64 protein-coding genes and 1 pseudogene (1 of these 65 running past the window's edge) are annotated in these 53,627 nt (G+C 60.4%); 35 read left to right on the forward strand and 30 right to left on the reverse strand.

Annotation, left to right across the window (positions count from 1 at the left end; all coding sequences use genetic code 11):
- Positions 1–180, forward strand: a pseudogene (locus AC1RMF_RS16965) (hypothetical protein); the annotation flags it as partial.
- A gap of 33 nt (positions 181–213) precedes the next feature.
- On the forward strand, positions 214–888 hold the full coding sequence (locus AC1RMF_RS16970) for a methyl-accepting chemotaxis protein (RefSeq protein WP_342619185.1): 675 nt from the start codon (positions 214–216) through the stop codon (positions 886–888).
- 157 nt (positions 889–1,045) lie between these two features.
- On the opposite strand, the gene AC1RMF_RS16975 is transcribed toward AC1RMF_RS16970, so the two are convergent.
- The 9 genes from AC1RMF_RS16975 to nifE all read right to left on the reverse strand — a co-directional run bounded on the left by AC1RMF_RS16975 (position 1,046) and on the right by nifE (position 8,950).
- Positions 1,046–3,109, reverse strand: a complete 2,064-nt coding sequence (locus AC1RMF_RS16975; RefSeq protein WP_342619186.1) for a putative bifunctional diguanylate cyclase/phosphodiesterase — start codon at positions 3,107–3,109, stop codon at positions 1,046–1,048.
- Positions 3,110–3,240: 131 nt separating this feature from the next.
- Positions 3,241–3,723, reverse strand: a complete 483-nt coding sequence (locus AC1RMF_RS16980) for an acyl-CoA thioesterase (RefSeq protein ID WP_342619187.1) — start codon at positions 3,721–3,723, stop codon at positions 3,241–3,243.
- Positions 3,724–3,746: 23 nt separating this feature from the next.
- The gene (locus AC1RMF_RS16985; protein WP_493142997.1) at positions 3,747–4,481 is read right to left on the reverse strand and encodes a TerC family protein; all 735 of its coding nucleotides are present in this window, start codon (positions 4,479–4,481) and stop codon (positions 3,747–3,749) included.
- A 79-nt stretch (positions 4,482–4,560) separates the two neighbouring features.
- Entirely contained in the window at positions 4,561–4,866 is a 306-nt protein-coding gene (gene fdxB, locus AC1RMF_RS16990) for a ferredoxin III, nif-specific (protein ID WP_493142998.1), read from the reverse strand.
- Positions 4,863–5,057, reverse strand: coding sequence for a CCE_0567 family metalloprotein (locus AC1RMF_RS16995; protein WP_493143000.1), 195 nt, complete (start codon positions 5,055–5,057; stop codon positions 4,863–4,865). The genes fdxB and AC1RMF_RS16995 overlap by 4 nt, the downstream gene beginning before the upstream one ends.
- A gap of 2 nt (positions 5,058–5,059) precedes the next feature.
- The gene (locus AC1RMF_RS17000) at positions 5,060–5,554 is read right to left on the reverse strand and encodes a NifX-associated nitrogen fixation protein (protein ID WP_493143001.1); all 495 of its coding nucleotides are present in this window, start codon (positions 5,552–5,554) and stop codon (positions 5,060–5,062) included.
- Positions 5,551–5,961, reverse strand: a complete 411-nt coding sequence (gene nifX, locus AC1RMF_RS17005) for a nitrogen fixation protein NifX (protein WP_342619192.1) — start codon at positions 5,959–5,961, stop codon at positions 5,551–5,553. The genes AC1RMF_RS17000 and nifX overlap by 4 nt, the downstream gene beginning before the upstream one ends.
- Positions 5,962–5,980: 19 nt before the next feature.
- Positions 5,981–7,435 (reverse strand): nitrogenase iron-molybdenum cofactor biosynthesis protein NifN, encoded by a 1,455-nt coding sequence (gene nifN / locus AC1RMF_RS17010; RefSeq protein ID WP_493143004.1) that lies wholly within the window; start codon positions 7,433–7,435, stop codon positions 5,981–5,983.
- Positions 7,436–7,459: 24 nt separating this feature from the next.
- Positions 7,460–8,950 carry a nitrogenase iron-molybdenum cofactor biosynthesis protein NifE gene (gene nifE, locus AC1RMF_RS17015; protein WP_493143006.1) on the reverse strand — a complete coding sequence of 497 codons (1,491 nt, stop codon included), beginning with the start codon at positions 8,948–8,950 and terminating at the stop codon, positions 7,460–7,462.
- A 305-nt stretch (positions 8,951–9,255) separates the two neighbouring features.
- On the opposite strand from nifE, the gene AC1RMF_RS17020 reads away from it, so the two are divergent.
- From AC1RMF_RS17020 to AC1RMF_RS17030, 3 genes are all read left to right on the forward strand, one after another.
- A complete protein-coding gene (locus AC1RMF_RS17020) occupies positions 9,256–9,486 on the forward strand; it encodes a hypothetical protein (protein WP_342619195.1) in 231 nt (76 codons plus the stop codon).
- A 32-nt stretch (positions 9,487–9,518) separates the two neighbouring features.
- Positions 9,519–9,743 (forward strand): hypothetical protein, encoded by a 225-nt coding sequence (locus AC1RMF_RS17025; protein WP_342619196.1) that lies wholly within the window; start codon positions 9,519–9,521, stop codon positions 9,741–9,743.
- 121 nt (positions 9,744–9,864) lie between these two features.
- Complete coding sequence (locus AC1RMF_RS17030) at positions 9,865–10,083, forward strand: hypothetical protein (protein ID WP_342619197.1); 219 nt, start codon at positions 9,865–9,867, stop codon at positions 10,081–10,083.
- A 21-nt stretch (positions 10,084–10,104) separates the two neighbouring features.
- Here the strand turns inward: AC1RMF_RS17030 and AC1RMF_RS17035 are convergent, their stop codons facing one another.
- The 8 genes from AC1RMF_RS17035 to nifH all read right to left on the reverse strand — a co-directional run bounded on the left by AC1RMF_RS17035 (position 10,105) and on the right by nifH (position 16,178).
- A complete protein-coding gene (locus AC1RMF_RS17035) occupies positions 10,105–10,584 on the reverse strand; it encodes a ferritin-like domain-containing protein (RefSeq protein WP_493143008.1) in 480 nt (159 codons plus the stop codon).
- Between the two features lie 12 nt (positions 10,585–10,596).
- Positions 10,597–10,953 carry a hypothetical protein gene (locus AC1RMF_RS17040; protein WP_493143010.1) on the reverse strand — a complete coding sequence of 119 codons (357 nt, stop codon included), beginning with the start codon at positions 10,951–10,953 and terminating at the stop codon, positions 10,597–10,599.
- A 13-nt stretch (positions 10,954–10,966) separates the two neighbouring features.
- Positions 10,967–11,218 carry a hypothetical protein gene (locus AC1RMF_RS17045; protein WP_342619200.1) on the reverse strand — a complete coding sequence of 84 codons (252 nt, stop codon included), beginning with the start codon at positions 11,216–11,218 and terminating at the stop codon, positions 10,967–10,969.
- Positions 11,219–11,221: 3 nt separating this feature from the next.
- Positions 11,222–11,539: a hypothetical protein gene (locus tag AC1RMF_RS17050; RefSeq protein ID WP_493143012.1), complete on the reverse strand. Its 318-nt coding sequence runs from the start codon at positions 11,537–11,539 to the stop codon at positions 11,222–11,224.
- Positions 11,540–11,567: 28 nt separating this feature from the next.
- Entirely contained in the window at positions 11,568–11,915 is a 348-nt protein-coding gene (locus AC1RMF_RS17055) for a 2Fe-2S iron-sulfur cluster-binding protein (RefSeq protein WP_342619202.1), read from the reverse strand.
- A 160-nt stretch (positions 11,916–12,075) separates the two neighbouring features.
- Complete coding sequence (nifK, locus tag AC1RMF_RS17060; RefSeq protein WP_493143014.1) at positions 12,076–13,632, reverse strand: nitrogenase molybdenum-iron protein subunit beta; 1,557 nt, start codon at positions 13,630–13,632, stop codon at positions 12,076–12,078.
- Between the two features lie 39 nt (positions 13,633–13,671).
- The gene (gene nifD, locus AC1RMF_RS17065; RefSeq protein WP_342619204.1) at positions 13,672–15,129 is read right to left on the reverse strand and encodes a nitrogenase molybdenum-iron protein alpha chain; all 1,458 of its coding nucleotides are present in this window, start codon (positions 15,127–15,129) and stop codon (positions 13,672–13,674) included.
- A 167-nt stretch (positions 15,130–15,296) separates the two neighbouring features.
- Positions 15,297–16,178, reverse strand: a complete 882-nt coding sequence (nifH, locus tag AC1RMF_RS17070) for a nitrogenase iron protein (protein ID WP_493143016.1) — start codon at positions 16,176–16,178, stop codon at positions 15,297–15,299.
- A 374-nt stretch (positions 16,179–16,552) separates the two neighbouring features.
- Here nifH and AC1RMF_RS17075 point away from each other — a divergent pair, with 374 nt between their 5' ends.
- Genes AC1RMF_RS17075 through AC1RMF_RS17100 form a run of 6 tightly spaced genes read left to right on the forward strand, consistent with a single transcriptional unit; the run spans position 16,553 to position 20,077 of the window.
- Positions 16,553–17,005: a group II truncated hemoglobin gene (locus AC1RMF_RS17075; protein ID WP_493143018.1), complete on the forward strand. Its 453-nt coding sequence runs from the start codon at positions 16,553–16,555 to the stop codon at positions 17,003–17,005.
- Entirely contained in the window at positions 17,002–17,610 is a 609-nt protein-coding gene (locus tag AC1RMF_RS17080) for a hypothetical protein (RefSeq protein ID WP_493143020.1), read from the forward strand. Before AC1RMF_RS17075 ends, AC1RMF_RS17080 begins: the two co-directional genes overlap by 4 nt.
- A gap of 18 nt (positions 17,611–17,628) precedes the next feature.
- A complete protein-coding gene (locus AC1RMF_RS17085; RefSeq protein WP_493143021.1) occupies positions 17,629–18,474 on the forward strand; it encodes an NAD(+)--dinitrogen-reductase ADP-D-ribosyltransferase in 846 nt (281 codons plus the stop codon).
- Positions 18,467–19,387 carry an ADP-ribosyl-[dinitrogen reductase] hydrolase gene (draG, locus tag AC1RMF_RS17090; protein ID WP_493143022.1) on the forward strand — a complete coding sequence of 307 codons (921 nt, stop codon included), beginning with the start codon at positions 18,467–18,469 and terminating at the stop codon, positions 19,385–19,387. The genes AC1RMF_RS17085 and draG overlap by 8 nt, the downstream gene beginning before the upstream one ends.
- Positions 19,384–19,839, forward strand: coding sequence for an ArsC/Spx/MgsR family protein (locus tag AC1RMF_RS17095; protein ID WP_493143024.1), 456 nt, complete (start codon positions 19,384–19,386; stop codon positions 19,837–19,839). The genes draG and AC1RMF_RS17095 overlap by 4 nt, the downstream gene beginning before the upstream one ends.
- Positions 19,826–20,077, forward strand: a complete 252-nt coding sequence (locus tag AC1RMF_RS17100) for an FmdB family zinc ribbon protein (protein WP_493143025.1) — start codon at positions 19,826–19,828, stop codon at positions 20,075–20,077. Before AC1RMF_RS17095 ends, AC1RMF_RS17100 begins: the two co-directional genes overlap by 14 nt.
- A gap of 4 nt (positions 20,078–20,081) precedes the next feature.
- Here the strand turns inward: AC1RMF_RS17100 and AC1RMF_RS17105 are convergent, their stop codons facing one another.
- A complete protein-coding gene (locus tag AC1RMF_RS17105; RefSeq protein WP_493143027.1) occupies positions 20,082–20,675 on the reverse strand; it encodes a TetR/AcrR family transcriptional regulator in 594 nt (197 codons plus the stop codon).
- Positions 20,676–20,795: 120 nt separating this feature from the next.
- Between AC1RMF_RS17105 and fabF the strand changes: the two genes are divergently transcribed.
- Entirely contained in the window at positions 20,796–22,076 is a 1,281-nt protein-coding gene (gene fabF, locus AC1RMF_RS17110; RefSeq protein WP_493143029.1) for a beta-ketoacyl-ACP synthase II, read from the forward strand.
- Here fabF and AC1RMF_RS17115 read toward each other — a convergent pair.
- The 5 genes from AC1RMF_RS17115 to AC1RMF_RS17135 form a co-directional block, all read right to left on the reverse strand.
- A complete protein-coding gene (locus AC1RMF_RS17115; protein WP_493143030.1) occupies positions 22,073–22,735 on the reverse strand; it encodes a dihydrofolate reductase family protein in 663 nt (220 codons plus the stop codon). The two genes, fabF and AC1RMF_RS17115, sit on opposite strands and share 4 nt — an antisense overlap.
- A gap of 38 nt (positions 22,736–22,773) precedes the next feature.
- On the reverse strand, positions 22,774–23,016 hold the full coding sequence (locus AC1RMF_RS17120) for a hypothetical protein (protein WP_493143032.1): 243 nt from the start codon (positions 23,014–23,016) through the stop codon (positions 22,774–22,776).
- 16 nt (positions 23,017–23,032) lie between these two features.
- On the reverse strand, positions 23,033–24,622 hold the full coding sequence (locus AC1RMF_RS17125) for a methyl-accepting chemotaxis protein (protein ID WP_493143033.1): 1,590 nt from the start codon (positions 24,620–24,622) through the stop codon (positions 23,033–23,035).
- Positions 24,623–24,803: 181 nt separating this feature from the next.
- Positions 24,804–25,061: a Rossmann-fold NAD(P)-binding domain-containing protein gene (locus tag AC1RMF_RS17130; RefSeq protein WP_342619217.1), complete on the reverse strand. Its 258-nt coding sequence runs from the start codon at positions 25,059–25,061 to the stop codon at positions 24,804–24,806.
- A 214-nt stretch (positions 25,062–25,275) separates the two neighbouring features.
- Positions 25,276–26,229, reverse strand: a complete 954-nt coding sequence (locus tag AC1RMF_RS17135; RefSeq protein ID WP_493143034.1) for a LysR family transcriptional regulator — start codon at positions 26,227–26,229, stop codon at positions 25,276–25,278.
- A 124-nt stretch (positions 26,230–26,353) separates the two neighbouring features.
- Between AC1RMF_RS17135 and AC1RMF_RS17140 the strand changes: the two genes are divergently transcribed.
- From AC1RMF_RS17140 to AC1RMF_RS17150, 3 genes are all read left to right on the forward strand, one after another.
- Positions 26,354–27,337 (forward strand): SMP-30/gluconolactonase/LRE family protein, encoded by a 984-nt coding sequence (locus AC1RMF_RS17140; protein WP_493143035.1) that lies wholly within the window; start codon positions 26,354–26,356, stop codon positions 27,335–27,337.
- 162 nt (positions 27,338–27,499) lie between these two features.
- Positions 27,500–27,910, forward strand: a complete 411-nt coding sequence (locus AC1RMF_RS17145; protein WP_493143036.1) for a hypothetical protein — start codon at positions 27,500–27,502, stop codon at positions 27,908–27,910.
- A 206-nt stretch (positions 27,911–28,116) separates the two neighbouring features.
- Entirely contained in the window at positions 28,117–28,671 is a 555-nt protein-coding gene (locus tag AC1RMF_RS17150) for a molybdopterin-dependent oxidoreductase (protein WP_493143038.1), read from the forward strand.
- A gap of 243 nt (positions 28,672–28,914) precedes the next feature.
- On the opposite strand, the gene AC1RMF_RS17155 is transcribed toward AC1RMF_RS17150, so the two are convergent.
- Complete coding sequence (locus AC1RMF_RS17155; RefSeq protein ID WP_493143039.1) at positions 28,915–29,343, reverse strand: TOBE domain-containing protein; 429 nt, start codon at positions 29,341–29,343, stop codon at positions 28,915–28,917.
- Positions 29,344–29,453: 110 nt separating this feature from the next.
- Here AC1RMF_RS17155 and AC1RMF_RS17160 point away from each other — a divergent pair, with 110 nt between their 5' ends.
- From AC1RMF_RS17160 to AC1RMF_RS17195, 8 genes are all read left to right on the forward strand, one after another.
- On the forward strand, positions 29,454–30,281 hold the full coding sequence (locus AC1RMF_RS17160; RefSeq protein ID WP_493143041.1) for a TOBE domain-containing protein: 828 nt from the start codon (positions 29,454–29,456) through the stop codon (positions 30,279–30,281).
- Positions 30,282–30,302: 21 nt separating this feature from the next.
- Positions 30,303–31,058, forward strand: a complete 756-nt coding sequence (modA, locus tag AC1RMF_RS17165) for a molybdate ABC transporter substrate-binding protein (RefSeq protein WP_493143043.1) — start codon at positions 30,303–30,305, stop codon at positions 31,056–31,058.
- A 65-nt stretch (positions 31,059–31,123) separates the two neighbouring features.
- The gene (locus AC1RMF_RS17170; RefSeq protein WP_493143044.1) at positions 31,124–31,510 is read left to right on the forward strand and encodes a NifB/NifX family molybdenum-iron cluster-binding protein; all 387 of its coding nucleotides are present in this window, start codon (positions 31,124–31,126) and stop codon (positions 31,508–31,510) included.
- A 10-nt stretch (positions 31,511–31,520) separates the two neighbouring features.
- On the forward strand, positions 31,521–32,348 hold the full coding sequence (gene modD / locus AC1RMF_RS17175; RefSeq protein ID WP_493143046.1) for a ModD protein: 828 nt from the start codon (positions 31,521–31,523) through the stop codon (positions 32,346–32,348).
- Complete coding sequence (locus AC1RMF_RS17180) at positions 32,345–32,911, forward strand: nitrogen fixation protein NifQ (protein ID WP_493143048.1); 567 nt, start codon at positions 32,345–32,347, stop codon at positions 32,909–32,911. Before modD ends, AC1RMF_RS17180 begins: the two co-directional genes overlap by 4 nt.
- 12 nt (positions 32,912–32,923) lie before the next feature.
- A complete protein-coding gene (gene modB / locus AC1RMF_RS17185) occupies positions 32,924–33,589 on the forward strand; it encodes a molybdate ABC transporter permease subunit (RefSeq protein ID WP_493143049.1) in 666 nt (221 codons plus the stop codon).
- A complete protein-coding gene (gene modC, locus AC1RMF_RS17190) occupies positions 33,586–34,656 on the forward strand; it encodes a molybdenum ABC transporter ATP-binding protein (RefSeq protein WP_342619229.1) in 1,071 nt (356 codons plus the stop codon). The genes modB and modC overlap by 4 nt, the downstream gene beginning before the upstream one ends.
- Before the next feature lie 10 nt (positions 34,657–34,666).
- On the forward strand, positions 34,667–35,164 hold the full coding sequence (locus tag AC1RMF_RS17195) for a GNAT family N-acetyltransferase (RefSeq protein WP_493143051.1): 498 nt from the start codon (positions 34,667–34,669) through the stop codon (positions 35,162–35,164).
- Between the two features lie 44 nt (positions 35,165–35,208).
- Here the strand turns inward: AC1RMF_RS17195 and AC1RMF_RS17200 are convergent, their stop codons facing one another.
- The gene (locus tag AC1RMF_RS17200; RefSeq protein WP_493143053.1) at positions 35,209–35,655 is read right to left on the reverse strand and encodes a hypothetical protein; all 447 of its coding nucleotides are present in this window, start codon (positions 35,653–35,655) and stop codon (positions 35,209–35,211) included.
- 296 nt (positions 35,656–35,951) lie between these two features.
- On the opposite strand from AC1RMF_RS17200, the gene AC1RMF_RS17205 reads away from it, so the two are divergent.
- From AC1RMF_RS17205 to AC1RMF_RS17215, 3 genes are all read left to right on the forward strand, one after another.
- On the forward strand, positions 35,952–36,629 hold the full coding sequence (locus tag AC1RMF_RS17205) for a PEP-CTERM sorting domain-containing protein (protein ID WP_493143055.1): 678 nt from the start codon (positions 35,952–35,954) through the stop codon (positions 36,627–36,629).
- Positions 36,630–36,776: 147 nt separating this feature from the next.
- Positions 36,777–37,376: a hypothetical protein gene (locus tag AC1RMF_RS17210; RefSeq protein ID WP_493143057.1), complete on the forward strand. Its 600-nt coding sequence runs from the start codon at positions 36,777–36,779 to the stop codon at positions 37,374–37,376.
- An 87-nt stretch (positions 37,377–37,463) separates the two neighbouring features.
- Positions 37,464–37,691 carry a hypothetical protein gene (locus tag AC1RMF_RS17215; protein WP_342619234.1) on the forward strand — a complete coding sequence of 76 codons (228 nt, stop codon included), beginning with the start codon at positions 37,464–37,466 and terminating at the stop codon, positions 37,689–37,691.
- A 12-nt stretch (positions 37,692–37,703) separates the two neighbouring features.
- Here the strand turns inward: AC1RMF_RS17215 and AC1RMF_RS17220 are convergent, their stop codons facing one another.
- Positions 37,704–38,225: an ATP-binding cassette domain-containing protein gene (locus AC1RMF_RS17220; RefSeq protein ID WP_493143060.1), complete on the reverse strand. Its 522-nt coding sequence runs from the start codon at positions 38,223–38,225 to the stop codon at positions 37,704–37,706.
- Entirely contained in the window at positions 38,212–41,349 is a 3,138-nt protein-coding gene (locus AC1RMF_RS17225) for a PAS domain S-box protein (RefSeq protein WP_493143062.1), read from the reverse strand. The genes AC1RMF_RS17220 and AC1RMF_RS17225 overlap by 14 nt, the downstream gene beginning before the upstream one ends.
- A gap of 192 nt (positions 41,350–41,541) precedes the next feature.
- On the opposite strand from AC1RMF_RS17225, the gene AC1RMF_RS17230 reads away from it, so the two are divergent.
- Positions 41,542–43,392: a diguanylate cyclase domain-containing protein gene (locus tag AC1RMF_RS17230; protein WP_493143064.1), complete on the forward strand. Its 1,851-nt coding sequence runs from the start codon at positions 41,542–41,544 to the stop codon at positions 43,390–43,392.
- Here the strand turns inward: AC1RMF_RS17230 and menA are convergent.
- Positions 43,372–44,301 carry a 1,4-dihydroxy-2-naphthoate octaprenyltransferase gene (gene menA / locus AC1RMF_RS17235; RefSeq protein ID WP_493143065.1) on the reverse strand — a complete coding sequence of 310 codons (930 nt, stop codon included), beginning with the start codon at positions 44,299–44,301 and terminating at the stop codon, positions 43,372–43,374. The two genes, AC1RMF_RS17230 and menA, sit on opposite strands and share 21 nt — an antisense overlap.
- A gap of 149 nt (positions 44,302–44,450) precedes the next feature.
- Here menA and AC1RMF_RS17240 point away from each other — a divergent pair, with 149 nt between their 5' ends.
- Positions 44,451–45,059 (forward strand): chemotaxis protein CheB, encoded by a 609-nt coding sequence (locus tag AC1RMF_RS17240; RefSeq protein ID WP_493143066.1) that lies wholly within the window; start codon positions 44,451–44,453, stop codon positions 45,057–45,059.
- A gap of 63 nt (positions 45,060–45,122) precedes the next feature.
- Positions 45,123–45,611: a response regulator gene (locus tag AC1RMF_RS17245; RefSeq protein WP_493143067.1), complete on the forward strand. Its 489-nt coding sequence runs from the start codon at positions 45,123–45,125 to the stop codon at positions 45,609–45,611.
- On the opposite strand, the gene AC1RMF_RS17250 is transcribed toward AC1RMF_RS17245, so the two are convergent.
- Positions 45,574–46,314 carry a Crp/Fnr family transcriptional regulator gene (locus tag AC1RMF_RS17250; RefSeq protein WP_493143070.1) on the reverse strand — a complete coding sequence of 247 codons (741 nt, stop codon included), beginning with the start codon at positions 46,312–46,314 and terminating at the stop codon, positions 45,574–45,576. The two genes, AC1RMF_RS17245 and AC1RMF_RS17250, sit on opposite strands and share 38 nt — an antisense overlap.
- A 294-nt stretch (positions 46,315–46,608) precedes the next feature.
- On the opposite strand from AC1RMF_RS17250, the gene AC1RMF_RS17255 reads away from it, so the two are divergent.
- The 5 genes from AC1RMF_RS17255 (at position 46,609) to AC1RMF_RS17275 (ending at position 52,458) form a co-directional block, all read left to right on the forward strand.
- Complete coding sequence (locus AC1RMF_RS17255) at positions 46,609–48,342, forward strand: putative bifunctional diguanylate cyclase/phosphodiesterase (protein WP_493143071.1); 1,734 nt, start codon at positions 46,609–46,611, stop codon at positions 48,340–48,342.
- An 88-nt stretch (positions 48,343–48,430) separates the two neighbouring features.
- Positions 48,431–49,303, forward strand: coding sequence for an undecaprenyl-diphosphate phosphatase (locus AC1RMF_RS17260; RefSeq protein WP_493143073.1), 873 nt, complete (start codon positions 48,431–48,433; stop codon positions 49,301–49,303).
- Positions 49,300–50,304 (forward strand): FtsH protease activity modulator HflK, encoded by a 1,005-nt coding sequence (hflK, locus tag AC1RMF_RS17265; RefSeq protein ID WP_493143075.1) that lies wholly within the window; start codon positions 49,300–49,302, stop codon positions 50,302–50,304. The genes AC1RMF_RS17260 and hflK overlap by 4 nt, the downstream gene beginning before the upstream one ends.
- Positions 50,301–51,179: a protease modulator HflC gene (hflC, locus tag AC1RMF_RS17270; protein ID WP_342619244.1), complete on the forward strand. Its 879-nt coding sequence runs from the start codon at positions 50,301–50,303 to the stop codon at positions 51,177–51,179. The genes hflK and hflC overlap by 4 nt, the downstream gene beginning before the upstream one ends.
- 1 nt (position 51,180) lies before the next feature.
- The gene (locus AC1RMF_RS17275) at positions 51,181–52,458 is read left to right on the forward strand and encodes a YjbE family putative metal transport protein (protein ID WP_493143077.1); all 1,278 of its coding nucleotides are present in this window, start codon (positions 51,181–51,183) and stop codon (positions 52,456–52,458) included.
- A gap of 138 nt (positions 52,459–52,596) precedes the next feature.
- Here AC1RMF_RS17275 and AC1RMF_RS17280 read toward each other — a convergent pair whose 3' ends face one another.
- Positions 52,597–53,220 (reverse strand): glycine zipper 2TM domain-containing protein, encoded by a 624-nt coding sequence (locus AC1RMF_RS17280; RefSeq protein ID WP_493143079.1) that lies wholly within the window; start codon positions 53,218–53,220, stop codon positions 52,597–52,599.
- Between the two features lie 225 nt (positions 53,221–53,445).
- Here AC1RMF_RS17280 and AC1RMF_RS17285 point away from each other — a divergent pair, with 225 nt between their 5' ends.
- Positions 53,446–53,627 carry the 5' portion of an MdtA/MuxA family multidrug efflux RND transporter periplasmic adaptor subunit gene (locus AC1RMF_RS17285; RefSeq protein ID WP_493143080.1) on the forward strand. The gene runs 1,399 nt beyond the window's last position, so only the first 182 of its 1,581 coding nucleotides appear in the window; its start codon is at positions 53,446–53,448; its stop codon lies beyond the right edge, outside the window.

Here is a 53,627-nt window from a genome sequence, read left to right on the forward strand (position 1 = left end):
CTGATCGTGCAAAACGCCTCGTTGCCGCAGCAACGTCATGCCCAGACCACACTGGACCAGTTGCACGCCACCATTGAGCGCGAAGGGCTTGGCAGCCCGGCGGTGATTGTGGTGGGTGATGTGGTATCTGGAGTTTCTGCAATGGACCAGACAGGCATCTACCTGGAGCGCAGAGGGTAGGCCCGGAATCGAAGAATTCTCTGATGCACCTGCATGCGCACCACAAACGTCATCCAACCTAACTCAAGCACCCACTCCGGCAAATTGTCCGGGGAGACATTTGCAACACTCATCAACCTTTCTGGCCGCAGGCGTTTTACGTCCCAGCGCGTTGTGCTCTATGCCGTGTTGGCGTCCGGCGAAGACCCGGATGCACTGGCCACTGCCAGGGAAGCGCTGAAACTCTTTAGGGATGCACACACTGCCCTGGTCAAGGGAAATGATGCTTTGCCCGGCGTGTTCAGCGATGAACTGCATATGGCCTACTTTGGTCCCGAGTCTGGTGACAAAAAGATCCAGGCATTTATAGATCTGGCCGAGCGCACCTTCATAGCCATTGAATCAAATTGGCGGCAGAGGTCGGACTTTCTGAAAGAGCTTATTGCCAGCACCACTCCCTTGCTTGCAGTACTCAACAGCATCACGGCCATTTACGAGAAAGAAGCGCGCTCCCACGCCAACTCCGTAAAGAATCAGCTTCAGGATGTGATGAGTGAAATCCAAGACATATCAAAGCAGGCACACATGGTCGCGTTCAATGCGCAAATCATTGCCGCCAGGGCAGGCAACGCGGGGCGCGAGTTTACGGTAGTCGCCAATGTGATGACCAGCATCACTGCAGAAATTGACAAACTGGTTCAAGCGGCACTCTCCAAAGCAGCGGCTTGAGTCTGCTCAATGGTCTGCATGCTGGCATCCAACAGCCGCATTGAACCGGCTATTTCCTGATGAGGTTGCCCCGAACGCATGGCCTCCGGACCAAGAGAATCGTGGCCCGAGTGTCCAATTCATGCTTCTGTGGAGCCAGCGCAATCGGGCGTGAGGGTCACTTCCCGCTGGCCGCCAATCGATGGCTCGGCTCGGCCCAGTCTTCAAACGTACGGATATCCAAGGGCCTGCTGAACAGGTAGCCCTGGTAATTCAGGCAACCGTTTTGCGCCAGCGCCTGGCGTTGCTCTTCGGTTTCCACCCCTTCGGCAATCACGTCCAGCCCCATGCTGCGGGACAGCGCCACCACCATGCGGGCGATGTCCACGTCGTGGGCATCGGTCAGGATGCCGCTGACAAAGCTCTGGTCGATCTTGAGCTGGTCCAGCGGCAGGCGCTTGAGGAACGACAGCGACGAATAGCCGGTACCGAAGTCGTCCATGGAGAAGCAAATGCCCTGCGCCTTGAGCGCGTTCATCTTCTCGATAATGCTTTCCACATTGGATACCAGCACCGACTCGGTAAGCTCCAGCTTGAGCCGGTCGGGCCGTGCGCCGGTACGCTGCAGCGTGGACAACACCTGATCGACAAAATCGTCCTGATGGAACTGCAAGGCGCTGACGTTGACGGCCATGGTCAGGTTGCAGAACACCGGGTGTGACGCCCATTGCCGCAGCTGCAGGCAGGCCGCTTGCAGCACCCAGTTGCCTATGCCCAGGATCAGTCCGGTCTCTTCGGCCAGCGGAATGAATTCCGCTGGCGGAATCCAGCCGCGTTCCGGATGCTGCCAGCGCAGCAGTGCTTCCACACCGATCAGGCCGCCGTGGTGCGACACCTGTGCTTGATACGCCAGCTCAAAGGTGCCGCCCTGGATAGCCTGACGCAAACCCGACTCCATGGCCACACGCCGGCGAACCTGCTCCTGCATCTGCCGGTCGAAGAAGCGGATGGCGTTGCGCCCGGCATTCTTGGCTTCGTACATGGCCAGTTCGGCCTGCTCCAGCAGCGAATCGATGTCTTCATGGCGCTGGCCGCTCAACAGCGTAACGCCGATGCTGGCTGTACCCGAATGTCCGTCGGCATCGATCTGGTAGGGCTCCTGCATGGCAGCAAGCACCTTGGCCGCAATCAATTCAGCCTGTTCGGTGGCGCGTTGCGGCACCGGATCCAGATGGGTCAACAGCAGTGCAAAGGAGTCCCCGCCCACCCGGGCCACGGTATCGGTTTCCCGCACGCAATGCCGCAGCCTGCGTGCGACCTGCTTCAGAATCATGTCGCCCTGCTCGTGTCCCAGCGCGTCATTGAGGTTCTTGAAGTCGTCCAGGTCGATTTGCAGCAATGCGCCCAGATGCTTGTCGTGGCGGGCCTCGGTGGTGAGCTTCTGGATCTGCATGACCAGATGGCGCCGGTTGGCCAGGCCAGTCAGGCTGTCGGTATAGGCCAGGCTCGCGATCTGGGCCTCGGCGGTTTTCTGGAACGAGCTGTCGCTGAAGGCGCCTACGTAGTGGGTTGTGATGCCCGCTTCATTCTTTACCGCATGAATGGTCAGCCATTCGGGGTATTCCTCGCCATTCTTGCGGCGATTCCATATCTCGCCCTGCCAAGTTCCCACCTGCAGGATGTCGGCCCACATCCGGCCATAGAAGACGGCATCCTGCCGCCCGGAGGCCAGCAGACCGGGGGTCCGGCCCACCGCCTCTTCGGGGCTGTAGCCGGTGATGCGGCTGAAGGCCCGGTTGACTTTCAATATGACGCCCTTGGCATCGCAGATCAGCATGCCCTGCTGCGTTTCAAAGGCGGCGGCGGCAATGCGGAAATCCTCCTCGGCCTGCATCCGCGCGGTGATGTCGCGCGCCAGCAAGATGAAGCGCAGATCCACATCCTCCGGCAAGACCACACTGGACACAGAAAGCTCAAACCAGACCCGTCCGTGGGGCCCCTCCAGCCAGTAGGTGGCACCGGTAGAGCGGCCATGCTGCGCCGCCTCCTGCACGGCTTCCATGCAGGTAGCTGCGGCATGGGCTGGCAGCACGTCATCGATGCGCTGGCCCAGAAAGGCCTGCACGGGCACGTCCAGCAAATCCTGGTGCGGTGAGTGGTAGTTGTAGATGCAGCCCGCCAGATCCACTTCAAACAGCAGGTCCGGTATGGCGTCTACCAAGGCTTGCAAACGGCTTTTCATAGTCGGCTGCGTGCCACAAATTCAAACATGGAAGCCTTTATGTACTTTTTCCAACGATTCTGCCGATTTTAGAAAGGTCCAATGGCCTTAACCTTGGTCAATATCAAGGTTTGTGGCATTGACGCAATGTACTACCCCGGTTTGCGCAGGCTCTCGAAGCGCTCGCCAAACTCCTGGCGCAGCTGCTTGCGCACCTGGGCCGCCGCGTGGCGCCTGTGTTCGTCGGGAGTAGAGGGCACCAGCGGATCGACGGGCACGGGCTTACGCTCATCGTCCACAGCCACCATGGTAAAGAAGCAGGAATTGGCGTGGCGCACCACTTGTGTCTGGATGTTTTCTGCAATCACCTTGATACCTACCTCCATGGAGGACGTGCCGGTGTAGTTCACGGCGGCCAGAAAGGTCACCAGTTCCCCCACGTGGATGGGCTGGCGGAACATCACTTGGTCCACCGACAGCGTCACCACGTAGCGGCGCGCATAGCGGCTGGCGCAGGCATAGGCCACTTGGTCCAGAAACTTAAGGATGGTGCCGCCGTGCACGTTGCCGGAGAAGTTGGCCATGTCCGGCGTCATGAGCACGGTCATGGTCAGTTGGTGGATGGGTAGATTCATGGGCGTGTTCCTGGAGTAGGGGATCAGTCAATGGTGTCTTCGATCCGAAGCGCAGCGTGCTTGTCAGCCTCGAGCACATCGCGTGCCGTGCGCTGGCGCCTTGCGTTGCTGTACCAGCCGTAGCCGACCACCACCAACGTCAGCAGCAGGGGGAGATAAATGCTTTCCTGAAAAAACGCCGGCAGGTAGGGCAGCACCGCGGCATCGCCGTCCACCATCTCGCCCGCAGTCCATGCAATCAGCGCGGCCCCCACATAGACCACGATGGGGTAGCGGTCCATGATGTTCATGATCAGTGTGCTGACCAGCACGATCAAAGGGATGGACAGTGTCAGCCCCGCAATCAGCAATGTCCAATTGCCCTTGGCCACACCGGCAATGGCCAGGGTGTTGTCCAGGCTCATGACCACATCGGCAATCAGGATGGTCTTGACCGCGCCCCACAGGCTGGCGTGGGCCTGGTGCGCCGCCTCATCTTCATCGTCTTCCACCAGCAGCTGCAGCGCAATCCAGACCAGCAGCAAACCGCCCAGGCTTTGCAAAAAAGGAATTTTGAGCAGTTGAACCGCGACCACCGTGAGCGCCACGCGCAACACGATGGCACCGCCGCTGCCCCACAGAATGGCCTGCTTCTGGTGCCGTGGCGGCAAGTTGCGTGCGGCCAGTGCAATGACCACCGCGTTGTCGCCGGACAGCACAATATTGACCAGCACAATTTGCGCCAGGGTGGCAAAAAAGGAAGCGCTCAAGAAATCCATCGGGGCAGGTGCCAATCAAAACAAGGGCTGACTGTATCAGCCCATGCACCGATTGCACCTGAGCGCCCGGGCCAACAGGCTACATCACCGCAGCCGCATGGGTGTAGCACTTCTTGGGGCAGATCTTGGAACAGGCGGTGCAGCCGATGCACAGCTCCTGATGCGCGATGGTCATGACCTTCTTTTCGTATTCGTCATCATCATCCGCTTCGTCGTCGACCCGCACGTATTCGCCTTCGTCGGTCAGGCCCACCAGCTCCAGCACGCCGCGCGGGCAGACCTTGAAGCAGCGGCCACAGCCTATGCATTTGGTGTCGTCGAGCTTCTGGACGAAGTTGGGTGTCCAGACTTCCCCGCTGGGCAGCGTCACGTTGAAGGTAGTCATACTTGCTCCGCGGCTCTGCGCGCCTCCATCAGTTGGGCATGCGCGTCGTGGCAGCGCTGTGCCACGGAGAGGATATTTTCCCAGTTGGTGGGCAGCTCTTCCGACAGGTCGTGCAGGTCCATCTTGGCCTGCGTGGCACGGGCATTGAGCTTTTTCAACTGGGCCTTGCGTTCTTCGGCATCGGTACTCATGCTCAGGCTCCGTACTGTGCGACTTCGGGGTAGCTGCGGATCATGCCCACGGCCTCGTCAAAGAACTTGCCGCCGGCCGCCGCCAGCTTGGCCAGTGACGGGAAGCCGAAGCGGTGCACATCACGCAACTGCTTGTTGACGACCACCAGGCGTCCGGCGATCAGCACCATGCGGCCAAAGCCCTCGTGGCTCATCTTCATCATGGGCGAGACCATCTGGCCGGTCTCGCGTTCAATGGCCACCGCGATGGCGTTGTAGAAGATTTCCAGATGCCACAGGGTTTCCGGGTCCGGGTCACCCAGTATGGGCAAGGCGCGGCGCTCTTCGGCCGTATGGATATAGGGCTTGAGCAGCTCCAGGTCGCTCTTGCTTTCCCAGGTGCCGTGGATGTCCTGGGCCCGCATCTGCTTGATAAGCTGCTGCACAAAGGGGGTGGTCAGATAGCTTTCGTCGCTGGCGGTGCCGGCAACGTCTTCCACCGTGGCTTCTGTCTTCATGGGGTGACCTCGTCTTCTTCAAAGTTGTAGCTGCGCGGACTGTCTTTTTCCAGGGCTTTGCGCAACCAGGGGGGCGGGGTGCCCTGCAGCACGACCTGGAGCTTGTCCAGGATCTCGGCAATCGATTCCGGCTGTGGCACCTTGATCGGGTGGATCTTCATGGCCACCACGCGGGCAGCGCCGGAGCCACCAATGGCAGCCACGTAGACGATGGCGCAGTCCTTGATGGCTTCGAGCTTGGGCGCGAGCTTGTCCTCGTCGCCGTCTTCTTCGAGCTTGTCACCGAACTCGAAGCTCTCGACGAAGCGGTGGCCTGCGCCACTGATTTCGTAGACCACGATGCTTTTGGCCCAGCCGAAGTGCGCGTCCACGCGCTCCTTGTCCTGGGTAGCGAAGGCAATTTTCATACGGCTTCTCCTGGGTTGGTCAAACACTGGCCTCGGCCAGATCGGTGGGGGTGGAAGGCGCGCAGCCGCCGCACGACCCAGTGCTGCAGGAACCTGCGGTCACGGTGACGTCGGGCATGCGTGCGCTGGTGGTGCTTGCGGCGCGCAGGGCTTCGGGCGTGAGCGGCCAGTCGCCTGCGTGGTGGTGATCCATGTTCTCCAGCATCAGGTTGGCAATGGAGAAGATCAGGTCCATGGTGCCGCGATAGCCGACCATGCGCCGGTGCGCATTGCCAATGCGGTCAAACACCGGAAAGCCGATGCGCAGCAGCGGCTTGTGCAAACGCTCAGCGGCCTGGCGCCCGTGTGAGTGGGTCACGAGCAGATCGCAGTCCGCAGCGGCCTGCTCCAGGTCTTCCAGATCGCCCAGCAGCACCTGTTCGGCCGGCAGCAGCGCATGCGCGGCCGACTTGGTGGTGCTGATGCAGCAGCGCAGTTCTGCGCCCATCTCGTGCAACAGGCTGCCCACGGCCAGCAGCAGATCGGGCTCGGCTGCAATCGCCACCTTGATGCCGCCGGTATAGAAGTGACCATCGAGCATGGCATCCAGCAACTGGCTGCGTTGGCGCCGGTATTTGGCAGGCACCGGTTTGCCCGACAGCGCAGACAGGCGCTGCAGCAGGCGGTCATTCACTTCCAGCCCGGTAAGGCGCTCGAACACGTCCATGGGCGTGCCGGCAATCTCCTGCAGGGCCAACGCCGCTTCTCGCGTCTGCTCGCCAACGCCAATGGTCAGCGCAGAGGCACCGGCAGCGCGGATCTGCTCCAGCGTGGTGCCACCAATGGTGGTGCCACGCCAGTCGGGCGGGATGTGGCCGTCCAGCGAGCCGGAGATATCCGGCAATACGATGGGTGTCAGACCAAAGGCCTCGATGATCTCGCGCAGCTCGTCGATATCCGCCGGCGTCAGGTGGCTACCCGGCAGCAGCGTCACTTGGTCGGCTTGCACAGGCAAGGGCTTGACCAACGTCTTCACGATGGCGGTGACGGCGTGCTGGTAGCCGTCCTCAAAGCCGCCCACATAGTCGGGCGTGGAGACGTAGATGATTTCGGTTTCAGCCAGCTCCGGTTTGCGCTTGCGCACTGTGACGATGTAGCCGTCCACATCGTCGCCCTTGGTTTCGGTGAGGCCCGTGGAGCAAATGGCGATGACCTTGGGCGCCGCGCGTTTGTGGATGTTGACCAGTGCGGCTTCGATGTTGTCGTAGCCACCCAGGATGGACGTGACCTCGTTCATGGCCGTGGTCTGCAGCGGAATGGCTTCCTTGAAGTGGCGCACCAGCAGCACCAGGCCAAAGGAGGTACAGCCCTGCGAGCCGTGCATGACCGGCATGCAGGCGTCCAGCCCCATGAAGGCAAAGCTGGCGCCCAGCGGCTGGCTCATCTTGAGCGGGTTGACGGCGCAGGCTTTCTTGGATTCAACAACGTTTGCCATGGTGTGTGCCTTGTGTGGGTTGGGTCAGACGGGCACTTCTTCGGGCTCCAGGCCCAGCGATCTGGCTGCAGCTGTCGCCAGGAAATCCAGCGGTTTGGCTGCCGGTTGCACGGCACCCAGCGTCTCGCCGTCGTCACCCCAGGGAGCGGCAATGCGTACCTGCTGCCACACCGGGTTGAACAGGGCGCGGTCGATCTGCTTGACCAGCTCCACCATGCCTTCGTAGCCGCCATAGGGGTAATAGCGCTCCTGGTTGATGTCCAGCCAGGGCATGCGCGCCTTGAGTGCCACGAACTGCGAGCGGCCACCGCTGAGCATGATGTCGGCACGCGCATCGCGCAGCATGGCGTACATCTCACGCGGGGTCATGTCGTCGATCATGTGGGCGTCGTCGCCCATGATCTCCTTGATCTTTTCCTTGTCTTCCTTGGTGCTCTTCTTGATGCTGGTGCCGACAATCTCCATGCCGCCCTCCTGCAGCGCCGCCACCACCGACCAGGACTTCACACCACCGGTGATCAGCAGCACGCGCTTGCCCGCCAAGCGTTGCTTGTAGTGCGCAATGCGCTTCCAGGCGCGTGCCTCTTCCACCTCGATCAGGCGCTCGGTGCGCTCCAGCAAATCGTCCGGCGCACCCTGCTGCACCAGCAGTTTGGCAATCTGGCGCAGCGTGTCGCTCATATCGCCAATGCCGTAGAACGAGCCTTCAAAATACGGAATGCCCCAGCGCTGCTCCATCTTGGTGGCGATGTTGATCATGGACTTGGAGCACACCATCATGTTGACCTTGGCGCGGTGGGCGCCGGCCACCTCGTTGTAGCGTCCATCACCCGAGATGCACGACAGCACCCGTATGCCCAGCGCGTCCAGCAGCGGCTTGACCTGCCACAGCTCGCCGACCAGGTTGTATTCGCCAATGATGTTGATGTCGTAAGGCGTGGTGAACTCCGGCTCCACCGTACCGATCACATAGTCCAGCAGCGCCTCAGCGCCCAGCTTGTTGCCCAGGTTCTTGGGGCCGGCGAAGCCCGGCGCGTTGACCGGTATGACCGGTTTGCCGAACTTCTCGCTGGCGCGCTGGCACACCGCCTCGATGTCATCCCCCACCAAGGCGGTGACGCAGGTCTGGTAGACAAAGATGGCGGGTGGGTCGTACTTCTCCAGAATCTCGCGGATGGACTTGAACAGGCGCTTCTCGCCACCGTAGATCACGTCCAGCTCGTTGATGTCGGTGGTAAAGCCGGAGCGGTAGATCTGCGAGTGCGAGGACGCGCTGTGCCGGTTGTCCCAGGAGTTGCCCTCGCAGGCAATCGGGCCGTGGACCAGGTGCGCCACATCGGCAATGGGCTGCAATGCGATCTTGGCGCCATCGAAGGCGCAGCCCCCAGCCGCTGCGCCGGGGTTGAGCTGCTTGGTGCAACCCTTCTTGCGTTCTTTCTCGCTCTTGCCCTGGTTCTTGTCGCAGCCCGGTTCTTCGAACACTTCGGCAATCTTGGCTTTGAGCGATACGGACATGGACAACTCCTTGCAGGGTGGTTGATCCATCCATCGCAATTTGGGTGCCAGCCAAAATCGGCTTTTATTGGTGGTTTTGTGGGCGCAGAGACCTGCTCTTTGGCGGGTTTGAAGGCAATGCGACACAAGCCGCTGAACAGCGGGGCCGACTGCGCAATATTGCACTGCATCAACGAAATCCGCGCTTTTAGTACTTTGGTCGAATGCAGACCTTCGCAAATGCGTATATCCTTGCATTAAGTGGGAAAATTTCCCATTCTCTCCACATCGGAACATTGGCCGTCAGTAACCCAGGGAGTCGAAACATGACAGGACGCTGGCCATTTTTTGCAAACGGGAAGGCCACCCCGCGAGCAGGCGTTGCCGCTGCGCCCGTCACGCCCCCCCAAGTCGCGAACCCTGAGCCGTTATGGGCCGAACGCCGCAAATTCATACGAGCCATTCCGGCACCGGTCGCGGAAGAACTCAACAGCGAGTCCGCCTGGGCCGAGTTTGAATCAGCGATGCAGGCTCCGGGTCCGCAAGCCAATACCTGACCAGGGACCGGACTGATTCAACGGTGAGCCCTATGAACCATTCGATCGACAAACCTCTGAAGCCGGAAACACACCTTCGGGTGCTGAACCTGAGTATTCAGAATGAAGAGGCACCATCACCAAACCCGGAGTGTGAGGTCATCGAATTTGAAGGTGAAGAAGGCTGGCAGCATTGGCGGGACTCGGTATTTGTGCAGGATTTCGAGGAATCCGTGCTCACCGCCCCAGCCCCCTTATTCAAGGCCCAAGGAGACTGACAAGACCACATACTGCCAGGGCCTGCCGGACAGGCGTTTCAACACTTTGGGCATGCACGCTATCATCGCTCCAGACTAAAAGAGTGGCGACACTCCAAAAACGCTGGATCGGAGGTGGTGTATGGACTTTTTTCGCAAAGCTCCCAAGAAGATCATTGATCCTCTGGAGCCGATTCCCGTTGGCGAAGTACAGGAGTCGGACTGGGCCGAATGGGAAGACTCGGTAGCCTTCCAGGACAGCCTGATAGGCGGTTTCCCAGACACCACCAAGCAGCCGCTGACTCCCGAAACCGAAGACATGCTGGACATCTTCGCCAACGTGAAGAAGAAGGACTCCTAGGCGGGCTCTCCCGCCCTCACTTCAATCCTGCGTGGGTAGTCTGGCACCCGCCAGATGCAACTGAATCCAGCGCTTGAGTTCAGCCACGTGCTCGGCCTCCTCATCCACAAATTCCTTGGCTAATACGCGGATCTCCGGGTCCTGTGTGGCCTCCAGCACGCCGCTGTAGAAGTTGAGGCCAGCCGTTTCGGCGTCCAGCGCCACCTGCAGCGCCTGCTCGATGCCGATGAACGGGTCCGCCGCCCAGATGGCTGCGGCTTCCGGGCTCTCGATGTCAGGCCAGCGGAAGTCACTGCTCTGCAGCACCGGCAGATCGCGATAGCCCGAACGCGCACGCGCATCGCCCAGATGCAGCAGGGAGTAGTCCGCCAGACGCCGGAACAGCTTGCCGACATCCCGGTTGCCGGCGGTCATCATGGCATCAGCCAGCTGGCCGAAACGCAGTGCGGCTTCGCTCTCCAGCTGGATGGTGTGGGCCAGAAATTCTTCAACGCTGTTCATGGTGTTCCTTGTTCAAAACCCGATCTCAAACCACACCGGTTCCTGCTTGCGCAACTTGGCAATCAGCTCCAGCGTGGCCGGCACCAGCGACTGGATGCCATACCAGACCTCCGCACGGCGCGGCTGGCCGTCCTCTTCCAGCAACTTTTGCAGGCAGGCCCAGCCGTGCCAGTCCACCTGCACCAGGCGATCCCGCAAGGGTTGGGGCAGATGCGCCAGCGTCTGGGCCATCACCAGCAGATAACTCTCCACCCGCTCCAGCGTGTTGGGACTGGCAAACAGCTCCACTTCGCTCTGCATATGGGTCAGCAACACCGCCATGCTGTGGGCGCTGCCCTTGAGGATGTCGTATTGCATGCGCGTCAGCATGTCAGCCCCCGGCTCAATCGTCCGTCAGCACATCGAGAGCCACCAGTTGCTCATGCAGCGCATGGCGCGCGCGCCACATGGACTTGTCGGCAATGAGCGGGTCGCGCCCCTCAAAAGCGGCGATGGCCTCGGCCTCGTCCCAGTACACATAGCGCTCACGCTCCGGGCTGCCCAGGGTTTGCATCTTGTTGGCAAAGTCCTGCTTGTCATAGGCGAACCAGGCCTGTGGATAGCCCTTGGCAGGAAGCTCTATGACGTAGATCACGGCCTACTCCACACCATCCGCATGGGCCTTGGCCCAGACCGCGTGGCGCAGTCTCTGGGTGATGCCCGACGGGCTGGCATCAAACTGGCGCTGTGCTTCGGACAAGGCCCCCTGCACCGCGGCCGCTTCAGCCAAGGTAAAGGGCAAACGCCCGCCTGCATGCGTGGCCCCCGGTACGGCCCGTGCAATGGCCTGGCGGTTGGGGTGCTCCTCCATGGGGATCAGGCTGTCGGCTTCGCGCACACCGTTCAGGCAGATCCAGCCGTCTATGACTTCCACCTTGCGTCCGTCCGATGTCGTCCTGATAAAGGTAGTGCCCATGGAAAAGCCTCCGTTGCGCAATGCGCTCTCAGAAATTCACGACGATGTCTTCATCACGCACCACCATCTGGCAAGCTAGGCGCCAGGGTGGCGGCAAGTCCTTGGTTTCGGCGTCACTGATTTGCTGCGCCGTGATCTTGCCGGCCAGCTTCAGAACCGTCTTCTCTTTTTCCGTCAGCGCCACACCGATAGGCGTGTTGCCCGACAGCACGGAAACCCGCACCTGGCAGGAACCGCATTCGCCGTTCTCGCACTCCGAGTCCAACGGAATATTGTGGGCCTTGGCCGTAGCCAGCAGGGTCTTGGTGTCACCTGCCACGGCATAGACCGTGACATCTTTCTTCAGGCGCGGCGAGCTGAAAGTTACGTTGGCCATAAGGCTCTCTCTGTATTTATCTCAAAAAATGAGGTGCACCTGAGGTGCTGCAGCCGCCGTAGCGAGCGGGTCGAGGTTGCGTTGAAGCCCACAGCCGTACACCCGTACGGCGAGGACTGCAAACGCAAGATCGGCCCGCGCAGTAGGCGGATGCAGTGCCTCAGCGAATGATGTCGTAGGAGTAATCGGTCTTTGCGATTTCCATGGTGTTGCCATCGAGTGCTTCAAAGAACTCGTCAAGCAACATCACCAGAACGCGCATCGCGCCGTCATAGCCCCAGGTGGCGTAGCGGTGGTAGTGGTGGCGATCGAAGATCGGGAACACCATGCGCACCAGCGGTGTCTTGGTGTCACGCTCCAGGAACTTGCCGTAGGTGTTGCCGATCATGAAGTCCACGGGTTCGGTGAACAGCAGGGAACGCAGGTGCCACAGGTCGCGCTTGGGGTAGGCCTTGCAGCCGGCACCGTAGGGCGAGGAATCAAACAGGGCTTGCATCTTGGTAGCCCATGTTTCTGTACCGTTGGTGGACAGCACGTGGGACGGTTCTGCACCGAGCTCCAGCAGGAAAGCGGCATAGCCCAGCAACTGGTCCGGGTCACCATACAGTGCATAGCGCTTGCCGTGCAGGTGGGCCTGGCTGTCGGCCATGGCATCCACAAGCTCGCCGCGTTCCTTTTCCAGCTGGGCGGGAATGGGCTTGCCGGTCAGGCGCGAGATGGCCATCAGGAACTGGTCGGTACCGGCCACACCCATGGGGGCGTTGAGTACCACGACTTCCTGGCCGTGCTCGGCGATGAACTTGCTGGTCTTTTCGCAGCAGTATTCCTGGAACACGATGGTCGCCTTGGCATGCAGGGCGGCAATCACTTCTTCCTTGGTGGTGCCACCAGCGTACATGCGGAATTCGCCATCGGTCGGTGTGTTCCAGTTGCCGGAAGGGTCGCAGATGATGTTGACCTTGACGCCGAACAGATCGAATATGCGGCGGATTTCCTTCATGTTGCCGACGACGAAGCCGTCAAAGCCGCCAATGAAGTTGATGCTGTCATCGGGCACGCGCACCAGCGGCTCGGTGGTCTTGGCCTTGCCGTCCCAGAAGTGACGCAGCACACCCAGAAGCGCATTGTCGTAACCGGTGATGTGGCTGCCCACAAAAGCGGGAGTGTGGGCAAAGGGGACATCAAACTCTTCGGGGATGCTGCCCTTTTGCTTGCTGGTCTTGATGAAGGCGTCCACGTCATCGCCGATGACCTCTGCCATGCAGGTGGTGGAGACGGCAATCATGTCGGGCTTGTACAGGCTGTAGGCGTTGGCCAGGCCGTCGACCATGTTGTTGAGGCCACCGAACACGGCTGCGTCTTCCGTCATCGAAGAAGACACACAGGAGGTGGGTTCCTTGAAATGGCGCGAGAAGTGCGAGCGGTAATACGCCACGCAGCCCTGGCTGCCGTGCACAAAACTCAGGGTCTTGGCAAAGCCGTTGGCCACGTACACGGCGCCCAGCGGCTGGCAGGCCTTGGCCGGGTTCACCGTGAGGGAATCACGGGCAAAATTCTTTTGCTTGTAGTCCTCGGTCTTGGTCCACTCGACGACAGACTTGATCTTGTCATCGGAGTGGTTGAATTCGAACTCCTTCTTGTCGGCGAGCATCTTCTGGTACTCGGGCTCACGAAACAGCATTTCGTGGTCAATGACTTTGTCAGCAGATTGAGACATGGCTGGCTCCAATAGATAAGTGAATCGGTGGTATGCGGATCAGGACTTCCAAGGGGCCTTGGTCAGTCCCCAGATGGGCGAGCTGATCGCCATGTCCATGTCACGGGCGAAGATGGCAAAGCCGTCGTAGCCGTGGTAGGGGCCGGAGTAGTCCCAGCTGTGCATCTGGCGGAAAGGAACGCCCATCTTCTGGAACACATACTTTTCCTTGATGCCGGAGCCCACCAGGTCGGGCTTGACCTTGTCGACGAAGTGTTCGAACTCGTAGCCGGTCACGTCGTCATAGATCAGCGTGGCGTCCTTGATGTAGTGGGTGGTGCGCTGGTAGTCGTCGTTGTGGCCGAACTCGTAGCCGGTTCCGACCACGACCATGCCCAGGTCCTCGTAAGCGCCGATGACGTGACGGGGGCGCAGGCCGCCGATGTACAGCATCACGGTCTTGCCTTCCAGACGGGGCTTGAACTTGTCGATCACGGCCTGCATCAGAGGCTTGTACTTGGCGATCACTTCTTCGGCCTTGGCCTTGATGGTGTCGTCAAAGTGGCTGGCGATTTCGCGCAGGCTCTTCTCGATCATGGTCGGGCCGAAGAAGTTGTATTCGACCCATGGCACGCCATACTTTTCTTCCATGTGGCGGCTGATGTAGTTCATCGAGCGGTAGCAGTGCAACACGTTGAGCTTGGCCTTGGGCGTGTTCTCGATTTCGGCGATGGTGCCGTCACCGGACCACTGGGCGATGACGCGCAAGCCCATTTCTTCCAACAGGATGCGGCTGGACCAGGCATCACCACCGATGTTGTAGTCGCCGATGATGGCCACGTCATAGGGGGTGGAAACAAACTCGGGGCGCTTGTTGGGATCGGTGCGGTCAAACACCCAGTCACGGATGGCGTCGTTGGCCAGGTGGTGACCCAGCGACTGGCTCACGCCGCGGAAACCTTCGCAGCGCACCGGCACGATGGTCTTGCCTTCGTATTCCTTGCTCTTCTTCTTGGAGACGGCTTCGATGTCGTCACCAATCAGGCCGATGGGGCACTCGGACTGGATGGAGATACCCTTGTTCAGCGGGAACAGGTCCTGGATCTCGTCAATGATCTTGTCGAGCTTCTTGTCACCACCGAACACAATGTCCTTCTCCTGGAAGTCGGAGGTGAACTGCATGGTCACAAAGGTGTCGATACCGGTGGTACCGATGTAATAGTTGCGGCGAGCGGCCCAGCTGTATTGGCCGCAGCCCACGGGACCATGGCTGATGTGCACCATGTCCTTGATCGGTCCCCACACCACGCCTTTGGAGCCAGCGTAGGCGCAACCGCGAATGGTCATCACGCCAGGCAATGATTTGATGTTGGACTTCACGCCGCAATCGGGCTTGCCCTCTTCAAACGTACCCAGGTGCTTGGCACGGCGCTTGGCCATCTTTTCGGGATAGGCCTTCAGCACTTCATCAATCAGGGCCTTGTTGCTGGCCTTGCGCTCTTCAACGGTGGCGGTCATGTGGAAACTCCAGTAAAAAAAGAATGGGTTGCTATACAAACTGCGCTGCGTTCACGCGCGCCCCCTTCAGGGGCCCCGCGGATCTGGCTTTGCCAGTCCGCAGGGGGCCGCCCCCTTGAGGGGGGAGGCGGCTACACGCAGTGAGCAAGCAACGGGGGTGGTTCTTGTCAAGCCGCCAATTCGGCAGCCTTCTTGCCGACTTCGGACTCGTCGATGGTCTTCATGATTCCGAACTCCATCAGCATGTCTTCCAGTTGGTCCATGGTGATGGGGGTGGGGATGGTGCCGTTGCCCGCATTGTTGTGAACCTTCTGTGCCAGCGTGCGGTACTCACCGGCCTGCTTGGAGTCGGGTGCGTACTCGATCACGGTCATGCGGCGCAGTTCGGCGTGTTGCACGATGTTGTCGCGCGGCACGAAGTGGATCAGCTTGGAGCCCAGCATGCCGGCCAGTGCTTCGGCCAGTTCCAGTTCCTTGTCGGTCTGGCGCTCGTTGCAGACCAGGCCACCCAGGCGCACGCCGCCGGAGTTGGCGTACTTCAAGATGCCCTTGGAGATGTTGTTGGCAGCGTACATGGCCATCATTTCGCCGGACATGACGATGTAGATTTCCTGCGCCTTGTTTTCGCGGATGGGCATGGCAAAGCCGCCGCACACCACGTCACCCAGCACGTCGTAGGACACGTAGTCCACGCCGTCATAGGCACCGTTTTCTTCGAGGAAGTTGATCGAGGTGATCACGCCGCGGCCAGCGCAGCCCACACCTGGCTCAGGACCACCGGACTCCACGCAGCGGATGTCCTTGTAGCCGATCTTCATCACGTCCTCGAGTTCCAGGTCCTCCACGGAACCGGCTTCTGCAGCCAGGGACAGAATGGTGTCCTGGGCCTTTGCGTGCAGGATCAGACGGGTGGAGTCAGCTTTGGGGTCGCAGCCGACGATGAGAATCTTCTGGCCCAGGTCGCTCAGTGCGGCCAGGGTGTTTTGAGAGGTGGTTGATTTGCCGATGCCGCCTTTGCCGTAGAAGGCGATTTGCCGAAGTTTAGCCATTTCATACTCCATTCAGTAAGGTTGTAAAACAAGGTTGCGTAGCCGCGACCATGTCAGCCTGACGTGCCTGTAAGTCTTGTTATTGGGGTCACGGTTCGGCCGGACTTTTGTCCGCGCAGTCCCCTCATTGCACCTTCCGTGCCATGCTTTTCAAGCGCATTGCAAACGCCCTTTCAAACCACTTCTTCAGAGGGAAAAACGTGTTTTTCGAGGGCCATGACATCCATCAACCCGGCTTTGTTCATTTCCCTACAAAACGGGTTTGGATGTCGCAAATATTCCGTTGCTACACAGCAAGGGCTGCCATTTGTGTAGGGTTTGCAGGGTGCTGTATTGCATTTGCGGGTTGGTACGGTCATTGCTGATATAGCGGCATGAATCCCCAGCCCATCACCACCGCACAGCCGACCTCCAGGCACTTCGACCTGCTGGGCGGGGAAGCCGCCGTGGTGAACCTGGTGGACGCCTTCTACCGGCATATGGACGCACGTAGCGACGCGCGCGGCATACGTGCCATGCATGCACATGACTTGACTTCGACCAAGACGGTACTCGTGCGCTACCTGTGCGAGTGGCTGGGTGGCCCGCAGACCTACAGCGAGCGCCATGGCCATCCGCGCTTGCGCATGCGCCATGGCGGCTTTGCCATTGGCGTGCCTGAGCGCGATGCCTGGCTGGCCTGCATGGACGCAGCGCTGACAGACATCGGCGCCGAGCCGGCGCTGCATCAGACGCTGATGACTTCCTTTTTCAAGACGGCCGACTGGATGCGAAACACCGGCCCCCATCCCGTAACCATCGCAACCACAACCAAGGACTCTTCATGACCGCAACCCTCGCCCTCAAACCCACCGACGACACCGCGCTCGCTCCTCTGGAAAATGAAGGCCGCCTGCTCAACCCCCTGCTCAAGGCCGCCACCAGCAAACCCGGTCGCGTGGGCTTTCGCGGTGAACTGGCGCTGCGCTTTGCCCCCAAGCTGGCCGACGAAGCACGTCCGCCCGAACTGCTGTGCGCGCAGGCCATGGCCATTGCCAATGTGGGCGAGAAACACCTGCCCTTCTTTGCCGGCTACCTGCTGAGCTTTGAATACCTCAAGGACGTGGCCGAGACACTGGGCGACTCCTTGAGCGCCGGTGGCAAGTATTTCCTGTTCTGCAACAACATCGACCTGTCCAAGAAGTACCAGGTGCCTTACAAGGGTGCCATGTTCTATGTACTGCCCATCGACGAGTCCACCGTCTACAACGAGCTGCTGGACCTGTTCTACCTGGAAAAGAACGATCTGAAGAAGAAGGACACCGCAGGCAAGCTCGACGCCATTGCCGACGCCGCGCTCAAGTTCGACATCACCTTTGACACCATCACTTACGCAGAAGGTCTGGAGCTGATGGGCCCGGTGCGCAACCCCAACGAAAACCGCCCGGTCTGAGGCACTGCCCGGCCTGCCGTGGCGTACGACGATGACACGGACCTGCCGCACCGCTGGTACGCCACCAACCTGGTGGGCGTGCCCGCGCGGGTGCTGGCCAGCACCGCCTTCAATGCGCACCCCACGGCGCTGGCGATTGCCGGCACGTATGAGGCCCACACCGGCCTGTTCCAGTTGCTCGACAGCAGCCGCGACCTGAACGAGGCCCATGACATGTTTGTGCACTACCTGACCCTGGCCTTTGGACTGCGCAAACCCGAAGCCCACGAAGCACAGACCATGGGTGCGGCCGAACAACGCCGCTGGCGCAGCAGCTGGCGCAAGTTGCTGCAGGGCTGGGGCATGGACTCCAACGGCCCGGCAGGCGCCGTGCTCAAGGGCTGGGTGGAAAGCCGTTTTGGCCTGGTGCCCAGCTTTCACAAGCAGCCGCTGCAGCGCTTTCCCTCCCCGACCTGGGTGGCCTATCTGCAGGAGAAGGCCGCCAGCCGCTACAACAACAACAATATCCACCAGCAGCTCGACCTGCTCTACACCTATTGCCAGTGGGCCCTGCGCCGCATCCAACAGCAAGGCGGCGACCACGCCCAGCACCTGCGCCTCTGGCGCGGCAGCAACCAGTGCGAGGAACAGGTGGTGGCCGGTCGGCTGCAGAACCGCCGCTGCACCGTGCGCCTGAACAACCTGGTGTCGTTCAGCCTGTCGCAGGAAGATGCCTCGTGCTTTGGCGACTGGGTGCTGGAAGTGCAGGTGCCCATCGTGAAGGTGCTGGTGTTTCCCGAGCTGCTTCCCGGCCAGGTGCTGCAGGGCGAGCAGGAAGTGCTGGCCCTGGGCGGCGACTACGAAGTGATGGCGCGCTATGCCTGATCTGGCCGACCGCGCCCTGGGCGCCTACCTGGGTTTTGCCATTGGCGACGCGCTGGGTGCCACGGTGGAATTCATGCGGCCGCGTGAGATCGTGCAGCTGTACGGCGTACACCGCGACATCATTGGTGGCGGCTGGCTCAAGCTGCCTGCGGGTCAAGTGACTGACGACACCACCATGAGCCTGGCCCTGGGCGAGGCCTTGCTGCAAGGTGGCAGCGCGGCCCTGCAAGGATTGATGCAGGGCGATGACGCGCTGGTGCGCAGCATTGGTGACGCCTATGGACGCTGGCTCAAATCCAAGCCGGTGGACTGCGGCAACACCTGCCGCCGGGGCATACAGCGCTATTTGCGCGAAGGCACGCTGCAAGGCCCCTACAACCCCGGTGACGGCGGCAATGGCGCACTCATGCGCAATCTGCCCACCGTGCTGGCCACGCTGCACAGCGAGTCCGCGTTTGAACGCCTGTCCATGGCGCAGGCGCGCTTGACCCACCACCATCCGTTCTCGGACTCTGCAACGCTGGGCCTGGGCTGGCTGCTGCGTACCCTGCTGCGTGGTGCGGACCACAGCGTGTGCCAGCTTTGGACGGAAAAGTGGATCGCCGAAAACGAAGTATTCCGCTTCACACCCTACCGAGAGCGCGCCACGGCCTACGTGGTGGACACGGTGCAGACCGTGCTGCACTTCCTCACGCTGCACGCGGACTTCGAGACCGCCCTGGTTGCCACCGTCAACCAGGGCGACGATGCCGACACCGCCGGCGCACTGCTGGGCATGCTGGCCGGTGCGCGCTGCGGCGCGTCCCAATTGCCCAGGCGTTGGCTGGACCGTTTGCAACCAGCCACGCGGCAAGCCGTTACCGAGCAGACGGTTGCGCTGCTGGACCTTTCACATGCATTGGCGGTTCCATGACACACATTCTCTTTTTTGAAAAACCCGGTTGCGGCGGCAATGCACGGCAGCGCCGTGCGCTGGAAGATGCCGGCCATACCCTGGAGCGCCGCAATCTGCTGACCGCGCACTGGACGGCTGAGACACTGCTGGAGTTTCTGGCGCCACTCGCGGTCGCGGACTGGTTCAACCGCGCAGCGCCGCGCGTCAAGAGTGGCGAGGTGCAGCCCGATCAGATCGATCGGGAGCAGGCGCTGCAACTGTTGCTGCAAGAGCCCCAGCTGATCCGCAGGCCGCTGATGCAGCGCGCGGACGACCAGACACGCCATGTCGGATTCGATACCGCGGCAGTCCACGCCTGGGTGGGACTTGGCACGAACCCTGCAACGCCAGCGGGCGAAGGCTGTGCCTCCCCCACCGAACGCTGCGCCACACCACTTGCATCTTCCGGAGCGACCCATGCCACTGTTTGACTTCCACTGCAACGCCTGCGGCCACGACTTTGAAACCCTGGTGCGCCATGGCGACACGCCCGTGTGCCCGCAATGCCAGAGCACCGCGTTGGAGAAGTGCGTCTCGCGCATATCGCCTGCGGGCAAGATAGAAGCGATCCGCATGGCGCACCGCCGTGTGGCTGCAGCGCAAGGCCACTTCGACCACTACAGCCCGTCGGACAAGGCCAAGTTGCTGGCGGGCAAGAAAAACATCTAGTGCTTCAGTCCCCGTTGGGCCAGGCCTGCAGGCTCAGTGCGACAACGCGGTGCAGGGACTTTCGCGAAGCGCCGCCTGCGGCCTGTACCGCCAGGCCCTGGATCAGCGTGGTGATGAATAGCGCATAGTCGGCCGCATTGACACCCACAGGAAAGTCGCCTTCCGCCTGCGCCTTGCGCAATCGCTCGCGCAGCTTGCTCACCACCGCGCGGCGGTGCAGCTGCAGCTCCTCGCGGACTTGCCTGCTTTCGGGCGTTCCCACCAGATTGCCGTGGACCATCAGACAGCCGTGCGGCTTGTCCGCCTGGGTCTGTCTGTCTACCAGCCCCATCAAAAGGGCTTCCACTCCTGCACGCACCTGTGGATGGGCAAGTGCCTTGTTGGCGAATTCCGATTGACGCGCGCGGTAGCGGGCAAATGCCGTCTTGAACAATTGCTCCTTGTCGCCAAAGGCCGCATACAGCGATGGCTTGCTCAAGCCCGTTGCAGTGGTGAGCGCTGCCATGGAGCTGCCTTCGTATCCATGTGTCCAAAACACATCCACGACTTTTTCCAGCGTCGCTTCCTTGTCAAACGCGCGAGGGCGCCCCAGTGCCATGTGGTTTCTCCATGAAGGTTCCGGTGATTTTCAGCCAGATTGTCGCGTCCGGCGGGACGTTCTCTGCTTTGTGCAACAATTCCCCATTAAATACCATTCGGTACATAAATAGGAAACACAATGAACAATCGCACACGGGTCGTCGTGACCGGCATGGGCTTGGTGACCCCTTTGGGCTGCGGCGTTGAACCGGTTTGGCAACGTCTGCTCTCCGGTGCAAGTGGTCTGCAGCGACTGCCGCAGGAATTTTGTCTGGGGCTCGATGCGCAGGTAGGGGCACGCGTTCCCTCGATCCAGGACGATCCGCAGCTGGGCCTGGATAGCGAAAAAGTGGTCAGCGCCAAGAACCAGAAAAAGGTGGACCGCTTCATTGTGCTGGCACTGGCCGCAGCGGAGCAGGCATTGGCGCAGGCGGACTGGCGACCGCAAGTCCTGCACGCGCAAGAACGCACGGCAACCATCATTGCCTCGGGCATAGGCGGTTTCCCGGCCATTGCCGATGCGGTCCGCACCAGTGACACACGCGGCCCCAAACGCTTGTCTCCTTTTACCGTGCCGTCCTTTCTGGCCAATATGGCAGCGGCCCATGTGTCCATCCAGCACGGGTTCAAAGGCCCTTTGGGTGCCCCGGTGACGGCCTGTGCAGCGAGTGTGCAGTCCTTGGGTGACGGTGCACGGCTGATACGCAGCGGCGAAGCCGACGTTGCCGTATGTGGCGGTACCGAAGCAGCCATTCACCTGGTGACGCAAGCCGGCTTTTCCGCGGCGCGTGCGCTGTCCACTGGCTACAACGAGTCACCCACCGAAGCGTCCCGCCCCTTCGACATGGCGCGTGACGGATTTGTAGTGGGTGAAGGTGCAGGGGTGCTGGTCATTGAATCCCTGGAGCATGCCCTGCAGCGCGGAGCCCAGCCGTTGGCAGAGCTTGTGGGCTACGGCACCAGCTCGGATGCGTACCACATCACGTCCGGACCGGATGACGGCAATGGCGCAGCGCGGGCCATGCGCTGGGCCCTTCAACAGGCGGGCATTGCGCCCAGCCAGGTACAACACGTGAACGCACACGCCACATCCACTCCCATGGGGGATGCTGCGGAAGCGGCTGCTTTTCGCGCCGTATTTGCCGAGCATAGCCCTGCCATCAGTGCTACCAAGGCGGCAACCGGGCATCTATTGGGCGCTGCGGGCGCAGTCGAGGCCATCTTCACGGTGCTGGCGCTGCGGCACAAGATAGCCCCACCCAACCGCAATCTGCACGATGCCGATCCGGTGACCCATGGCCTGGACCTCGTGGGACGGCTTGCGCGACCCATGGACATGGAATATGCCTTGTCCAATGGTTTTGGTTTTGGCGGTGTCAACGCCAGCGTAGTGTTCAGGCGTTGGGACGCGGCGATCTAGCCACCCGTTTGCATCTTGCGTCGCAGGACCACATGCGTGGCCTTTTCGGTCGCCACGGATTGAACGCATTCGTATCCCAAGGTTCGCAAATCCAGCCCCTGGAACAGCGACTCGCCGCGGCCCAGCAGTACGGGCGAGATGGCAATGTGCAATTCGTCGATGAGTCCTTCGCGCAGGTACTGTCGTATGGTGCTAGCCCCACCGCCAATGCGCACATCCTTTTCACCAGCGGCCGCACGTGCGCGATCCAGCGCCTCGTGAATGCCACCGGTCACGAAGTGGAACGTGGTGCCACCTTCCATCGTTATGGAGGCACGTGCATGGTGGGTCAGAACAAAGACGGGGACGTGGTACGGCGGGTTGTCTCCCCACCAGCCTTTCCAGCTATCGTCCGGCCAGCTCCCCCGAACAGGGCCGAACATGTTGCGCCCCAGAATCCAGGCCCCGACATTCTGGAAGCTGCGGGCAGCGAAGTCGTCGTCAACGCCTGTCGTACCGTCATCCTTGCCAAACAGTGCCCGCTGGAAGGTTCGTGTGGGAAAAAGCCACTGGTGCAGCTCCGTCCCGCCAACGCCGAGTGGATGGTCAATGTCCTGATCTGGTCCTGCTCCGTATCCATCCAGCGAAATGGTGAAAGCTTCAACGCGTACGCGTGTCATGGTGTGTCTCCAGTTTTGTGCACGAGGTGCAACACGATTCAGTTGTGATTCGGTTCATTGTCCGTTGTGGGCATCACGGCCTTGCGCTCGTGCACCGTGACCGCATGTCGGCGAACCGACTCCACGTACAGAGAGGAGGTCTTGATGGCAGGGCCTTGCCGCATGACATCCAAATTCGCCTGATAGTCTTTCAGCATGAGGGACATTTCGGTCAAAGAGTCACGGAATTGCAAGAGCATTGCAAGTATCCTGGCTTCATCGTCTTCGGGTTCCGTGGTCATTGTCCGCTCCTAAAATCTATCCGAAGACGGGCGATGCCAATGAAAGTTGGGCGCCATCTTCATCGGCGCGGAGCTTGAAAGTAGAAACCACTCGAACCAGGTCTTGCGCCTGACTCCTGAGACTGGAAGCGGCGGCGGCCATCTCTTCGACGAGTGCTGCATTTTGTTGCGTGGCCTGGTCCATTTGCGTGACGGCCTCTCCCACCTGGCTGACTCCTTGAGATTGCTCGCTACTGGCGGCACTTATTTCTCCCATGATGTCCGTAACGCGCCGGATGGAGGCCACCACTTCAACCATGGTTTCACCGGCCCTGTCCACCAAGGCGGTACCTTGCTCCACCCGCTCTACGCTGGCGCCGATCAGACTCTTGATTTCCTTGGCGGCATCCGCACTTCGACCTGCCAAGGACCGCACTTCGGAAGCAACCACTGCAAAACCACGCCCCTGCTCGCCCGCACGTGCCGCTTCTACGGCTGCGTTCAAAGCCAATATATTGGTCTGAAACGCTATGCCGTCGATCACACTGATGATGTCGGCAATCTTGCGTGAGGAGTCGTTGATGCCCTTCATGGTTTCCACCACCTTGCCGACAACCTCGCCCCCCTGCACGGCCACGGTAGATGCACTCTGCGCAAGCTGATTGGCCGTGCGGGCATTGTCTGCATTTTGTTTGACCGTAGAGGAAAGCTCCTCCATGGAGGCAGCTGTCTCTTCCAATGCGCTGGCCTGGCTTTCGGTCCGGCTTGAGAGATCTTGATTGCCTTGGGCGATTTCCGCGCTGGCGGTTGAAACGCTCTCAGAGCCCCGACGCACCGCAGAAACAGTTTTGGTCAAGCTCTGTTGCATGGATTGAATGCTCTTGAGCAATTGTGCAATTTCATCTTGACCATCCGCTTCAATGGTTTTGGTCAAATCACCGGATGCGACAGCCGCTGCCGCCTGCGCAGCCAAGTTCACAGGTCCCACGATCATTCGGGTCGCGGTGACACCCAGCAAAATGCCAATGATCACAACGGCCACCAGCACTCCGATGGTGGCAATTCGCGCACTGTCAGCGGCCGCCTTGCCCTGGATGCCCGAGTTCGTTGCCAGCTTGACGTTGTATTTGACATGCGCATCCAATGCCGCACTGATGGGGTTGTATGTGGCACGCGACTCACCGAACAGAAGCGCAGTGGCCTCTTTTGCTCCTGCTTCACCCTTGTCCAGCAGTGCCAGCAACTTGGCCGACATGGAAAAGTACGCTTCGACTTTCACAACATCGTCTTCATAGAGTCGCCGATCCTCTGCATCACTCAACAGACTCTCGTAACTTTTCAGACTCTTGCGTGCGTCGGCCTTTGCGGCATCGATACGCTGACGCAGTGAAGCGCGCTCTTTGTCATCGGCAAGAATGGAATTGGCCTCAAGACGTCGCAAGTCGTTCACCTTGGTGCGGACCTCATAAATGGTCATTACGCTCGGCAGGGCGTTCTCGCCCAGATCCACGATCGTCCCGGTCATGCCTGCTATACGTGATATAGCAAAGAGGCCCATGCTGATGGTGAGCGCTACGATGACTCCGAAGGCCAGACCGAGTTTTGCGCCAATCTTCAAACTGCTCATAGGAATTCTCCTTTACAGTATTTGCGTAACGTAATGTAGGCAAGCGCGCCTGCGGGCATCCTATTACATAAGCGGCGCGCGTGCAGCCAGTTTTTCTTCGGTCCATGGAAGATGTGCGATGTAGCCTGTTCACTCAGGCGGCCGCATATTCATCGAAGCGAAGCTACCACTCGATACCGAATTAATCCGTATCAATTTGGCCTTGCAAAAGGCCGCGAGAACGCTGCTTCATGAGGGCATTTTCCAGAATCGTCGTCCCACCGCTGCCCTGCAGAAATTCACCGACAAAAGCACGGCCAATGTCACTCTGATCAATCGCCCCCAATGGGCCAGGAATGAGTCTTCCCATCCATGCCAGCACCGTGGGCGTGTGCACATTGCCGGCGATGATGCCCGAGCGAAAAATGGCCAGGCTGTTGAATCCGGCTTCGCCCACCACGCCAATTTCGAGCCTCTTGATGTCATCCTCGCTCCATTTTTGACTCTCTTTGCCGATGCCAATGCAAGACGCGGCGTACAAAGGCTCTCCTGACTTCAGGCACGCCGTGGCAAGTTCTTTGACTTCGCGATCAAAAGTTGGCGCGCCGAAGTCCAGGACCCCTTGGCGCAAACATTCGAAACTTCATGGATTGACCATCCTTTCTGTCAAGTATTTAGCCAGCGCGCTTTGCACGTACCGGCAATGTCCCCTGATCCCAATACGGCGGCGAACCAAACGCATGTTTCAGGTGGTTGATGAACAGTTGCGCCTTGGCCGAGTGTGACCGCCCCTTGAGCCGCACGGCATGAATGGCCGGTACCTGGCTGGTGGCTGCCTGAGCCGCAGCTACGGCTACCGAATCAGGGAAAAGGTTCACCAACTCGCCTGACGCAATCTTGGGGTAGACCAGCCAATTGGCCAGATGCGCCACACCCAGCCCGGCGACCGCGGCTGCCAGCAGGGAGTCAATGTCGTTGCTGCGTATGCGCCCCTGCACGGGCAGCGGCTTGCCCTGGTTGACGTTTGGAAAGCTCCACAACCCCGATGGCGTTGAATTCACGCACAGGCAGTTGTGCTGCAGCAGGTCTTGTGGCTTTGCTGGGTGACCGTGCTGCTTGATGTACTGCGGACTGGCACAGGCAATGCGCAACATGGGCGCCAGTCGGGTGGCGACCAGGTCGCTGTCGGGCAAGGCACCTATGCGTATGGCCACGTCCGCCCTTTGCGCGGTGAGGTCCACCCAGTGGTCGCTGAGTTGCAGTTCGAGCTCAATCTGCGGGTATTTGTCCATGAAGCTGGCCACAGTGGGTGCAATGTGCAAGCGCCAGAAGATGGAGGGCGCGGTGACCGTCAACAGACCACGCGGTTCGGCTTGCGCGTCCAGCAGCGCGGCCTTGGCATCCACCATTTCCGAGACGATGAGCTGCGCTCGCGGCAGAAATTGCTCCCCCGCATCGGTGAGCAACAGCCTGCGTGAGCTGCGCTGAAACAACGCCACCCCCAGGGACTGCTCCAGTGCATCAATCTGCCGCGATACCGACGACACAGCCACGTTGTGCAGCTTGGCAGCCGCGGAAAAGGTGCCCGCCTTATGGACGTCTAGAAAGGCCTGGATGTTGTCGAGCATGGAACTGTGGCAGTTTTTAGTTTGCAGCTAACGCAAAGATCTTTAGCTTTTCAAGTGATTGTTGTTGTTATCGCTAAAAAACACAATCCACCCTGTCACCAACCCTTTGAACCGAAAGCACCCCATGTCTCTATTTTCAAAAACCCAACTCGTTCGCAGTCTGGCCTTGGCCGCATTGCTTGCTGCGCCTGCGCTTGGCGTCGGCATCGTCCACGCCGATGGTGTGACGGCGCAAGGCATCACCTTCACTGCGGAGCAGTCCTACCCTGAAGGGATGGCCTGGCACCCCACACAAAAGGTGTTTTTTGTAAGCTCGGTGCACACGGGCACCATTGGCAAGGTCACCCTGCAGGGCGTCTACACACCGTTCATCCAGGACGAGAAGCTGGTTTCCACCCTGGGCGTCACCCTGGATCTGCAGCACAACCTGCTCTGGGTGGCCATCGGTGACCTGGGCACCTCCATCCGCAGCAGCGAAGCAACCGCCTACAAGCTGGCAGCCGTGGCCGCCTACGACGCCACAACCGGCGAGCGACGCGCCTACCATGATCTGAGCAATCTGATGGCAGGAGGCGGCAAACTGGCCAATGACCTTGCGGTGGACGCCGCCGGCAATGTCTACATCACCGACAGCTTTGCACCCGTGATCTACCGTGTGGATACCAAGGGCCAGGCCAGTGTTTTTGCTCAAAGCGACCTGTTCAAGGGCGAGGGCTTCAACCTCAATGGCATCGTGGCCCACCCGGACGGCTATCTGCTGGTCAACAAGTACAACAGCGGCGAAGTCTTTCGCATCAGTATCCGCAACGGCGCAGACATCCAGCGCGTGAGCCTGCCCGAGGCGGTGAACGGCGCCGACGGCATGCAACTGCGTGACAAGGACCATCTGGTCCTGGTGGAAGGTGCAGGCAGCAACCAAGTCGTGGAACTGGTGTCCAGAGACGGCTGGAAATCTGCCACGCTGCAGCCCGCGCGCAAGACAGCCTACGCATTCCCGACATCCGTCGCCATCGTAGGCAGGGACCTCTATGTATTGAATTCGCGGCTGGATACCTTGCTGGACAAGGAGGCCCCCAAGGTCAGCGCGTATCTGCTGCAGAAGTACTAATGCGTCAAATGTTCAACCCCGGCTGACTGGAGCCGTTCGGGTTGGACGTCTGCCGACAAGGCACGCAATTTGCCTCTGCACTCGGCGCGAGCCAGCTTTGTCGGAGTTGTCCAATCCGCTGTGTAGCGTTTGTCCTGATCGCAACAATTTGTGGAGGTTTTCATGCCAACCGCGCTATATATAGAGTTACCAGACGCTTTGCTGGCCCGTCCCGACTGTCCTGTGCGCCATGCGCAGGCGCAGCGCTGGCTTGCGGATCTGCCGCCGGATCTCCTGGATCTGGTGGTGGCACCCGTCTCGATTGACGTGTTCCATGAATACGAGATGCAGGCCGAACGCACCCAGGGCCGCGATGCTGCCAATGCCCCATGCTTTTGCGAATACCGCTTTGTGCTCACCCAATTGCGCTCTGACGATGACGAGGTGTTTTACGAGACACCGGTATACGCGGAGACGCTGACCTCGTGGCGACTGGTGGACGAACGCTGGCTGGTGTGCCGCACTACGCAGGATCGGCTGGGTCAGCACGGGTCGCAAACCATCCTATCGCTCAGTGACCACATGCCGCGATGAGCACCGATGCAACGGTTTCCAAACACCTGAAATAGCGGGATTTTCTTTTGGAATACGTTATATAGTAAAGTAAATAACGAATACGGATTCTACGCCAACGTTCCAGCGGCACGCTATTTGCTCAAGGCTATAGCGATCACGGGTTTTGTCGGATTTGTCGCCTCTTGTGCGCCACCGTGTCCTGTAACCAACATGAAAGGCAGAGCATGATGACTGGTCCCCCTGACAATCACCGCAGGCTGTTGTGTGGCCTGCTGGCTCTGGGCTCGACGATGGCGGTAGCCCACCCTGCGGCGGGCGGCGACGCTGCCGGTCGTGTCAGCCTGCAGTTGCGCGTGGGTGGCCGGGTGCAACGCGATGTGCTGCTGACACCAGAAACACTGGGCGACTTCGCCAAGGTCACGATTGCCGACACTCCCTTGCGCGGACGAACCGGCGATATCTTGCGGGTGCTCTCGGGCTATAGCGGCATCCGCCTGACCGATCTGCTGGACAAGGCGCAGATCGTTGCCAGGGACCACAACGATCTGAAGAAAACCATCGTAGTTGCCACGGCTACCGATGACTACAAGGCCGTGTTCTCCTGGAACGAGCTCTACAACACGTCCATTGGTGAAGGCGTCTACGTCATGGTGACCAAGGAAAGCAAACCGCTTGGCGACGAAGAGGGGCGCTTTGCACTGATCTCATTGCAGGACAGCAAGACCGGACCACGCCATGTACGCTGGCTGGCCGACATACGGGCCACGCTGGTGGACTGAAACCATGTGCAGCCCTCAGCCCCTTGCTCCAAGCGAACTGCCGCCAACCGAGGCGGCGCGCGGGTACGCCGCGGCAGAAGGCTTGGGGCAAACCGCGCCCGCGCGGGTATGCCACGAAATACCTGACGACGGCAGCGCCACTGTGCCTGCACCGCAGCTTCAGGATCTCCGAAATTGGCTGGAGGCGCGCAAGCGCTTTCCCGCCCTGTCCATGTGCAGAAAATGAACGCGTCTACCCAACGCTCAGACCGGCACGCCAACCAGCACATGGCTGGCCTTGAACAGCGCAATCACCGCTGCGCCTTCAGCCAGGCCCAGTTCGACCACGGCATCGTTGGTCACCATGGCACTGACAGTGGCCCCACCGGCCAGTGCCACCTTAACGTGGGAGTTGACGCCGCCCTTGGTCAGGGTGCTGACCGTGCCCTTGAGCTGGTTGCGGGCACTAAAGCGGTATTCGGGTGTCCTCGACAGCAAGGTCACCCAGGGCGTCTTGACGACTGCCACGGCTTGCGCGCCTTTGGCCAGACCCAGCGACTTGACGCTGGCTTCGGTCAGCATGGCCACGATCTTGTCGCCACCCGCCGTGGTGATTTCGATCTCGGCATTGATGGGACCATCCTTGATCTCGGTAACGGTGCCTTTGAATACATTGCGTGCGCTGATGGTCATGGTGAGTTTCCTGTTGTGAGGGGCCAAAGCCCGGTTGAACGACAGTCCATGGTGCACCCAAGCGTTTTTCCTTTTCCACCACAACGCCAACTTCGTTGGCCCGACACCACATGCCTTTGAAAACCACCGCCACCAAGCTGACCGGCAAGCTGCAGATCGACACGGGCTTGGGCAACTTTCTGGGCGACAAGCGCATCCGTCTGCTGGAGGCCATCGACAAGACGGGCTCCATCTCGCAGGCTGCCAAGGCCGTTCCCCTGTCGTACAAGGCGGCCTGGGATGCAGTGGACGACATGAACAACGTGGCACCCGAGCCGCTGGTGACGCGCATTGCCGGCGGCAAACATGGCGGCGGTACCGAACTCACTGCCTTTGCCCGGCGCCTGATTGCCTTCTACCGCGCGCTGGAAAAAGAGTCGCAACTGGCGCTGGAAAAACTCACCAGCAATCTGCAGCAAAGTGGCGTGTGCGATGTCGACGACTTCCGTCAGATTCTCAGGAGAATGTCCATGAAGACCAGTGCGCGCAACCAGTTCGCCGGCCCGGTGGTAGATGTCAAGGAGGGCGTGGTGGACACCGAAGTCACGATAGCGCTCTCGCCCACGCTGCAACTCACCGCCATCGTCACGCGCGAGTCGGCGGAAGAGATGGACTTGCGTGTGGGCCGCGACGTGCTGGCCTTTGTCAAAGCTTCCTCTATCCTGATGCTGGTGGGGGATGACAAGCGCATCTCCGCGCGCAACCGCTTCACCGGTACCGTCACCCGCATCCAGCAAGGGCCGGTGAACGCCGAAGTCACGCTCTCGCTTCCGGGCGGGCAACACGTGATCACCGCTGTCATCACCGATGACAGCGTCAAGCGGCTGGATCTGGTGGCGGGCCAGACTGCCACTGCCGTATTCAAGGCGTCTGCCGTGTTCCTGGCTGCCGTCGACTGATTTATTTACCAAGGAGTTGTCATGAACATTTCTCATCGCGTATCGGGTCTGTTGGCGGCCCTTCTCTTCACCGTTTTGCCCGCGCATGCCGAAGAAATTTCGGTGGCCGTGGCTGCCAACTTCACCGCGCCCATGAAGCTGATTGCAACAGAATTCGAGAAGGAAACCGGCCACAAGGTGGTTGCATCCTTTGGATCCACCGGCAAGTTCTACGCCCAGATCAAGAACGGCGCACCGTTTGAAATCCTGCTGGCTGCGGATGATGAAACGCCGACCAAGTTGGCAAAGGAAGGTGCGGCCACGGGGCCCAGCCAATTCACCTACGCGGTGGGTAAGCTGGTGCTGTGGTCGGCCAAGGCTGGACTGTTAGACGGCGCGGGGTCCGTGTTGAAGAAGGGCGGCTTTGAGCACCTGTCCCTGGCCGACCCCAAGCTTGCACCCTACGGCGCTGCCGGCGTGGAGACCATGAAGGCACTGGGCGTGTACGAAACCCTACAAACCAAGGTCGTGACTGCAGAGAACATCACACAGGCCTACCAGTACATTGCCAGCGGCAACGCGGAGCTGGGCTTTGTGGCGCTCTCGCAAGTGCTCAAGGACGGCAAGATCGAAGGCTCTTCCTGGCTGGTGCCCGCCAACCTGTACACCCCCATCAAACAGGACGCCATCATTCTGGAAAAGGGCAAGGGCAATGCCGCAGTGGAAGCGCTGATGAAGTACCTCAAGGGCGACAAGGCCCGTGCGGTGATCAAGTCGTTTGGCTACGAGTTTTCCTGATGCAGCAGCAGCGGGCATGGAAATGGCTTGCTGAGCTGGAATTGAAGGCAACCGGAACCTGAACCATGAAAATTGCAGTGGCAACCAAGGACGACTGGAGCCAGGTCGCAGGCCATGCGGGCAAGGCGCACGACTGGCTGGTGTTTGACTGCCAGCCCGGCACGCCGGTGCTGCAGCCGCAGCGCGTGGTGCTTACCACAGAGCAGTTGCCACACAACTTCCATGACGACGGCCCGCACCCCTTGCACGGTGTGGAGATTGTGGTGGCGGCCAGTGCCGGTGACGGCTACATCAGCCACATGCAGAAGTGGGGCACGCAGGTACTACTGACCGGCGAGACCCAACCCACGCAGGCCTTGGAAAAAATCTTGGCAGGTGTTGCCCTGCCGGACACGCGCTTTGACATCACCACCACCTTGTGCAAGGTGCGTGACCTGTTCTCCCGGCACTAGGTGCGCATCCATGCTGGCACTCAACGACACCCAATTGCTGGCCCTGCTGGCCGACGACGTGCCCTGCGGCGACCTGACGACGCAAGCGTTGGGCATCGGTGCACAGGCAGCGCACATCGCCTTCCATGCACGCCAGGCCATGACCGTGGTTGCCACCGAAGAAGCCGCGCGCCTGTTCACCCTGGCCGGAGCCCAAAGCATAGTGGTTGCGACCAGCGGCAGCCTGCTGCAGGCCGACGGGCTGATGTTGGAGGCCCGCGGTTCGGCCACAGCACTGCACAGCGCCTGGAAATCCGCACAGACGCTGATCGAGTGGGCCAGCGGCATTGGCAGCGCAGCCGCTGCCATCGTGGCGGCTGCGCAAGGCGTAGCCGTTGCCTGTACCCGCAAGAACGTGCCGGGCACCAAGGCCTTGTCCGTGAAGGCAGTACAGGCAGGTGGCGCCACCATGCACCGGCTGGGCCTGTCGGAAACCCTACTGGTGTTTGCAGAGCACCGCCTGTTTCTGGACGAACCACCGGCCGCCACACTGGCACGCCTGCGCCGCCAGCAGCCCGAGAAGAAAATCGTGGTCGAAGTGGCCTCGGTACATGAGGCGCTTCAGTGGGCAGATGCCGATGTGCTGCAACTGGAGAAGTTCACGCCAGAGCAAGTCGCTGCTTGCCGCGCTGCCATAGGACCGCACGGAGGCGGCTGCGCACTGCTGGCTGCTGCAGGCGGTGTGCGCGCTGACAATGCTGCCGCCTATGTGGCCGCAGGCGCGGACTTTCTGGTAACGTCAGCGCCCTACACTGCCAGCCCCAAGGACGTGCAAGTCCATTTTCGTCGCCTGCCATGAATGCATCACACAACCACAGGGAGCTGCTGCAAGCCGAGTTGCTGGCACGGCCTGCAAGTGCTGCTGCACAGGCTGATCCTTTGCGTTCCGTGCTGGCCAGCATGCTGGCCGGGCGCTCGCTGAACCTGGGCGTTCTGAGTGCCACACTGGGTTTGCCACTGGCGACATTTCAAACACTTTGGCAGGACTACTTTGACGGCGACACGCTGTGGCTGGAAGACGGCCCCGGCGAAGCCATCGTGGAGCAGGAGGATCTGCAGAACCTGCTGCTGGAATACCGCGCTCACCAAAGTGCATCCGAAGTCTGGCTGGCGCAGATTGTGGCCTACGGCTGCTCCGGCCGGGACCATCTGTGGCAAGACCTGGGCCTGGCCAACCGGGGCGAGCTGTCCCTGTTGATGACCACCGCCTTTCCGGCACTGGCCGCGCTGAACACGGGTGACATGAAGTGGAAGAAGTTCCTCTACCGCCACTACTGCAGCCGCGAGGGCATCTATGTATGCCCGGCACCGTCGTGCGGCGAATGTGCGGACTACAACAAGTGCTACGCCAAAGAGGAATAGATCCCATTGCCCATGTCTGCTGACATCGCCGCCATTGCCCTGAGCGCCAAACTCGCCGGGCTCACCACCTTGCTATTGCTGCTGTTTGGCACGCCCGTGGCCTGGTGGCTGGCGCGCAGCCGCTCACGCCTGCGTCATGTGGTGGGCGCCATCGTGACGCTGCCGCTGGTGCTGCCGCCTGCAGTGCTGGGCTTCTATCTGCTGGTGCTGATGGGGCCGCAAGGGCCCGTGGGTCAAATAACACAGTCCTTGGGTCTGGGGCTGCTGCCCTTTACCTTTGCCGGCCTGGTGGTGGGCTCGGTGATCTACTCCATGCCCTTTGTCGTGCAGCCGCTGCAGCAGGCCTTTGTTGCCATGGGCGAGCAACCATTGCAGGCCGCTGCCACCTTGCGCGCCTCGCCCTGGGATGCCTTCTTCACCGTGGCCCTGCCGCTGGCGCGCCCTGGCTTCATCACCGCGGCGGTGCTGGGCTTTGCCCACACGGTGGGTGAGTTTGGTGTGGTGCTGATGATTGGCGGCAATATCCCGGGCAAGACACAGGTGCTGTCCATGGCCATCTACAACCATGTGGAAGCGCTGGAATACGCCAACGCGCACTGGCTGGCTGGCGGCATGCTGGTCTTTTCGTTCGTGGTGCTGCTGGTGCTGTACAGCCGCGGCTGGAACCGGACTTCATGAGCATCCACGCACAGTTCCATCTGTCCTACCCCAGCTTCACGCTGGATGTGAACCTGGACCTGCCGGGCAAGGGCGTTACGGCCTTGTTCGGCCCCTCGGGGTGCGGCAAGACGTCGGTACTGCGCTGCATGGCCGGCCTAACCCGTGCACCGCAAGGGCAACTGACCGTGAACGGCGAGGAGTGGCAAAGCCCGCAGTCCTTCCTGCCCACGCACCAGCGCCCCTTGGGCTACGTGTTCCAGGAGGCGGGGCTGTTCCCGCATCTGGATGTGCGGCGCAATTTGCAGTACGGTCTGAAGCGGGTCACGCCAGCGCAGCGCAAGGTAGCGTGGGACGACGTGGTAGCGCTGCTGGGCATTGCCCATTTGCTGGACCGTATGCCGCAGGGTCTGTCGGGTGGTGAGCGCCAGCGCGTGGCCATTGCACGTGCGCTGCTGACCAGTCCGCGCCTGCTGCTGATGGACGAGCCGTTGGCGGCGCTGGACCAGTCGCGCAAGAACGAGTTCCTGCCGTATCTGGAGCGCCTGCATGACGAGCTCGACATTCCGGTGATCTACGTCAGCCACGCACCGGACGAAGTGGCCCGGCTGGCCGACCACATGGTGCTGATGGATCAGGGGCGTGTGGTGGCCAGTGGGCCGCTTACCGACACGCTGGCCCGGCTGGACCTGCCGGTGCATCTGGGCGAAGACGCTGGTGTGGTGCTGCAAGCCGTGGTGGTCGAGCGTGATCTGGCATGGCACCTGGCGCGCGTGGAGTTTCCGGGCGGCAGCCTGTGGGTGCGCGACGGTGGACATCCGGTAGGCCATGCGGTGCGGGTGCGCATACTGGCGCGTGACGTATCCATCGCCCGCGAACAGGTGGGCGGCATCAGCATCCAGAACTGCCTGCCCGCCACCATTGACCAGATGGCTACCGACTACCACCCGGCACTTGCGTTGCTGCGCCTGCATGTAGGCACATCGCCCCTGCTCGCCCGGCTGACCCAGCGCGCCGCCGCGCAGCTGGAACTGGCGCCTGGCATGCCGGTGTGGGTGCAGATCAAGGCCGTGGCACTGATCGGCTAACCTACGGACCATGCCAACAACCATACGCCCCTACGAACCCAAGGATTGGCCCCTTCTATGGCCTCTGCTCCACACCACTTTCGCAGCCGGTGACACCTATGCATACGCCCCCGAAAGCACTGAAGCGGAGGTCCACAAAGTCTGGATTGAAACACCTGCCGCCACGTATGTCGCTGTGGCAGAGGATGGTTCATTGCTCGGTACCTACAAGCTTCAATCCAACCAGCCCGGACTTGGCTCACATGTCAGCAACTGTGGATATGTTGTGGCACCCAGCGCCCGGGGGCAAGGTGTCGCATCGGCAATGTGCGAGCACTCCCAAGTCGAAGCGGTGAAGCGCGGTTTCAAGGCCATGCAATTCAACCTGGTTGTGTCTACCAATGCAGTAGCCGTGAACCTGTGGAAGAAGCACGGCTTTTCCATCGTGGGAACACTCCCCGGCGCGTTTCAACACAAAGCTCTCGGCTATGTGGACGCCTATGTCATGTTCAAAACGCTAGCCACCTGACTCTACCCTCGATTCATCGGTTGTGGCTCTGATGGGCCATGCGCTCATTGCCCATGAACAGACTCAGCAGGCGCTGGCTTTGGTGGTGCGCCGTCCGGTGCATCGGTGGTGATCAGTTCCCGCAAGATCCCACCACCGGCAACGCTGCCGCTGACCGTGCCTTCGCCGCGCATTCTGGCGTCGCAGGCCACCCGATCATCACCTTTGAGTGCATCACAACGCATCAGGCCGTTGCGCCGGAGTTGTTCCGCGTCGGCAGAAGGCGTGGAGTCCAGACGCTGGGCCTGTACCGCCCTGGCTTCTTTCATGCAGGGCTCGAAAGCCTGACCGGACTTGCCGTCCTGGCAAGCACGTTGATCCGCCTCGAAGCGGCGTGCCCTTTCGCCACGGTCCTGCGCGGCCACGGTAGCCACATGGGCACAGAGCAGCGCCACCATGGCGATGCCGACGCAACGACGAATACTTTGTTGAGCGCTTGGAACAGCAGGCATATTGATTCCCCATTCACCGCAAAAGGCGATGACAGGGGTACAGCGTGCCAAAGGCAGGCGCACTGGTCTGTGCGATAGCCAACCCAAACCAACGCATTGCCCCATTGGCAGAGATACCGGCGCTACGGGGTGCAACGTACATACAAGCGCCGCTTGCTTGGCGACCATGTCATCGCGAGCAGGTGGAGATTTTCAATTCAACGTCTGCTTGCATGCGTGCAATGGACTTTCATGTTTCTGTTGAAGGGTGAATCGTCTACTGCAATTTTGCTTGTATCCAACTTGGAAAGTTTCATATGAAAAATGTATTGGGGAAATATTCCCTGGCCTTGTCGGCCGTCAGTCTGGCGGTGCTGGCGTTGCCAGCCCAGGCAGTGGAAGTGAGCTTCTCCGGGAGCAACACCGCCACAACCGGTGTTGTGAGCGGCGTGGACAACCTCGGTAACACGTGGGTCACCAGCGACGGCCCTTCCAACATCAACAGCAGCTTCACGATGGCCGATCAACAGGAAACTGCACAGGCGTTCAACATCCTCAATTTCAGCAATGGACTGGGCAACTGGGCCAATTCGTTTCAATTGACAATCAACAAGAGCCAGCAGGGTTCGGGATTCAAAGGCATCATTCAGACCCCGGTCGCGTCCGGTCTGAGCAATGGATTCATGGTGCAGGAAATTGCTGGCGACTCCACCAGTTGGGCGTCCTGGGCAGCGACCTACAGCCTCCTGGATACCATCAGTGGTCTGTATCAGCAGGTGCTGTTTACAGCACCTGAGGGAAAGCAACTTTCCCAGGGGCAGAACTTCATGCTGGACGTCAACTTCTCCGGCATCATCACCACCGACTCGGGCTGGGCGGCCTCGTGGGATGACCGAGCAGCACCCACCAATGACGTACCAGAGCCAGGCACTGTGACGCTCATGGGACTGGGAGCTGTGGGCTTGCTGGGGGCAGCGCGGCGCAAGAAAGCATAAACGCCAGCACGTCATGCGGCGCTGGAGCGAACTCCGGCGCCGTTTGCCATGTCGTGCGTTGCATGTTTTACACGCGCTGTCGTAGCGCGCATCGCCCTGGATCAGCCCACAGCCTTGGCGTCCAGTCCAAGAACAAGAGGAATAGCCATGCCACCCAACCCTGACGAATCAAGCTGCACCTTCATCTGCACCACCCAAGCCCACGCTGAGCAAGCCATCCTCGATCTGTTGAAAACAGGCGTGTCAACCGACAATATTCTTCGCCTGGGACGTGTCTTCCAAGCCGAAGGCCCGCCAAGACAAGTCGCGAGCATCCGCAACAGAATGATTGCCTGGGGCTGCAATGGCGCCTTTCTGGGTTGCATTCTGGGAATTCTGATTTCACCCGCTGCCGACTTCCTGCAACCGCATGGCTTCTACGCCTCGGCCGGACCGGTCGTATCGGTCCTGATTACCATGATGGGAAGCGCACTCATCTTGTGTGCGCTCTTTATCGCTGCTGCCTTACTGAGCCCCGTCAAGGCTACGCACAATGCCCTGGTGCGTTGCGATTCGGCGCTGTGCGTATACAAGTATCTGTTGAAGGTGAAGGGAACTCCCGCGGAAATCGACAGTGCCACCCGGCAGTTTGCTTCGGTGCAGTACGTGACGCAGGTTATTCCAATGACGGCACCCATTCACAACGAGGTCTGTGCGGCAAAGCTGCCTGCCAATGATCTCGACCATATTGCGACCAGCATTGTCTGAAGCACTGGCAACCCCTTTCACACGGAACCAGCACTTCATCCACAAGGCCCAGGATCGACTATCAACAACGTTTCACTGGAGATGGACATGGGCTTGCTGAACTTCATCGGATTGGGTGACAAGAAAAAGGTATGTGCTGGCTGCGGAGAAGTCTCCACGGTGCGCGAGCACAGGCAACCCAATCCGCTCCACCCCGAAAACACGAAATACTGGGGCTGTCCGTACGGTCCGGGCATGTTTTGCTGCAAGCCGGAGAACCAGGGCAAGCGCAAGGAGATCGACGTGTACTGGCCCGGCCAACGGCGCTACAAATAGGGCGCTAAAGATTCAGTCCAGAGCGACAACCCGCCGCCAAGGCAGGTCTGGGTCCGCCGCATAGTCTGCCACCACCCAACTGCGCGTAGTGTGCGCCGCCATATCGCCCAGAAAGGCGCGTATCACCCGGATGGACGCCTGATCCAGGGCGGCGTAGGGCTGGTCCAGGCAGGTCACGGTTGCACCGCTGGCCAGCAGCGCTGCAATGGCAACCTTGCGACGGCTGCCGGTGGAGAGCATGAACAACTTCTTTTCCTGGTGGTCTGTCAAAGTCAAGGCATCCACCAGCTCAGCATGCAGGGCCGCGTTCCAGCGCGCGCAGCGTGCACGCAGCGCGTCCCACACTTGCTGCGCGGTCTGCTCGTCATGCCCAGGCAAGGACAGGTCCAGCCACAGCGCATCAATGACCGCGGACACGCCCGGCGGGGCCGCAAGGTCACCGCTCAGGCGACGCAACAGGCTGGTCTTGCCAGTGCGCTCGTCGCCAGTGACGGCAATGAGACCGGGTGGCAGGGGAATTTCAAGCAGATGCATCGGATTGACCACCCCGCATGACATACGCCTCAAATGCAGGGGCTGTGACCGGGCGGCTGTAGAAGTACCCCTGGAAGACAAAGCAACCATTGCGAATCAACCATTCGCGTTGCTCCAGGGTCTCCACCCCTTCGGCAATGACGTTCAGACCCAGGCTGCGTCCCAGCGTCACCACCGTGCGCGCTATGGCTGCGTCATTGGGGTCGGTCAGCACGTCGCGGATGAAGGTCTGATCAATCTTGAGCTGGTCCAGGGGCAGCCGCTTGAGATAGGACAGAGACGAATAGCCTGTGCCGAAATCGTCAAGGGAAAACATGATGCCCCGCGCCCTGAGTTGGCTCATTTTCTGGATAACGGACTCGGTGTTTTCCAGCAACAGGCTCTCAGTCAGCTCAAGCTTGAGTCGTCCCGGTGCAATGGCGTGCCGGTTCACGATTTCCAGCACGACTTCCACAAAGGCGCTCTGCGCAAATTGACGTGCACTGACGTTGACGGCCAGTGTGAGCGCGCTCAGCAGCGGATTGGTGGACCACCTGGCGAGCTGCAGGCATGCTGCATCCAGCACCCACTGCCCCAAAGGAACGATCAGGCCCGACTCCTCTGCCAGTGCAATGAAGCTGCCCGGCCCCAGCAAGCCACGCGAGGGGTGCTGCCAGCGTACCAGCGCCTCGGAACCTGTCACCTGCCCAGCAGAATCCACCTGCGGCTGGTAGTGCAACACCAACTGCCCTTCCTTGATGGCCGTGCGCAGTTCCACCTCGACAGCTGCCCGTTGGGTAACCAACGTCTGCATTTCGATGTCAAAGAATCGCAGCATATTCTTACCCCCGGCCTTGGCCTGGTACATCGCCGTGTCTGCGCGCCGCAAGAGGTCATTCACGGAGACCGAATGGTCCTTGAACATGGCAATGCCGATACTGGAAGTACAGTAGTAAGCACGGTCACTGGCAGCGTTCGGCCCTTCTCCGGTGTGAAGCAAGTACGCCTGCCCCAGGCTGGACAGTATCTTGTTGGCCACCTGTTCCGCCTGCACAGCCGCCAGTTCGTTGTCGCCCAGATCCTTCAGGATGACGATGAACTCATCGCCACCCATACGTGCCACCGTGTCCCCCTCCCGAATGCTGTTGCGCAAGCGGCAGGCCACCTCTGTCAGCAGCCGATCGCCGGTTGCATGGCCCAGTGTGTCGTTGAGCAACTTGAAGTTGTCCAAATCAATCATCATCAGAGCCCCCTGGCATTCCTGGCGTGCACAACCGATCAGGGCCTGGTCGAGCCGGTCCAACATGAGGCGCCGATTGGGTAGGTTGGTCAAGGGATCGTAGAAAGCCAGGTGTTCTATTTTTTGGGATGCCGCCTTGCGCTCGGTGACGTCACGGATGGCAACCAGTACCGCCGGCGCCCCGTCAAACTGAATCCACCTGCTCTGCACCTCGACATCTATGGACGTTCCATCCAGCTTGAGGTAGCGCTGCTCGATGAGCGGATTCACCTGCGCCCCCTCATCGAGCCTGCGTGAACGCTGCAGCGACCTTTCACGGCTATCCGGATGCACCAGTGCAATGACCGGGGTCTGTCGCAGTTCTTCCTCCGACGCAGCACCAAAGAGTTTCACCGCAGCCGGATTGAGGTACAGCAACCTGCCGTTACGCTGCACCACGATGGGATCCGGCGCCCACTCCAGAATCGTACGGTAGCGCTTCTCGCTCTCCACCAGTGCCAACTGCATTTGCTTGCGCAATGAGATGTCGCGCGATGCCGCATAGAGATAGCCCTTGCCATCGATCTCTATGCCCGACGCGCTGATTTCCACGTCGATGATGCTTCCGTCGCGGCGGCGATGGCGTGTTTCGAACAGTGTCTTGCCTTGCGTCTTGACCAGTCCGTCATTGAATTTCTTGATTTCGTCCCAGCTCAGCTGTGCGTCCCAGTCCGTGACGCGCATAGCACCGATGTCGCTCTTGCTCAGCCCCAACATGTCCAGAAACGCGTCATTGGCTTCTACCAAGGTCCCTTCGGCATCGAGAATGTGAATGCCGTCACTGGACGTCTTGAGTATCGTCTGCAAACGGATACGGCTTCTTTCAACCGACTCGTGCAGTTGGTACCGCTCGGTGATGTCGTGACCAATTCCCAGCACGCCGATGATCTTGCCATCCTGCGCACGTAGTGCCACCTTGGTGGTTTCCAGCAGTGCCCGGCGCCCATCCGACGCAAATGTGACCCACTCCTCGTTGACACTGGGCCCTTCCTTGTCCATGGCTTTCTGGTCATTGGCGCGGAAGAAATCGGCCAGTTCCTTGTCCACGAAGTCGTAGTCCGACTTGCCCAGAATGTCCTTTTCCTTGGCCCCGAAAAACTTCTCGAACTGCGGGTTGCAGGCCAGATAGACACCTTGCAAATCCTTGAGCCAGACCAGATCGGGAATGGAGCGGATCAAGGTCTGCAGCCGTGCCTCGCTTTCAAACAGCGTGTTTTCCATGCGCTTGCGCTCGGTGATGTCGTGCGCCAGTCCAAACAGCCCGTAGATCCGCCCATCCGCAGAACGCAACGGTCCCTTGGTTGACAGATAGGTGCGCTCACCGTCGATGGTGGAAACCGTCTCCTCGAAAGTCAGTGTGACGCCTTCCTGCAGAACACGCACGTCGTTCTGCCGAATGCTTTCAGACTGTTCCGGGAAGACTGCCGCCTCCTTCTGACCCAGCATCTGCGCCACGGTGAGTCCGGTCACGCGTGCGGATTCCATATTGCACAGCAGGTAACGGCCTTCCAGATCCTTGGCAAAGATGGCGTCGGAGGCGCCTTCCACGATGCTGTTGAGCAGCTGACGCAGCTGAGCCTGCTCGTCGCGGACCCGCAGCTCCTGTTGCAAGGTCGCCCCAATCTGCTGTTGCAAACGCCGGATCAAACGGTACAGCAGCACCGTCGTCACACCCACGAACAACCACCCCTTGAGCGTGCTGGCCCGGGCAATGAGCCCCGGATCCTGAAACATCCAGGCCACCACATAGTCGGACACCAGTATCCACAAGGCCGCCAGGGTGGCATAGGTCAGAACGGTTGTTCCTGCCGCGAAACGGGTTGCCCTGTCTACGGCAATGTCACTGGACGCTTTTGTATCGGGCATGGCGCTTTTTTCCGGGTAAGGTCCTCTGGGCCGATATTGTCTCCGGCACATGGTATCGCTACGGCTCACAAGCGAATATTGACACGCATCAATACCCGTCGTTATGGCTTCCCCATAATCTGAAACTGTAAGAGCCCTATGTCTTGCGCCGCGGACATGCCTGTTAGCAGTTGGACTACACATATGAGAGAAATGGCAAGACGGGTCGCATCCGTCCCCCGCAAGGCATTTGGTGCCACGGGTTGGTCGCTGGCCTTGGTTGTTTTTGCAGCCATTGCTCCCTTGGTGGCTTTTGCCGCCTTTGCAAGCTGGACGGTGGTCCAGCAAAAACAATCAGATGCGCAAGCGGAGCTGGTGGGTTTGGCACGTGCCATCCGGGTTGCGGTGGATCGTGAGCTCAAGGGGCAATTCAGCTCCATGCAAGTAGCGGGTACGGAACTGCGCTTCAACGTGGCCGACAACCAGCGCTTTGCGCTGCACGCCAAACGTATTCTGGCCGACAAGCCGGAGTGGGCCAGTCTGGCCCTGATCGACCCGGTCACCAAAGCGATTGTCTTCAGCGAGCCTGCGTTACACATCCCCGGGCAGCAAACGATTTCACCGCAAACCGTGGAAACGGCTGTGCAGACTCGAGAGCCCGCCATTGCGGGTGTCTTTCCCCGGGGCAAGGTCATACCGGAGCCGCTGATTCTGCTGATGGCCCCTGTGATGGAACAGGACCAGGTCCGCTATGTCATCGGTGTGGCCCTGCGCCCGGCAGTGATCAGCGCCATCTTCACGGAACAAAAGATGGTGCCCACATGGACCGGCGCGGTCCTGGATCGAGACATGCGCATTGCCGGACGGTCCCGAGCGCCCGAAAAGCTCATTGGAATGTCCGCCTCGCCCACGCTGATAGAACAGGTGCAGCAAGGCTACAAGGGGATGTTTCTCTCGCGCACAGCCGACGGGGAGGTAGTGAGCACGGCCTATGAGCGCTCGGCGACAACCGGCTGGACCGTGGCCATCGGCATACCGCAGCACGAACTGAACGGCCCCATCCAGTCCTCCCTGTTGCGATTCGCCGGGGTAGCGCTTCTGCTGGTCAGCAGTTCACTGGCGATGGCCTATGTGCTGGGAAGAAGGGTCATACGCAGCCGCAACGCGTATGAAGCTGCACTACAGGCCATCACCCAGGAACAGGAGATCATGCTCAACAACGACATGGTCGGCATCATCAAGCTGGCAGACCGCAAGATCCTGTGGCACAACAAATGGGTCACCAGAAATCTGGGTTACTCGGACGCAGAGCTCGATGGCCAGTCGGTACGCATGCTGTACCCCGACTCGGAATCGTATGCAGACATCGGAGAGCGCGCCTATGTGGCACTGGACAGCAGAAACACGTTCCGCTTCCAGGCCCAGTTGCGACGCAAGGACGGCTCGGTGCTCTGGCTGGACATCAGTGGCAGTCTGCTGGGAGACAACCTGCGTGAGTCGCTCTGGATTCTGGTGGACATTACCCAGGCCAAGAACAACGAGCAGACCCTGGAGGCCGTGGCCCAGCACGACGAGTTGACGCAGTTGCCCAACCGCCGCATGCTGCAGGAAGGCCTGCAGACCGCCATAGCCACGGCCCGGCGCACCGGCGGCCAGATTGCCATCTGCTATCTGGACCTGGACGGCTTCAAGGCGGTCAACGACCAATACGGCCATACGGCCGGCGATCAGGTTCTCAGGGTTTGCGCCCAGCGCATGACCGAGTGCGTGCGGGCCAGCGATCTGGTCACCCGCGTGGGCGGGGACGAGTTCATCCTGCTGCTCTGCGAATACGGCACCGACCCGGACTATGCCACTGTGCTGGAGCGGCTGTTGGCCGCAGTCAGACGCCCCATACTGATCGAAGACGGCCACACGGTGGTGGTCAAGGCCAGCATTGGCGTTTCGTTCTATCCGCAACACGGCGATCAGGTGGACACCCTGGTGGCACTGGCCGATGAGGCCATGTATGAGGCCAAGACACGCGGCAAGGACTGCTACGTGCTATGCGAGGAGCCACGCTGAGAGCGACAGTGCGACGGCAAACCACCAACCCAGCCGGAAGGTGCGAAACAGGATGGCGTTGTAGGCAACACCTTGCGTGACCGCGCCAAAGTCCCGGTAGATGTTCCAGGCCCGCCACGCCAGCGTCCACACCAGCAAGGGCCAGAACTGTTGAGCGAACAGCGCCATCACCAGAGCCAGCGCAAACGGAAGGAACAGCAGCAGGGCAAACCAACGCTGTGAAGCACGTGCCCCGTACACCACGGCAAACGTCCTGCGCCCTGCCAGTCTGTCGTGCGCCATGTCACGGTGGTTGTTGACCGCCAGTGCGGCAGCAGCCATGCTGCCCACAGCCATGGATGCGAACACGCCGGTGCCACTCAAGCCGCCGGTCATCAGCCACCCAGTACCCAGCACCGCTACCGGACCAAAGAACACGAACACCGTGGCTTCGCCCCAAGGGGTATAGGCAATCGGACGCGGGCCACCCATATACGCCAAGGCAGCCAGCAAAGAAGCGCTGCCCAATGCCAGCACCGGCCAGCCGCGCAGTGCAACCATGTAGAAACCCAAGCCGGTAGCCAGTGCAGACAAAACCACAATGGCCAACCGAACCTGTCTGGGGCTCAGCCACCCAAGCGCCGTGGCGCGGGGCAGGCCGATACGCTGCCCCACGTGCTCGGCCCCGCGCTGGGTGTAGCCCACATCGTTCTGCAGATTGGTGATCACCTGCATCAGAACGGCGGCCAGAAGCGCCAACAGTGCCAGCACCAGGTCAACCTGACCGGTTTGCCGGTATCCCAACGACACCCCTACCAGCACGGGCGCAATAGCCAGCAGCAGACTGGGGGGGCGCACTGCAGCACCCCAGGCCCGCAAAGGGTGGGGAGTGGGCGAAGAGGAGCTTGGGATGTCGGATGGCGATGGCATGTTCGGTCGCACTTGGATCGTTCTATACAGCCATTGAACCATACCGCACCGCCTGGACCACTCGCCGACCGGTGCACAGTATCTGTGTGGTGGCAGACGGAACGCGCCCCGGCCAGGACCTACGATGCCAAGGTGAAAAAGGGCTTTGTGTGAACAACTTTCCGATTGTCTGCGTAGGCGGATCTGCCGGTGGACTGGACGCCTACATCCGGCTTCTGAAAAATCTGCCGGCCGACATGGGCGTGGCAGTCGTGATCGTCAACCACATCACCATCATGCCGACCCAGCTGCACGAAGTGCTCCCGCGCTTCACCCCCATGCCGGTGGAGCTGATCACCGAGAGCCTGCTGATCGTGCCCAACCGCGTCTTCATCATCCCGGCCAACCTGGACTTGCATGTGCGGTCAGGTGAATTCCATCTCCAGCCCATATCCAAGCCGCGCGGCTGGCCCAATGTGATCACCGTGTTTCTGCACTCGCTCGCAGCGTTCTGGGACGGCCAGCTCATTGCAGTGATCGTGTCCGGTTACGACGGTGATGGTGCCGCCGCGCTGTGTGATTTCAAACAGGCCGGTGGCATCACCATTGCGCAGCAACTCGATACGGCCATACAGCCCGATATGCCGCAGAGTGCCATTGACAGCGGTTGCATCGATTTCGTGCTGTCACCGGAAGACATTGCCAAGGAAATTGTGCGTATTGCGCAAATGTCCGCATACGGACAGACAGGATCCGAACAAAAAAATAAAGTGGCCTGATCGAAACGCTGAATTGCCCCGCATGGACGCGGGCTGGGCCTCGATGCAGAAGGGAGTCATTACATGCATAGGGTGAACGCCCCCATCGATTGGGCACGAGATGCATACGGCAACGGGCAAGGCATCGTCCTGCAGATTGAAAACAATGCGGCAAATGCAGACCTGATCAGCCGACTCATTGCACGCCGAGCCAACCTGGCGTTGCATACCGCAGTGGACGGATTGCTAGGTTATGCGTTGGCGCAAACCTTGCAGCCGGACATCATCTTGTTGGACATGGTGATGCCGGGTGTCACGGGTTATGAGACCCTGCTGTTGCTGCGCGAAAACGCGCTGACAAAACACATCCCGGTCCTGATCTTGACGTCCAGCGCGGCACGGGGCCAGCAGCAAAAGTGCCTGGACGCAGGCGCGTTCGGGTATCTGACCAAGCCCTACCGCATTGATGACCTGATGGCGCTGATAGATACCGCCTTGCACGCGGCCAACCTTGGAAAGCAGCATGCAGGTACTTCTATGCAACGGGTAGCAGACGATCGTATTCGTGTTTGACGACCTCGTAGCACTCGCACACGCGCTCTTCCAGCCCCTTGCGGTCCGATACGGTGATGTGCCCGCGTGAATAGCGAATCAGGCCGGCATCCTGCAACTTGACCGCGCATTCGGTCACCCCCTGCCTGCGCACGCCCAGCATGTTGGCAATGAGTTCCTGGGTCATGGCAATTTCGGTTCCCGGCAACCTATCCAGGCTGAGCAGCAACCAACGACAGAGCTGCTGGTCGAGCGAGTGATGGCGGTTGCAAACTGCGGTTTGGGCCATCTGGGTAATGAGTGCCTGCGTGTAGCGCAGCAACAGATGGGCCACCGGCCCGAACTGCTCGAAGTCGTCTTTGAGCGTCTTGGCCTTCAGGCGAAAGCACCATCCCGCGCTCTGGACCACGGCATGGCTGGGCGTCGAGTTGCCTCCCATGAACAGGGAAATACCCACAATCCCTTCAAAACCAACCACCGCAATTTCAGCTGCATCGCCGTTCTTCATGACATAGAGAAGCGAAACGATTCCGCACGTAGGAAAGTAGACGTATTTTTCAACCCCACCGGCCTCATACAACACCTTTCCCAGAGGCAACTCCATCAGCTCTAGCTGCGGCAGCCAGCGCTCCAACAGGGCGTGCGGCAATGCTCCCAGCAAAAGATTCGATTGGGCCTTTTGCTTGTCGGCATGCGGCGCTGGCGAGTGGTTGGGTACAGGCATGAATGGTTGGCTGTGAATATCGGCGAAGGGCCAATGTATTGAAGATGGCACGAGCATCCGGCAGATGCCGACCCTGGTCTGTACGGTGGCAGACCCCGGGCGAAATTGAGTGCATCTGCACCTCGTTCGGTGGCGTACAGACCCTGCGGTTGGCTGGCTTTACAACCAACACGAGAGGTTGATTGCCATTCGCATCCGAATGGAGCCTGCTCACTCCAACTGCCGTATGAACCACACGCAATTGCCTGGCATGCATCTGCCACCCCACAGCCGAGATACCGGTGGCTCCTACCTATGAGCGCCCAAAGGCAATACAACCGCGATCCGGCTGCGCTCAAGGCATTGCGGATGTCAGAGGGCCGCTATCGCAGGTTGTTCGAGACTGCGCGCGACGGCATCCTGCTGCTCAATGCGTCGACATCACAAATCGAGGACGCCAACCCGTTTCTGACCGAGCTGCTCGGCTATTCGCATACGGAGCTGATGGGCAAACACCTGTGGGAGCTGGGAGCATTTTCCGATGCCATCGAGAACCGCGACAAATTTGCGGAACTGCAGACACTCGGGTACGTGCGCTACGACGATCTGCCATTGGTTACCAAGGCCGGGAAAAGAATTGCCGTGGAATTCGTCAGCAACGTCTATGAATGCGAAGGCGTCACAGTCATCCAGTGCAACATCCGCGACATCAGCGCGCGCAAGCGCTCTGAAGAGCGCATTTATGAACTGGCCTTTTTCGATCCCCTGACGTCGCTACCGAATCGCACCCTTTTACTGGACCGGTTGAGCCAGGCCGTCATAAGCGCGCTGCGCAACAAGGTGTGTGGCGCGGTACTGTTTCTGGATCTGGACCAGTTCAAGGCCATCAATGACATCCAGGGACACGATGCCGGTGACCTGCTGCTGCAGCAAGTTGGCATGCGCTTGAAAGCTTGCGTGCGTGAAGGCGACACCGTGGCAAGGCTGGGGGGGGATGAGTTTGTGGTGGTCCTTGAAAGGCTGCACGATTGCCGCCAGGAAGCTGCAACCCAGGCGCAGGAAGTTGGCGACAAAATTCTGGCCTCGCTCAACCAACCCTACAACCTGGGTACGTCAGACTGCCGCGTCACGGCCAGCATAGGCGCCACCCTGTTCAGCCTGGCCACCGACTTGCCAGAAGACCTGCTCAAGCAGGCCGACCTGGCCATGTACAAGTGCAAGGAGACTGGACGCAACCGCCTGCAGTTTTTTGACCCGGCCATGCAGTCGGCCGTGCTGGAACGGGGTGAGCTCGAAATTCAAATGCGTCAGGCACTGCAGGCGCAGCAGTTTGAGCTGTACTACCAGGCCCAGGTCGTAGGCAGTGGCCGGGTCACTGGTGCTGAGGTACTGGTGCGCTGGCGGCATCCGCAACGCGGATTGTTGTTGCCGGCAGATTTCATTCCCCTGGCCGAAGAGACTGGCCTGATTTTGCCGCTGGGCAATTGGGTGTTGGAGTCCGCATGCCAACAGCTCGCGCGCTGGTCTGCTGACCCGGTGCTCTCCCACATCACACTGGCAGTCAATGTTAGCGCGTACCAGTTCCGCCAGATAAATTTTGTCGAGCAGGTAATGGCCGCTTTGGACAAACTGGATACAGACCCCATACGGCTCAAGCTGGAACTTACGGAGAGCCTGCTGGTGGATGACGTAGCCACCATTATGGAAAAAATGTTTGCCCTCAAGGCCAAGGGCGTTTCCTTCTCGCTGGACGACTTCGGCACCGGCTACTCGTCGCTGGCCTACCTCAAGCGAATGCCACTGGACCAGCTGAAGGTGGACCGGTCTTTTGTCAAGGACATCCTGAGCGATCACCAGAATGCCTCGATCACACGCACCATCATTGCATTGGCCCAAAGCCTGGGCCTGAGCCTGATTGCGGAAGGCGTGGAAATGGAAGCACAACGCAACTTTCTCGCCGAAGCCGGTTGCCATGCCTACCAGGGCCACTATTACAGCAAGGCCGTGCCGCTGGCCGACTTTGAGAACTATGCCCGCGGCGGAATATGAGCCTGTGTAAAGTTTGGTGAAGTCGCTTTGGGCCTGAGACTGCAAGGGGATTCTGGCTACCATTTGGCACTCACCAAAGGATCTCCCAGTGTCTGCCGCTTGCACCAATGGAATCGATATCGGTTTCGCCTCATTGAATTATTTGCAGATTGGTTTTCTCGGTGTCGTGCAGGGAATCACGGAGCTGCTGCCGATTTCATCGACGGCGCATATGCGCATCGTGCCCGCACTGCTGGGCTGGACTGATCCGGGCTCCGCGTTCTCGGCCATCATGCAGCTCGCAGCACTGGCCGCCGTGTTGTCCTACTTTGCCAAGGATGTGCGCGCGCTGTTGCAAGGTACGGTGCAGGCGATCCAGGTGCGCAATTACCAGTCGCCCCACTTTCGCATGTCGGTGGGCATTGTGCTGGCCACCATTCCCATCGGCATCGCCGGACTGCTGCTGTCGCATCTGCTAAACGCCTGCGGCTCTGCGCTGCGCGGCCTGCCGGTCATTGCCGTGGCCTGCATCGTCATGGCGGCACTGCTGGCCATCTCCGAATGGAAATGCAAGCATGAGCGCCGCATGCACGATATGCGTCTGCGCGATGCGCTCTGGGTGGGTTTGGCCCAGGTGGGCGCGCTCATCCCCGGTGTGTCGCGTTCCGGCTCCACCCTGACCGGTGCCCTGTTCCTGAACTTCCGCCGCGAAGACGCGGCGCAGTTTTCATTCTTGCTGGGCTTGCCCGCCATTGCGCTGGCCGGGCTCAAGGAACTGCTGGTGCTGTGGCATGCGCATATTCCTCTGGAAGCGTGGCAACACCTTGCAGTGGGCTTAGTGGTGGGTAGCGTCTCGGCCTTTGCCGCCATCTGGGGGCTGATGCATTTTCTGGAGAAGTTTTCCACCTGGGTGTTCGTGGCGTATCGCGCGCTGCTGGGCATCTTTTTGCTGTTGGCTCTGGGCATGGGGTGGCTGGCATGAGCACGCTGCAGTCTTTGCGCAACTGGTTTGCTTACTACGCACAGTTGCTGGGCCTCAAGGGCCGCGGCGGCATGGTGGTGGCGGTGGTGATCGGGCTGCTCTGGATCAACTCCGGCATCTACAAGGTGCAGCCTGATGAGCAAGGCGTGGTGCTGCGCTTTGGCAAGTTCCAGGAAACGGTGGACCCTGGTCTGCACTACCACTGGCCCTACCCGGTAGAGTCGGTGCTGCTGCCCAAGGTCACCCAGGTCAATCAGCTGCAGTTGGGCACGGCGCGCACGGGCGCTGCCACCAATGTCTCCAACGAAGACTCGCACGACCGCCAGATGCTCACCGGTGACGAAAACATTCTGGAGGCTGAATGCGCCGTGTTCTGGCGCATCAAGGACGCCAAGGACTTTCTGTTCCGTATCAAGAACCCCGAGGTGTCGGTGCGCATCGCGGCTGAGAGCGCCTTGCGCGAAATCATCGGCCGCACACCGATCCAGGCGGCCATGTCGGACAAACGCCAGCAGATTGCCGACCAGACCCGCGACCTGATGCAGACGCTGCTGGACCGTGAGCATGCCGGCATTCTGGTATCACAGGTGCAGCTGCAACGCGTGGACCCGCCGGCTGCGGTGATCGATGCCTTCAACGACGTGCAGCGCGCCCGTGCCGACCAGGAGCGTGCCCGCAACGAGGCTGACTCCTATGCCAACGACATCCTGCCGCGCGCCCGCGGCGAGGCTTCCAAGATCACCCAGGAGGCCGAGGCCTACAAGGAGCAGGCCGTCAAGCTGGCCGAGGGCGATGCCAAGAGCTTCATGTCGGTCTACAACAGCTATGTGAAGTCCAAGGACGTGACAGCCTGGCGCCTGTATATGGAAAGCATGGACGAGCTGCTCAAGAAGTCCACCCGCGTGATTGTGGACACCACCGGCAAGGGCGCCTCTGCCGTCATGCCGTACATGAACATCGGCGACAAGGCCAAGGACGCACCCAAGGAGAGCAGCAAATGAAGCGACCCGTCCTGTGGGCATCCATCGCCGGCGTCGCCGCTCTCTGGCTGGTATCCATGACCACCTATGTGGTGTCGGAGACCGAGCAGGCCCTGATCATCCGCCTGGGTGCGCCGGTGGGCGTGGTCAGCGTGCCGGGACTGCAATTCAAAGTTCCGTTTGTTGACACCGTCAACCTGTATGACAGCCGCCAGTTGCTGCTGGAGCCGCCGCTGGAGCAGGTGATTCTGGGGGACCAGAAACGCATCGAAGTGCAGACCTATGCACACTACCGTATCGTGGATCCATTGCAGTTCTACCAGTCACTGCGCACGCTGGACCAGGCCAATGCGCAACTCGGCCAACTGGTGAGCTCATCCCTGCGCAAGGAGTTGGGGCAGATCAACTTGCCTGCGCTCCTGTCGGAAGAGCGGACCAAGGTGGTGTCACGCATCGAGACCGAAGTGCAGCAGAAAGCCAAGCAACTGGGCGTGGAAGTATCGGAGGTGCGCTTTCGCAAGGCCGACCTACCACTGGAAACCAGCCAGGCCATCTACGAGCGCATGAAGTCGGAGCGCCAGCGCGAAGCCAAGGAGCTGCGTGCCCAGGGCGCTGAGTGGGCGCAGCAGATCCAGTCCAAGGCGGACAAGGAGCGCTCCGCCATTCTGTCGGAGGCACAACGCACCGCCAAGATTGCACGCGGCCAGGGTGACGCCCAGGCCAACCAGGTGCTGTCGGACGCCTTTGGCCGCGACCCGCAGTTCTATCGCCTGTACCGCTCGCTGCAAACCTACCGGCAAGCCTTGGCCGACAGCGGGCCCAGCCTGTTTCTCTCACCCGATACCGAGTTTTTGCGGAACCTGAAAAACGGCCCCGCCACAGCCGGCCGCAAGTAAGGTGGAAACGGATCCTTCACTGCTGTCCTTCAATGTGGCACTGGGCGTGCTGCTGGTGGACATTCTGCTCAGCGGAGACAACGCCATCGTCATTGCGCTGGTATGTCGCTCGCTCTCCAAGGAGCATCGCACCAAGGCTCTGTGGCTGGGGGTGATGGGCGCATTTGTGGCCCGGCTGGTGCTGACCAGTTGCGCCACGCTGGCCATGAACCTGCCCCTGATCAAACTGATAGGCGGCCTGCTGCTGCTGAAGATTTCGATCGAGCTGATCGTGGACAACCTGCAGCAGTCCGGCGATGGCGCCGGGCCGCAGCACTCCAGTGCGCAGGATATTTTTTCAGCGGCCAGGACCATTGTGCTGGCCGACATCGTGATGAGCCTGGACAACGTGCTGGCGCTCTCGGCCATCACCCAGAACAACTGGCAGATGCTGGTGGCAGGCCTGCTGTTGAGCATTCCCATCCTGATGTTCGGCAGTCTGTATGTGGCGCGACTGATGGATGTGTTTCCCTATCTGCTGTGGGTGGGTGGCGCCATCCTCGGTGGCGTGTCCGGCTCGCTCATCATGGATGACCCCATATTCGGTGGCGCATTCAGCAGCGCCTCCACCCTGTCCAACCTGGTGGTGCCGGTGATCGCTGCCGGCTTTGTGGTGCAGATCAGCCGGGTGATTGCGACCAATGCACAGCGCATGCAGGACGTGCCCAAGCCACCGTCTCTGCTGAGCATTCTGTGGAAGAGCGCGCCGGATGCGCCGCGGGCAGATGCGGCTGTGCCACAGCCTGTGCTGGCCTTGGCCGTGGCAGCTGAAACCGCGCAGCACACTGTTGCCAAAGCTGCCCCCGTCAACGCCGCTCTCGCTACGCCACCCGCGTCCACGGCCAAGCCGGTGCGACCGGCGCCCGTAGCGCAAGGCGGTGAGCACCGTGTGCTGATTGCGCTGGGCCTGTTCATGATTCTTTCCGGAGGTGCGGCGTACTACTTGCTCAATGTGTACCAGCCGGCCGTCCCGGACCGCTTCATCACCTATCTGTGCAAGCAACCGGCCATGGCCATCAGCTACCTGCCCCATGCCCGCGAAATCCGCTTTGCCACCGCAAAAGGTGCGGTGTCCACCACCGTCATCGAGGACCGCGTCGTGTGGGAAGACTACCGTGACGCCGGTGCCCGATTGGGCGCACCGCCGCCGGTGAAGATTCTCTCGGCAGATGAGCGTCAGTTGGTTGTGAACGGAGGCGTTTTTGAAAACACATCCTGCATCCCCGCCGCCCAACCGTAGAGCCCGCAACGCAAGGCGCCTGCGCTCGCGGGTGCGCCTGTTCGCATTGGGCGTTCTGGTGGTCTATGGTGTTTATCTGCTGATCAGTTGGTTGTTGCTTCGCTAGCTGGCGCGGCGGCGCGTCAATCAGCTATCTGCTCAATGCCAGTGGTGATGGTCCCAATACCCGAAACCCACGCCAACCGTGACCGGTGAGGGTGCGTAATACACCGGCGCAGCGGGCACGATCACAGTGGTCGGCGCTTGTGCATATTCCACAGGGGCGGTTGAATACGTGGAGGTGGTGCCCTGCGTCGCCGCACCTATGGGCGTGACCTGCAAGCGAATGGTGGGGCCAGGGTCTTGCGGCATCTGCACGGTGTACTGCTTGCCACCGAACTCATACACCACGTTATAGGCCACGGTACGGTTTTCATAGAAGACCTGGGTGCTGCAATGCTGCACGTCCTGCAGCTGCGCCGGTGGGCTGCCTTCAATCTTGTCGCCCAAAATGGCGCCGCCCACAATACCCAGCATGGTGGCCGCAGCATTACCTGCGCCACGTCCCACCTGGTTGCCTATCGCGCCACCGGCAATCGCGCCCATGGCGGCACCTGCGCCTGACTTCTGCGATTGCACGGCCACCTGTTCGGTGGTGCAGACCTTGCGTGGAACGCCCACCTGTTGAACCACTGGTGTAGTGGAGATCACCCGCCCCACATCATCTGCCAGGCAGATGCCGGAGGCGATCAGCAAGGTGGAAAAAGCAATGAGCTTATGCATGTGCAACTCTCCTGACGTTTCGGATGGCTCAATAATCCACCTTGCCGCGCACGGTTTCATGCCTGAGCAGTGAAGAAAAAGTAAAGTTCCGTAGCTTCACATTTCCTTCGTCAACTGAAGAGGCTTCGTTGCAACAATCGGGGTCATAGCCCATCAGACCTGCACGCGCGGCTGATCTCGACTCCGTCTCCATCCAAGGCATACCTTATGAGCAGCAGGCAAAGCATGTACCCATCCACCCCAAGCCAACCGAGCGCTTCCGCCGTTGCAGGCAGCCAATCGGGCAAGCTCAGCACTTGGGCACTTACCGCCCTGGTGGTTTTGGCAGCTGGCGGCGCTGCATGGTGGAAATTCGCGCCGCACGCTGGTGATACCGCCGCAACGGGTCAGGCTGCAGGCGGCCCACC

Source organism: Rhodoferax sp. GW822-FHT04A08, assembly GCF_058801025.1.

Bases quoted from the DNA above. Each gene is read 5' to 3' on its own strand.
- AC1RMF_RS17140 (WP_493143035.1), top strand. From the start codon at position 26,354: ATGTCTCTATTTTCAAAAACCCAACTCGTTCGCAGTCTGGCCTTGGCC.
- AC1RMF_RS17000 (WP_493143001.1), bottom strand. From the start codon at position 5,554: ATGAAGACAGAAGCCACGGTGGAAGACGTTGCCGGCACCGCCAGCGAC.
- draG (WP_493143022.1), top strand. From the start codon at position 18,467: ATGCCTGATCTGGCCGACCGCGCCCTGGGCGCCTACCTGGGTTTTGCC.
- AC1RMF_RS16985 (WP_493142997.1), bottom strand. From the start codon at position 4,481: ATGGATTTCTTGAGCGCTTCCTTTTTTGCCACCCTGGCGCAAATTGTG.
- AC1RMF_RS17135 (WP_493143034.1), bottom strand. From the start codon at position 26,229: ATGCTCGACAACATCCAGGCCTTTCTAGACGTCCATAAGGCGGGCACC.
- hflC (WP_342619244.1), top strand. From the start codon at position 50,301: ATGAAGCGACCCGTCCTGTGGGCATCCATCGCCGGCGTCGCCGCTCTC.
- fabF (WP_493143029.1), top strand. From the start codon at position 20,796: ATGAACAATCGCACACGGGTCGTCGTGACCGGCATGGGCTTGGTGACC.
- AC1RMF_RS17075 (WP_493143018.1), top strand. From the start codon at position 16,553: ATGAATCCCCAGCCCATCACCACCGCACAGCCGACCTCCAGGCACTTC.
- AC1RMF_RS17215 (WP_342619234.1), top strand. From the start codon at position 37,464: ATGGGCTTGCTGAACTTCATCGGATTGGGTGACAAGAAAAAGGTATGT.
- AC1RMF_RS17040 (WP_493143010.1), bottom strand. From the start codon at position 10,953: ATGCTGACGCGCATGCAATACGACATCCTCAAGGGCAGCGCCCACAGC.
- AC1RMF_RS16975 (WP_342619186.1), bottom strand. From the start codon at position 3,109: ATGAAAAGCCGTTTGCAAGCCTTGGTAGACGCCATACCGGACCTGCTG.
- AC1RMF_RS17020 (WP_342619195.1), top strand. From the start codon at position 9,256: ATGACAGGACGCTGGCCATTTTTTGCAAACGGGAAGGCCACCCCGCGA.
- AC1RMF_RS17115 (WP_493143030.1), bottom strand. From the start codon at position 22,735: ATGACACGCGTACGCGTTGAAGCTTTCACCATTTCGCTGGATGGATAC.
- AC1RMF_RS17255 (WP_493143071.1), top strand. From the start codon at position 46,609: ATGAGCGCCCAAAGGCAATACAACCGCGATCCGGCTGCGCTCAAGGCA.
- modB (WP_493143049.1), top strand. From the start codon at position 32,924: ATGTCTGCTGACATCGCCGCCATTGCCCTGAGCGCCAAACTCGCCGGG.
- AC1RMF_RS17280 (WP_493143079.1), bottom strand. From the start codon at position 53,220: ATGCATAAGCTCATTGCTTTTTCCACCTTGCTGATCGCCTCCGGCATC.
- AC1RMF_RS16980 (WP_342619187.1), bottom strand. From the start codon at position 3,723: ATGAATCTACCCATCCACCAACTGACCATGACCGTGCTCATGACGCCG.
- menA (WP_493143065.1), bottom strand. From the start codon at position 44,301: ATGCCATCGCCATCCGACATCCCAAGCTCCTCTTCGCCCACTCCCCAC.
- AC1RMF_RS17155 (WP_493143039.1), bottom strand. From the start codon at position 29,343: ATGACCATCAGCGCACGCAATGTATTCAAAGGCACCGTTACCGAGATC.
- AC1RMF_RS17230 (WP_493143064.1), top strand. From the start codon at position 41,542: ATGGCAAGACGGGTCGCATCCGTCCCCCGCAAGGCATTTGGTGCCACG.
- AC1RMF_RS17210 (WP_493143057.1), top strand. From the start codon at position 36,777: ATGCCACCCAACCCTGACGAATCAAGCTGCACCTTCATCTGCACCACC.
- AC1RMF_RS17160 (WP_493143041.1), top strand. From the start codon at position 29,454: ATGCCTTTGAAAACCACCGCCACCAAGCTGACCGGCAAGCTGCAGATC.
- nifN (WP_493143004.1), bottom strand. From the start codon at position 7,435: ATGGCAAACGTTGTTGAATCCAAGAAAGCCTGCGCCGTCAACCCGCTC.
- AC1RMF_RS17035 (WP_493143008.1), bottom strand. From the start codon at position 10,584: ATGAACAGCGTTGAAGAATTTCTGGCCCACACCATCCAGCTGGAGAGC.
- AC1RMF_RS17125 (WP_493143033.1), bottom strand. From the start codon at position 24,622: ATGAGCAGTTTGAAGATTGGCGCAAAACTCGGTCTGGCCTTCGGAGTC.
- nifD (WP_342619204.1), bottom strand. From the start codon at position 15,129: ATGACCGCCACCGTTGAAGAGCGCAAGGCCAGCAACAAGGCCCTGATT.
- AC1RMF_RS17050 (WP_493143012.1), bottom strand. From the start codon at position 11,539: ATGGGCACTACCTTTATCAGGACGACATCGGACGGACGCAAGGTGGAA.
- AC1RMF_RS17105 (WP_493143027.1), bottom strand. From the start codon at position 20,675: ATGGCACTGGGGCGCCCTCGCGCGTTTGACAAGGAAGCGACGCTGGAA.
- AC1RMF_RS16970 (WP_342619185.1), top strand. From the start codon at position 214: ATGCGCACCACAAACGTCATCCAACCTAACTCAAGCACCCACTCCGGC.
- AC1RMF_RS17080 (WP_493143020.1), top strand. From the start codon at position 17,002: ATGACCGCAACCCTCGCCCTCAAACCCACCGACGACACCGCGCTCGCT.
- AC1RMF_RS17025 (WP_342619196.1), top strand. From the start codon at position 9,519: ATGAACCATTCGATCGACAAACCTCTGAAGCCGGAAACACACCTTCGG.
- AC1RMF_RS17180 (WP_493143048.1), top strand. From the start codon at position 32,345: ATGAATGCATCACACAACCACAGGGAGCTGCTGCAAGCCGAGTTGCTG.
- AC1RMF_RS17030 (WP_342619197.1), top strand. From the start codon at position 9,865: ATGGACTTTTTTCGCAAAGCTCCCAAGAAGATCATTGATCCTCTGGAG.
- modC (WP_342619229.1), top strand. From the start codon at position 33,586: ATGAGCATCCACGCACAGTTCCATCTGTCCTACCCCAGCTTCACGCTG.
- AC1RMF_RS17250 (WP_493143070.1), bottom strand. From the start codon at position 46,314: ATGCCTGTACCCAACCACTCGCCAGCGCCGCATGCCGACAAGCAAAAG.
- AC1RMF_RS17150 (WP_493143038.1), top strand. From the start codon at position 28,117: ATGATGACTGGTCCCCCTGACAATCACCGCAGGCTGTTGTGTGGCCTG.
- AC1RMF_RS17145 (WP_493143036.1), top strand. From the start codon at position 27,500: ATGCCAACCGCGCTATATATAGAGTTACCAGACGCTTTGCTGGCCCGT.
- modA (WP_493143043.1), top strand. From the start codon at position 30,303: ATGAACATTTCTCATCGCGTATCGGGTCTGTTGGCGGCCCTTCTCTTC.
- AC1RMF_RS17225 (WP_493143062.1), bottom strand. From the start codon at position 41,349: ATGCCCGATACAAAAGCGTCCAGTGACATTGCCGTAGACAGGGCAACC.
- AC1RMF_RS16995 (WP_493143000.1), bottom strand. From the start codon at position 5,057: ATGAGTACCGATGCCGAAGAACGCAAGGCCCAGTTGAAAAAGCTCAAT.
- AC1RMF_RS17205 (WP_493143055.1), top strand. From the start codon at position 35,952: ATGAAAAATGTATTGGGGAAATATTCCCTGGCCTTGTCGGCCGTCAGT.
- modD (WP_493143046.1), top strand. From the start codon at position 31,521: ATGCTGGCACTCAACGACACCCAATTGCTGGCCCTGCTGGCCGACGAC.
- AC1RMF_RS17120 (WP_493143032.1), bottom strand. From the start codon at position 23,016: ATGACCACGGAACCCGAAGACGATGAAGCCAGGATACTTGCAATGCTC.
- AC1RMF_RS17195 (WP_493143051.1), top strand. From the start codon at position 34,667: ATGCCAACAACCATACGCCCCTACGAACCCAAGGATTGGCCCCTTCTA.
- AC1RMF_RS17100 (WP_493143025.1), top strand. From the start codon at position 19,826: ATGCCACTGTTTGACTTCCACTGCAACGCCTGCGGCCACGACTTTGAA.
- AC1RMF_RS17220 (WP_493143060.1), bottom strand. From the start codon at position 38,225: ATGCATCTGCTTGAAATTCCCCTGCCACCCGGTCTCATTGCCGTCACT.
- AC1RMF_RS17200 (WP_493143053.1), bottom strand. From the start codon at position 35,655: ATGCCTGCTGTTCCAAGCGCTCAACAAAGTATTCGTCGTTGCGTCGGC.
- AC1RMF_RS17170 (WP_493143044.1), top strand. From the start codon at position 31,124: ATGAAAATTGCAGTGGCAACCAAGGACGACTGGAGCCAGGTCGCAGGC.
- AC1RMF_RS17095 (WP_493143024.1), top strand. From the start codon at position 19,384: ATGACACACATTCTCTTTTTTGAAAAACCCGGTTGCGGCGGCAATGCA.
- nifX (WP_342619192.1), bottom strand. From the start codon at position 5,961: ATGAAAATTGCCTTCGCTACCCAGGACAAGGAGCGCGTGGACGCGCAC.
- nifH (WP_493143016.1), bottom strand. From the start codon at position 16,178: ATGGCTAAACTTCGGCAAATCGCCTTCTACGGCAAAGGCGGCATCGGC.
- fdxB (WP_493142998.1), bottom strand. From the start codon at position 4,866: ATGACTACCTTCAACGTGACGCTGCCCAGCGGGGAAGTCTGGACACCC.
- nifK (WP_493143014.1), bottom strand. From the start codon at position 13,632: ATGTCTCAATCTGCTGACAAAGTCATTGACCACGAAATGCTGTTTCGT.
- hflK (WP_493143075.1), top strand. From the start codon at position 49,300: ATGAGCACGCTGCAGTCTTTGCGCAACTGGTTTGCTTACTACGCACAG.
- nifE (WP_493143006.1), bottom strand. From the start codon at position 8,950: ATGTCCGTATCGCTCAAAGCCAAGATTGCCGAAGTGTTCGAAGAACCG.
- AC1RMF_RS17055 (WP_342619202.1), bottom strand. From the start codon at position 11,915: ATGGCCAACGTAACTTTCAGCTCGCCGCGCCTGAAGAAAGATGTCACG.
- AC1RMF_RS17245 (WP_493143067.1), top strand. From the start codon at position 45,123: ATGCATAGGGTGAACGCCCCCATCGATTGGGCACGAGATGCATACGGC.